The 57,671-nt window shown below is 46.2% G+C and carries 55 protein-coding genes and 2 pseudogenes (1 of these 57 running past the window's edge); 40 read left to right on the forward strand and 17 right to left on the reverse strand.

All coding sequences use genetic code 11. The features are described from left to right. Nucleotides 1-118 precede the first annotated feature (118 nt). On the forward strand, nucleotides 119-838 hold the full coding sequence (locus tag Q365_RS0114565; RefSeq protein ID WP_028024036.1) for a hypothetical protein: 720 nt from the start codon (nucleotides 119-121) through the stop codon (nucleotides 836-838). 374 nt (nucleotides 839-1,212) lie between these two features. On the opposite strand, the gene Q365_RS0114570 is transcribed toward Q365_RS0114565, so the two are convergent. After that, nucleotides 1,213-2,235, reverse strand: a complete 1,023-nt coding sequence (locus tag Q365_RS0114570) for an IS110 family RNA-guided transposase (protein ID WP_028024037.1) — start codon at nucleotides 2,233-2,235, stop codon at nucleotides 1,213-1,215. A gap of 106 nt (nucleotides 2,236-2,341) precedes the next feature. Then, nucleotides 2,342-2,794, reverse strand: coding sequence for a GNAT family N-acetyltransferase (locus Q365_RS0114575; protein ID WP_028024038.1), 453 nt, complete (start codon nucleotides 2,792-2,794; stop codon nucleotides 2,342-2,344). Between the two features lie 744 nt (nucleotides 2,795-3,538). On the opposite strand from Q365_RS0114575, the gene Q365_RS0114580 reads away from it, so the two are divergent. From Q365_RS0114580 to Q365_RS0114605, 6 genes and pseudogenes are all read left to right on the forward strand, one after another. Continuing rightward, a complete protein-coding gene (locus Q365_RS0114580; protein ID WP_028024039.1) occupies nucleotides 3,539-3,901 on the forward strand; it encodes a hypothetical protein in 363 nt (120 codons plus the stop codon). Between the two features lie 360 nt (nucleotides 3,902-4,261). Then, on the forward strand, nucleotides 4,262-4,678 hold the full coding sequence (locus tag Q365_RS0114585; RefSeq protein ID WP_028024040.1) for a GNAT family N-acetyltransferase: 417 nt from the start codon (nucleotides 4,262-4,264) through the stop codon (nucleotides 4,676-4,678). A gap of 948 nt (nucleotides 4,679-5,626) precedes the next feature. Then, nucleotides 5,627-5,986: pseudogene (locus Q365_RS25755) on the forward strand (TIR domain-containing protein); the annotation flags it as partial. Nucleotides 5,987-5,995: 9 nt separating this feature from the next. Next, entirely contained in the window at nucleotides 5,996-6,457 is a 462-nt protein-coding gene (locus Q365_RS25760) for a DUF4231 domain-containing protein (RefSeq protein ID WP_051563804.1), read from the forward strand. A gap of 132 nt (nucleotides 6,458-6,589) precedes the next feature. After that, nucleotides 6,590-8,104, forward strand: a complete 1,515-nt coding sequence (locus Q365_RS0114600) for a hypothetical protein (RefSeq protein WP_028024041.1) — start codon at nucleotides 6,590-6,592, stop codon at nucleotides 8,102-8,104. 19 nt (nucleotides 8,105-8,123) lie between these two features. Next, nucleotides 8,124-8,420, forward strand: coding sequence for a hypothetical protein (locus tag Q365_RS0114605; protein WP_028024042.1), 297 nt, complete (start codon nucleotides 8,124-8,126; stop codon nucleotides 8,418-8,420). A gap of 470 nt (nucleotides 8,421-8,890) precedes the next feature. Here the strand turns inward: Q365_RS0114605 and Q365_RS0114610 are convergent, their stop codons facing one another. Further along, nucleotides 8,891-9,934, reverse strand: coding sequence for an IS110 family RNA-guided transposase (locus tag Q365_RS0114610; protein WP_028024043.1), 1,044 nt, complete (start codon nucleotides 9,932-9,934; stop codon nucleotides 8,891-8,893). A 206-nt stretch (nucleotides 9,935-10,140) separates the two neighbouring features. On the opposite strand from Q365_RS0114610, the gene Q365_RS0114615 reads away from it, so the two are divergent. Together Q365_RS0114615 and Q365_RS0114620 are read left to right on the forward strand one after the other, a co-directional pair. Next, complete coding sequence (locus Q365_RS0114615; protein ID WP_245621556.1) at nucleotides 10,141-10,605, forward strand: GNAT family N-acetyltransferase; 465 nt, start codon at nucleotides 10,141-10,143, stop codon at nucleotides 10,603-10,605. A gap of 264 nt (nucleotides 10,606-10,869) precedes the next feature. Beyond that, complete coding sequence (locus tag Q365_RS0114620) at nucleotides 10,870-11,457, forward strand: hypothetical protein (RefSeq protein ID WP_028024045.1); 588 nt, start codon at nucleotides 10,870-10,872, stop codon at nucleotides 11,455-11,457. 27 nt (nucleotides 11,458-11,484) lie between these two features. On the opposite strand, the pseudogene Q365_RS27195 reads toward Q365_RS0114620, so the two are convergent. After that, nucleotides 11,485-11,776, reverse strand: a pseudogene (locus Q365_RS27195) (transposase); the annotation flags it as partial. A gap of 306 nt (nucleotides 11,777-12,082) precedes the next feature. Here Q365_RS27195 and Q365_RS0114630 point away from each other — a divergent pair. From Q365_RS0114630 to Q365_RS0114640, 3 genes are all read left to right on the forward strand, one after another. Then, nucleotides 12,083-12,562, forward strand: coding sequence for an RDD family protein (locus tag Q365_RS0114630; RefSeq protein ID WP_051563805.1), 480 nt, complete (start codon nucleotides 12,083-12,085; stop codon nucleotides 12,560-12,562). Nucleotides 12,563-12,691: 129 nt separating this feature from the next. Then, nucleotides 12,692-13,045 (forward strand): VOC family protein, encoded by a 354-nt coding sequence (locus tag Q365_RS0114635; protein ID WP_028024048.1) that lies wholly within the window; start codon nucleotides 12,692-12,694, stop codon nucleotides 13,043-13,045. Nucleotides 13,046-13,071: 26 nt separating this feature from the next. Beyond that, nucleotides 13,072-13,416, forward strand: a complete 345-nt coding sequence (locus tag Q365_RS0114640; protein ID WP_028024049.1) for a gamma-glutamylcyclotransferase family protein — start codon at nucleotides 13,072-13,074, stop codon at nucleotides 13,414-13,416. A gap of 158 nt (nucleotides 13,417-13,574) precedes the next feature. Here the strand turns inward: Q365_RS0114640 and Q365_RS0114645 are convergent, their stop codons facing one another. Next, complete coding sequence (locus Q365_RS0114645; protein ID WP_028024050.1) at nucleotides 13,575-14,078, reverse strand: DUF2938 domain-containing protein; 504 nt, start codon at nucleotides 14,076-14,078, stop codon at nucleotides 13,575-13,577. Nucleotides 14,079-14,210: 132 nt separating this feature from the next. Between Q365_RS0114645 and Q365_RS0114650 the strand changes: the two genes are divergently transcribed. The 5 genes from Q365_RS0114650 to Q365_RS0114670 all read left to right on the forward strand — a co-directional run bounded on the left by Q365_RS0114650 (nucleotide 14,211) and on the right by Q365_RS0114670 (nucleotide 17,411). After that, nucleotides 14,211-14,642: a helix-turn-helix domain-containing protein gene (locus Q365_RS0114650; protein ID WP_028024051.1), complete on the forward strand. Its 432-nt coding sequence runs from the start codon at nucleotides 14,211-14,213 to the stop codon at nucleotides 14,640-14,642. A 174-nt stretch (nucleotides 14,643-14,816) separates the two neighbouring features. Beyond that, nucleotides 14,817-15,719: a class I SAM-dependent methyltransferase gene (locus Q365_RS0114655; RefSeq protein WP_028024052.1), complete on the forward strand. Its 903-nt coding sequence runs from the start codon at nucleotides 14,817-14,819 to the stop codon at nucleotides 15,717-15,719. A 122-nt stretch (nucleotides 15,720-15,841) separates the two neighbouring features. Then, nucleotides 15,842-16,522, forward strand: coding sequence for a haloacid dehalogenase type II (locus Q365_RS0114660; RefSeq protein WP_028024053.1), 681 nt, complete (start codon nucleotides 15,842-15,844; stop codon nucleotides 16,520-16,522). A 44-nt stretch (nucleotides 16,523-16,566) separates the two neighbouring features. Next, on the forward strand, nucleotides 16,567-17,013 hold the full coding sequence (locus Q365_RS0114665) for a GNAT family N-acetyltransferase (protein ID WP_028024054.1): 447 nt from the start codon (nucleotides 16,567-16,569) through the stop codon (nucleotides 17,011-17,013). Nucleotides 17,014-17,162: 149 nt separating this feature from the next. After that, on the forward strand, nucleotides 17,163-17,411 hold the full coding sequence (locus Q365_RS0114670) for a DUF3297 family protein (RefSeq protein ID WP_028024055.1): 249 nt from the start codon (nucleotides 17,163-17,165) through the stop codon (nucleotides 17,409-17,411). 80 nt (nucleotides 17,412-17,491) lie between these two features. Here the strand turns inward: Q365_RS0114670 and Q365_RS0114675 are convergent, their stop codons facing one another. Further along, nucleotides 17,492-17,836 carry a thiamine-binding protein gene (locus Q365_RS0114675; RefSeq protein ID WP_028024056.1) on the reverse strand — a complete coding sequence of 115 codons (345 nt, stop codon included), beginning with the start codon at nucleotides 17,834-17,836 and terminating at the stop codon, nucleotides 17,492-17,494. Nucleotides 17,837-18,101: 265 nt separating this feature from the next. Between Q365_RS0114675 and Q365_RS0114680 the strand changes: the two genes are divergently transcribed. Further along, the gene (locus Q365_RS0114680; RefSeq protein WP_028024057.1) at nucleotides 18,102-18,641 is read left to right on the forward strand and encodes a dihydrofolate reductase family protein; all 540 of its coding nucleotides are present in this window, start codon (nucleotides 18,102-18,104) and stop codon (nucleotides 18,639-18,641) included. A gap of 83 nt (nucleotides 18,642-18,724) precedes the next feature. Here the strand turns inward: Q365_RS0114680 and Q365_RS0114685 are convergent, their stop codons facing one another. Continuing rightward, nucleotides 18,725-19,435, reverse strand: a complete 711-nt coding sequence (locus Q365_RS0114685) for a tRNA (adenine(22)-N(1))-methyltransferase (protein WP_028024058.1) — start codon at nucleotides 19,433-19,435, stop codon at nucleotides 18,725-18,727. A gap of 189 nt (nucleotides 19,436-19,624) precedes the next feature. On the opposite strand from Q365_RS0114685, the gene Q365_RS0114690 reads away from it, so the two are divergent. Beyond that, a complete protein-coding gene (locus Q365_RS0114690) occupies nucleotides 19,625-19,909 on the forward strand; it encodes a YkgJ family cysteine cluster protein (RefSeq protein ID WP_081796275.1) in 285 nt (94 codons plus the stop codon). 280 nt (nucleotides 19,910-20,189) lie between these two features. Here Q365_RS0114690 and Q365_RS0114695 read toward each other — a convergent pair whose 3' ends face one another. From Q365_RS0114695 to Q365_RS0114705, 3 genes are all read right to left on the reverse strand, one after another. Further along, the gene (locus Q365_RS0114695) at nucleotides 20,190-21,095 is read right to left on the reverse strand and encodes a glycoside hydrolase family 17 protein (RefSeq protein ID WP_028024060.1); all 906 of its coding nucleotides are present in this window, start codon (nucleotides 21,093-21,095) and stop codon (nucleotides 20,190-20,192) included. Nucleotides 21,096-21,157: 62 nt separating this feature from the next. After that, complete coding sequence (locus Q365_RS0114700; RefSeq protein ID WP_028024061.1) at nucleotides 21,158-22,033, reverse strand: glycoside hydrolase family 17 protein; 876 nt, start codon at nucleotides 22,031-22,033, stop codon at nucleotides 21,158-21,160. A gap of 561 nt (nucleotides 22,034-22,594) precedes the next feature. Further along, complete coding sequence (locus tag Q365_RS0114705) at nucleotides 22,595-24,598, reverse strand: methyl-accepting chemotaxis protein (protein WP_028024062.1); 2,004 nt, start codon at nucleotides 24,596-24,598, stop codon at nucleotides 22,595-22,597. A gap of 433 nt (nucleotides 24,599-25,031) precedes the next feature. On the opposite strand from Q365_RS0114705, the gene hinT reads away from it, so the two are divergent. The 8 genes from hinT (at nucleotide 25,032) to Q365_RS0114750 (ending at nucleotide 32,136) form a co-directional block, all read left to right on the forward strand. Then, the gene (gene hinT / locus Q365_RS0114710; protein ID WP_028024063.1) at nucleotides 25,032-25,382 is read left to right on the forward strand and encodes a purine nucleoside phosphoramidase; all 351 of its coding nucleotides are present in this window, start codon (nucleotides 25,032-25,034) and stop codon (nucleotides 25,380-25,382) included. Further along, nucleotides 25,382-26,827 (forward strand): COG3014 family protein, encoded by a 1,446-nt coding sequence (locus tag Q365_RS0114715; protein WP_028024064.1) that lies wholly within the window; start codon nucleotides 25,382-25,384, stop codon nucleotides 26,825-26,827. Before hinT ends, Q365_RS0114715 begins: the two co-directional genes overlap by 1 nt. Next, on the forward strand, nucleotides 26,827-27,213 hold the full coding sequence (locus tag Q365_RS0114720) for a YcfL family protein (protein ID WP_028024065.1): 387 nt from the start codon (nucleotides 26,827-26,829) through the stop codon (nucleotides 27,211-27,213). The genes Q365_RS0114715 and Q365_RS0114720 overlap by 1 nt, the downstream gene beginning before the upstream one ends. A 59-nt stretch (nucleotides 27,214-27,272) precedes the next feature. Continuing rightward, nucleotides 27,273-27,863, forward strand: coding sequence for a penicillin-binding protein activator LpoB (gene lpoB, locus Q365_RS0114725; RefSeq protein ID WP_028024066.1), 591 nt, complete (start codon nucleotides 27,273-27,275; stop codon nucleotides 27,861-27,863). A 5-nt stretch (nucleotides 27,864-27,868) separates the two neighbouring features. Further along, nucleotides 27,869-28,711, forward strand: a complete 843-nt coding sequence (locus Q365_RS25770; protein WP_281173700.1) for a phosphotransferase — start codon at nucleotides 27,869-27,871, stop codon at nucleotides 28,709-28,711. Nucleotides 28,712-28,800: 89 nt separating this feature from the next. Further along, a complete protein-coding gene (locus Q365_RS0114735; RefSeq protein WP_028024067.1) occupies nucleotides 28,801-29,649 on the forward strand; it encodes a DUF6279 family lipoprotein in 849 nt (282 codons plus the stop codon). Between the two features lie 262 nt (nucleotides 29,650-29,911). Then, on the forward strand, nucleotides 29,912-30,454 hold the full coding sequence (gene ycfP / locus Q365_RS0114745; protein ID WP_028024068.1) for an alpha/beta hydrolase YcfP: 543 nt from the start codon (nucleotides 29,912-29,914) through the stop codon (nucleotides 30,452-30,454). A gap of 389 nt (nucleotides 30,455-30,843) precedes the next feature. Then, nucleotides 30,844-32,136, forward strand: coding sequence for an NAD(P)/FAD-dependent oxidoreductase (locus Q365_RS0114750; RefSeq protein ID WP_028024069.1), 1,293 nt, complete (start codon nucleotides 30,844-30,846; stop codon nucleotides 32,134-32,136). 126 nt (nucleotides 32,137-32,262) lie between these two features. Here Q365_RS0114750 and Q365_RS0114755 read toward each other — a convergent pair whose 3' ends face one another. From Q365_RS0114755 to Q365_RS0114770, 4 genes are all read right to left on the reverse strand, one after another. Beyond that, complete coding sequence (locus Q365_RS0114755; RefSeq protein WP_028024070.1) at nucleotides 32,263-32,817, reverse strand: GNAT family N-acetyltransferase; 555 nt, start codon at nucleotides 32,815-32,817, stop codon at nucleotides 32,263-32,265. A gap of 169 nt (nucleotides 32,818-32,986) precedes the next feature. After that, complete coding sequence (locus Q365_RS0114760) at nucleotides 32,987-33,799, reverse strand: peptidoglycan binding protein CsiV (protein ID WP_028024071.1); 813 nt, start codon at nucleotides 33,797-33,799, stop codon at nucleotides 32,987-32,989. Between the two features lie 37 nt (nucleotides 33,800-33,836). Then, complete coding sequence (gene mfd / locus Q365_RS0114765; protein WP_028024072.1) at nucleotides 33,837-37,301, reverse strand: transcription-repair coupling factor; 3,465 nt, start codon at nucleotides 37,299-37,301, stop codon at nucleotides 33,837-33,839. Nucleotides 37,302-37,311: 10 nt separating this feature from the next. After that, nucleotides 37,312-37,878 (reverse strand): PilZ domain-containing protein, encoded by a 567-nt coding sequence (locus Q365_RS0114770; RefSeq protein WP_028024073.1) that lies wholly within the window; start codon nucleotides 37,876-37,878, stop codon nucleotides 37,312-37,314. Between the two features lie 267 nt (nucleotides 37,879-38,145). On the opposite strand from Q365_RS0114770, the gene Q365_RS26730 reads away from it, so the two are divergent. From Q365_RS26730 to lolE, 4 genes are all read left to right on the forward strand, one after another. Continuing rightward, nucleotides 38,146-38,310 (forward strand): hypothetical protein, encoded by a 165-nt coding sequence (locus tag Q365_RS26730; protein ID WP_155859014.1) that lies wholly within the window; start codon nucleotides 38,146-38,148, stop codon nucleotides 38,308-38,310. A gap of 137 nt (nucleotides 38,311-38,447) precedes the next feature. Beyond that, nucleotides 38,448-39,644, forward strand: coding sequence for a lipoprotein-releasing ABC transporter permease subunit LolC (gene lolC / locus Q365_RS0114780; protein ID WP_028024074.1), 1,197 nt, complete (start codon nucleotides 38,448-38,450; stop codon nucleotides 39,642-39,644). Next, nucleotides 39,637-40,338, forward strand: a complete 702-nt coding sequence (gene lolD, locus Q365_RS0114785) for a lipoprotein-releasing ABC transporter ATP-binding protein LolD (RefSeq protein WP_028024075.1) — start codon at nucleotides 39,637-39,639, stop codon at nucleotides 40,336-40,338. The genes lolC and lolD overlap by 8 nt, the downstream gene beginning before the upstream one ends. Next, entirely contained in the window at nucleotides 40,335-41,579 is a 1,245-nt protein-coding gene (lolE, locus tag Q365_RS0114790) for a lipoprotein-releasing ABC transporter permease subunit LolE (RefSeq protein WP_028024076.1), read from the forward strand. Before lolD ends, lolE begins: the two co-directional genes overlap by 4 nt. A gap of 142 nt (nucleotides 41,580-41,721) precedes the next feature. On the opposite strand, the gene Q365_RS0114795 is transcribed toward lolE, so the two are convergent. Then, entirely contained in the window at nucleotides 41,722-42,273 is a 552-nt protein-coding gene (locus tag Q365_RS0114795; protein ID WP_028024077.1) for a DUF2062 domain-containing protein, read from the reverse strand. 32 nt (nucleotides 42,274-42,305) lie between these two features. On the opposite strand from Q365_RS0114795, the gene Q365_RS0114800 reads away from it, so the two are divergent. From Q365_RS0114800 to kdsB, 5 genes are read left to right on the forward strand one after another with little or no spacing between them, the layout of a single operon-like run. Beyond that, nucleotides 42,306-44,627 (forward strand): DNA internalization-related competence protein ComEC/Rec2, encoded by a 2,322-nt coding sequence (locus tag Q365_RS0114800; RefSeq protein WP_028024078.1) that lies wholly within the window; start codon nucleotides 42,306-42,308, stop codon nucleotides 44,625-44,627. A gap of 35 nt (nucleotides 44,628-44,662) precedes the next feature. After that, a complete protein-coding gene (gene msbA, locus Q365_RS0114805) occupies nucleotides 44,663-46,417 on the forward strand; it encodes a lipid A ABC transporter ATP-binding protein/permease MsbA (RefSeq protein ID WP_028024079.1) in 1,755 nt (584 codons plus the stop codon). 3 nt (nucleotides 46,418-46,420) lie between these two features. Beyond that, nucleotides 46,421-47,452 carry a tetraacyldisaccharide 4'-kinase gene (gene lpxK, locus Q365_RS0114810; RefSeq protein WP_028024080.1) on the forward strand — a complete coding sequence of 344 codons (1,032 nt, stop codon included), beginning with the start codon at nucleotides 46,421-46,423 and terminating at the stop codon, nucleotides 47,450-47,452. Beyond that, entirely contained in the window at nucleotides 47,433-47,612 is a 180-nt protein-coding gene (locus Q365_RS0114815; protein WP_028024081.1) for a Trm112 family protein, read from the forward strand. The genes lpxK and Q365_RS0114815 overlap by 20 nt, the downstream gene beginning before the upstream one ends. Further along, nucleotides 47,612-48,364, forward strand: coding sequence for a 3-deoxy-manno-octulosonate cytidylyltransferase (gene kdsB / locus Q365_RS0114820; RefSeq protein WP_028024082.1), 753 nt, complete (start codon nucleotides 47,612-47,614; stop codon nucleotides 48,362-48,364). Before Q365_RS0114815 ends, kdsB begins: the two co-directional genes overlap by 1 nt. Nucleotides 48,365-48,474: 110 nt before the next feature. Here the strand turns inward: kdsB and elyC are convergent, their stop codons facing one another. Further along, a complete protein-coding gene (elyC, locus tag Q365_RS0114825) occupies nucleotides 48,475-49,332 on the reverse strand; it encodes an envelope biogenesis factor ElyC (RefSeq protein WP_028024083.1) in 858 nt (285 codons plus the stop codon). Nucleotides 49,333-49,445: 113 nt separating this feature from the next. Here elyC and cmoM point away from each other — a divergent pair, with 113 nt between their 5' ends. Genes cmoM through mukB form a run of 4 tightly spaced genes read left to right on the forward strand, consistent with a single transcriptional unit; the run spans nucleotide 49,446 to nucleotide 56,752 of the window. Continuing rightward, nucleotides 49,446-50,228: a tRNA uridine 5-oxyacetic acid(34) methyltransferase CmoM gene (gene cmoM / locus Q365_RS0114830; protein WP_028024084.1), complete on the forward strand. Its 783-nt coding sequence runs from the start codon at nucleotides 49,446-49,448 to the stop codon at nucleotides 50,226-50,228. Nucleotides 50,229-50,254: 26 nt separating this feature from the next. Then, entirely contained in the window at nucleotides 50,255-51,577 is a 1,323-nt protein-coding gene (mukF, locus tag Q365_RS0114835; protein ID WP_028024085.1) for a chromosome partition protein MukF, read from the forward strand. Next, nucleotides 51,558-52,292, forward strand: a complete 735-nt coding sequence (gene mukE, locus Q365_RS0114840) for a chromosome partition protein MukE (RefSeq protein ID WP_028024086.1) — start codon at nucleotides 51,558-51,560, stop codon at nucleotides 52,290-52,292. Before mukF ends, mukE begins: the two co-directional genes overlap by 20 nt. Next, the gene (mukB, locus tag Q365_RS0114845; RefSeq protein WP_028024087.1) at nucleotides 52,289-56,752 is read left to right on the forward strand and encodes a chromosome partition protein MukB; all 4,464 of its coding nucleotides are present in this window, start codon (nucleotides 52,289-52,291) and stop codon (nucleotides 56,750-56,752) included. The genes mukE and mukB overlap by 4 nt, the downstream gene beginning before the upstream one ends. Before the next feature lie 112 nt (nucleotides 56,753-56,864). Here the strand turns inward: mukB and Q365_RS0114850 are convergent, their stop codons facing one another. After that, nucleotides 56,865-57,671, reverse strand: the end of a protein-coding gene (locus tag Q365_RS0114850; protein WP_028024088.1) for a methyl-accepting chemotaxis protein. 1,509 nt of this gene lie beyond the right edge of the window; 807 of the gene's 2,316 nt are visible here — the last part of the coding sequence; the start codon falls outside the window, past its right edge; the stop codon is at nucleotides 56,865-56,867.

Consider the following 57,671-nt stretch of genomic DNA (forward strand, 5'->3'; position numbering starts at 1 on the left):
GGACGTTTACTCGTGGCGCATTTTTACATAGAAACGCTGTGATTTAGGCGCTTCAATCAGTTTTGGCTAGTAAACGCCCGTTATTAGAACGTTATATTTAAGGTGATATAGGGGTTCTATGAAAGAAATAGCTAGACCAGACTTTATCCAGGATGAGAGTCATGCAAAAGCAATAGCTCGAAATTGGATACGAAATGGTGAAATAATGCACCAAGAGAATTTACCAAATTTTTTGTCTGGATATAGAGCAAGGACTCGTAAAAATTTTTTCAAAATGATTGATTCATTTGAAGAGCTTTATGGAAACCTAATGGTCAATCGGAGGGACTCAAAAAACTCAAGAGGAAATTCATCTAAAAAACCGAAATATGTCGAGTTAGCCTTTTTTTCTGATCGTTTGACATTGGAGTACCACAAATCAAAGTTACTACCGATTGTTGTTATGCTCTTTGATACAAAAACTCTCACTTTTACTAATCCTGTGTGTGCTTTTAATCTATCGGAGCATTTGTTAGCAAGGCTCATTATGCGCAGTGAAGCTTCGGGTTTAAAAGATATAGCACACTGGGCTAGTAAACATTATTTGTTCATTATGGAAGGCAAAGTTAATGGAACTTTACCCACAAAAGACTTCATACTATTGACTAAATGTTCATTTGTTCCATTCACATATATCCACTCTATTGATGAGAGTAATGGCTTAGTTGCAAAAACATGGATTCCGAAATCTGAATGGAGTAATAGTATGGTAGAAAAATTAAAAATTTATCTCGAAGAAATAGACCGACTTCCTGATTGCAATGGGGTTATTATTGAAGATGATAGTTTCGGAATTTAAATATAACAAAGCATTTAAGACGGATTCTCAACGCTTGGCGATTTCTGCTTAGCTTGGCTTCAGTGCTAAATGTGGCAAGGTTTAAGCTTGGGTGGTCGCGTTGTTCACCACTTAATGCGGCTACATGGATCCCCCCGTACGTCAAACATCCGCAAGACATTCTGAGATATGTTATGGACTGCCGCTCTACATTCGGCCTTTATCTGACTCTCGTCATGGCCCTGATGACATTGCGCGGTTGCAGTGCCTTATTCGTTAGAAGGCATCAAATGTGCCCGCCGCATTAACAGGCTCTCTGCAAATGGTCTTAACCTATTCTCATCAGCTGCGTCTGCAATGACCCGGTTGGGGTGTTTCTCTACGTGACTTGGGTGTTAGGCCGCGTAGTCTTGATATTCAGTTTGATTGTGTAATAACGCCCAGATAATTCGTGCGTTCTTAGCGGCGAGTGCGACAATCGCTCGGTTCATGCCTCGCCGTTCAAGTACATCTCGTCCCCAATTACTGAGCCTGTCCTGCTTCTCACCGATATTGGTGATTGCGGCTCGAGCACCGTGGACGAGTAATGTTCGTAGGTATTTGTCGCCATGTTTAGTGATCCGCCCAAGTCTGGGCTTACCACCGGTGGAATACTGTTTAGGGACTAACCCTAGCCAAGCGGCAAAGTCTCGACCTGAATCAAATTGTTCCCCTTTGCCGATAGTGGCGATAATTGCGGTAGCCGTTTGAGGGCCGATACCTCTTACTTTCATGATGCGCATAGCACTAGGACTCGCTTTTACCACAAGATCAAAGCTTTGCTCTGCTTCACTGATGCGCTGATTAAGCGTTTGAAGATGTTCGAAACAGTCAGCTAAGACCGCACGTGCAATGTCGGGCAAACCGTTTTCCGCCGCTTCAAGAATGAGTGGCACTTCACGATGAATAGCAGCGCGACCTGTGGGAAAAACAATACCGAACTCAGCCAGCAGAGCGCGAATACGGTTGATGAGAGCCGTGCGCTCTCGTACCCAGTGTTCACGCATTCGGTGAATGGACAAGATAGCTTGTCGCTCAGGCGATTTAACGGGGACAAAGCGCGTATTGGGACGCTGAACCGCTTCACAGATAGCGATGGCATCGTTAAGGTCATTTTTGCCTTTGGTACGATACGGTCCCACATATTTCGCCGCCATAATGCGGGCATCATGACCGAGTTTAATGAACTCTCTCGCCCAATAATGCGCACCACTGCAAGCTTCGAGACCTATACGCATAGGTGGCATATTTGCTAATTTATACAGCAATTTAGCGCGAGACACCGATTTGTGAAGAGTGACTTTTCCTCGCTCATCGACAGCGTGCAATGAGAAGTGGTGTTTGGCGAGGTCAACACCGCAAAAGATTAAAGAAGACATGGAACCTCCGGTTTTGAATATGGCACTTAAGTGTGGCAAATCCACATGAGGGGGGATCCATGTCATTCGTTATGTGATAGGAGCTCCCATCAGAACTCCTAGTAAATTACAGTCTTTTGATGAACGTAATTTTGTGGTCATTATCGTCGTAATAGTGTTCTATAGCCCCTTGTTGAGCATAGCCAATAGCACTATAAAACGATCTTGCTGTCTGAAAATCGTCTGTGCTTGAGGTTTCTACAATAAGAAGTCTTTGCCCTTGCTTGGTCAAAGTGCTTTCCATTAGTTGCATCAAGTCTCTACCGATTCCATTACGATGATGCTCAGGATCAACGAGCAACATTAGTACATTCCATGTTGCGTTGGTCATTTCCATTGGTACGCAGTACGCGACACCGGTCATTAGTTCGTCGTCAAATTTGCCGAACCAAATAGCTTCACTGGATTCACCTTCAAAAGTCTCAGCGATAAATGAAACTTCTTCTGCTTCAAACATTTGTGTCTTGTTCACAAGCTCAAGCATTTTTTCTTTATCAGCAAGCTGTAATTGTCTTAGCATAAGTACTCATATGTGTTTGTTTTCCATCAGTATATACGATGTGGAAAGTATCACATAACAAACAATTTAAGCAGATTCGCAACGCTTGGCATTCTCGGTTTGAATCGGCTTTAGTGATTACGGTGCAATGTGTTAGGTCGGGTGGCAGCGTTGCTCACTACTTAATTGGGCGTTATCCCGTGTTCATAATGAATGTACTTTGCTTCGAGGTTTGGATAACTGAACCTGCTTTTCATAGAAATGCTCTGATTCGGGCGTTTCAATCAGTTTGGGTTAGTAAACGCCCGTTATTCGAACGTTATATGTTTTCAATCTAATTACATCAAACTTGGAGTTGAGATGACCAATTGTCCACATTGCAAAAAACGTTGTAACCCTATAAGGTTCCTTTTGGTAACAAAGTGGTCACCATATAAGTGTCCTAATTGTAAAGGTAAATCCCACTTCTCAACTTATAGCTCTTCGGTTCTTGGTGGAGTACTTGGATTTCTTGGTTATGTTATATACACATATTTGTTCTCAACTTTTGATAATCCTTGGTACTTAAATTTCCTTATGACGGTACTGCCGTTGACTAGTATTGCAATATTACTACAGTGGTATTTTTCAGAATTAAAAGCCGAGTAATCAACATATAACAAGGCACTTAAACGGAACTAAAACAGTGGGTTACGTTCCGCTTCGCTCCACAGTATAACCCACCATTTTAGTCCGCTTAGTGCGGCGTTATGTGACTGGTGGGTTATGAAATACAAAAACATTAAGTCAGCGATACATAACTTCGGACATAGTTACATAAGCTATGAAAACTATGTTGACGGTGACTTTGTTTTATATGAGTTAACTAGTATTCATAGGAAAGGGTACGACATATCAATTGATTGGCTCAATGGGCATTTCGAGCCATACCAGCTTTGCAGCGAAAGAATTGAGAAATCTATCGGCTATTGGTTCGCCGGTCTAAGTAAGCATCTTATAAATCAGAACGTTAAGCTCGAATCATTAACAGCACTGCATTTTCAATGGCCTGCAAAACAAGGACCTTTTATTTTGGCAGTTGATGATCGTGGTGTAGAGCACAAAAAGGAAATTGAGTATCCGAGATGATTTACATAACAAGGCAATAAACGTGGACGCTTTGCCACTGCGGCAGTTTTTAAAAGTTTAGTGTATACAAAGGATTAAAGCAGTTTTGGGCGGTTTGGTAAGCGCCCGTTATTGCGACGTTATACGTCAAAACGAACCACTGTTCATCCATCCAGTATTTGTAGGTAAGGTGTATAATACCGAAGCACGCCGTTTTGGGGTATTTCTCCAAACACAATTTTTAAAAATCGGTTAAAGTGATTATGAATTAGTGCATTACAAATTATTACATTCATACGTACTGTTATTATTGGACAAAATGGGGTGTTTAAACACCCCATTTTGGGGTTGAATACACTGTTATGTGACAAGGAGGTCACACTGAAGATTGAGTATAAGGTTAATCAGCAAATTTCTGCTGAACTATTTATTGACCTGCTTAAGCGAACGACTCTTGGAGAACGTCGCCCAGTAGAAAATACCAACTGTATTAGAGGGATGCTGGATAATAGCAATCTCATCGTCACTGCTTGGGATAGTAGTAAGCTGGTAGGTGTTGCCCGTTCAGTTACAGATTTCCATTATTGTTGCTATTTATCAGATCTAGCGGTTGATGAAAAATATCAAATGTTAGGTATTGGGAAGCAGTTACAGATTCAAACTCAAGCGCAAATACAGTCTACTTGCAAACTGTTCCTAATCGCCGCACCAACAGCCAATGAATATTACGAGCAGCTTGGTTACACAAGAAATGAGCGTTGCTGGGTGCTCGATCGTGGTCGAAAAATCATTACATAACAAGAGCATGAACGGGACGTTTACTCGTGGCGCATTTTTCAAAAACGGTGATTTAGCCGTTTCAATCAATTTGTGCTAGTAAACGCCCATTATGCTGACGTTATCCCGTGTTCACAATGAATGTACTTTGCTTCGAGGTTTGGCGGGCTAAACTTGCTTTTCATAGCTGGTGATTTGTATCTAGTTTGATCGTGATTGAAGCTTCATCGGTTTGTGTCCAGAGTCGAAACGGTCACTGAGGAATTTGAATTCAAAGCAAAGCTGTTATTTCTTTGTTGTTTAAACAAGCAATTGTATCGACGTCTCGTGCAGTGATTTGTTTCTAGAGCGGGTTGGCGGCAAGCCGCGGAAGTGCGGAGCAAGGGTTAACAAGCAAATCAACGCGGACGTTTACTCGTGGCGCATTTTTACATAGAAACGCTGTGATTTAGGCTTTTCAAACAGTTTGGGCTAGTAAACGCCCGTTATTCGAACGTTATCCGTCAGTTCTTTCCGTGTTTAGAATGCGATGTTTGGCTAGCTAGTCCCTCACTTTGTCGCAGGCTGTATAATCTCAAAACCCTCCTCAAACCAATCCCATATTTGATGCAAAACCATGCGGAGATCTTTGCTAAGTTGAATTTAATGTCCTTGGTTTTATTGAATGGTTTTATCTTTAGGGGCGAAGTTGCATTCACAAAACGGAGCGTTCTTTGGGTGTTGGCGGCGAAGCCGGGAAAGTGCGGAGCAAGGGCTAACAAGCAAATCAACGCGGACGTTTACTCGTGGCGCATTTTCACATAGAAATGCTGTGATTTAGGCGCTTCAATCAGTTTGGGCTAGTAAACGCCCGTTATTAGAACGATATGCGTACTACTCAATCAGACAATGGATCTGTAAATGAGCACGAGACAAATACATGTTTTTATTAGCCATGCCTGATCTTATTCCAATCACTACGACACGCTAGCTGATTGGGTCTTTAACCATAATTGGAGTGTTGGTCAGGCGTCCTTAGACTTGCGTGATTATTCAGTACCTAAGAATGATCCTATACACAATGCTAATAATGACACACAACTTCGTCAGGCTCTCGATAATCAAATTTCTAGAGGCCACGTAATTGTCATTCCGACAGGAATGTATGCTAACTACAGCAAGTGGATTCAAAAAGAGATTGATGGTGCGGTGGCCTATGGCAAACCAATACTTGCTGTAAACCCTTGGGGAGCACAGCGTACCTCTAGCGTTGTTGGGCAAGCGGCAAGTAAAACTGTGGGTTGGAATAAAGAAGTCGTTGTTGGTGGTATTTGGGAGCTATTTAAATGAGGTAAAACTATGGATGAAAGCGCATATTTAAAAGATCGAGTTGATGACCAAATCAACTGGTATGGCACTAAAAGTAAGTCGAACCAAAGGTGGTTTAAATATTTAAGGGTCGTTGAAATAGTAAGTGCAGCGATTATTCCTTTTATTGCTGGTTATAGCAAATCAATTCCTTACGGTACGGTTGTTATTGGCTTGTTTGGGGTTGTAATTGCCATTTGTGCAGGGTTGGCTGCACTCAATAAGTACCAAGAAAACTGGCTAATGTATCGAACTACTTGCGAAACATTGCGCCATGAGAAGTATTTATTCATGACGGCAACTAAGCCTTATGATGGTGATGATGCTTTCGGTCACTTCGTAACTCGTGTAGAAAGTTTGATTTCCAAAGAAAATACACAGTGGGCTCGCGCCGCCAAAGAGAAATCACATAACAAGCAAAGCAACCGGACCACGCTAACGCGTGCTCTGTGATTTGGGCATTATCCGTAAATACCTAATTTCAATTGAAATTGGACATACCCCATATAAGACCAAGTTGTATCTACAAACAAAGAAGAAAGGCAACTAGTTAGTGGCGAATAGTAACATGACAGGTTTTTTTCAATGGTTCTAGAACAAGATTCTAATTCAGAAGAACACGAACGACTTAAAGACCTAGTTCTTGAAGGAGCGCGTTTACTACGCGAGGGTATTCCTGAAGATGTCGTTCTCGCTGAGCTGCAACGCGGAGTAATTCACCCTAAATCTGCAAAGTTACTGCTTAATAAAGCTAAGTATGTAGCAAACAACAGGTCTCTTGAGATTTTGCCAGAAGAGTTAGAAGAAAGTTTAGACTTCCATAAAGTAATTCGTAAATGGGAAGAGGGGTGCCGCCCCTTAGAAAAATGTATTTTAGGATCGTTCGAAAACGATGGGTTCTTAAAGAACCTAATTCAAATCAGGGAAGGTCTTAGCCTACATGATAAAGAGCGTGAAGAAAAACTTGTTAAGGCCGGTTTGCCAACTGAGGTTGTGATTAGAAAATTTCCTGCCAATTTGACTGATGCACCCCAACTTACATTGCCTGAAAAATTGGGTATAAAACAGGTGGCAATGACTACGTATCTAGGTCTCATGGAAGGCCAGAGTAAAGAAGAGGTAGCTATTAGGCTAGCCTATGTTCTAGATCTGGAACTAGATGCAACATATCGTTTAGTTAAATACATTTCTCTGCATACAAAACCCGAATTACGTAAAATTGAGAAACCTAAAAATAAAGGGGCGGCAATTATGATGTTCGCTCTAGCTGTTCCTTTTTCGATTGCCATGCTTATCAAGTCTGTCGCAAAGACAATACCCATTGAAGCTATAGGTGTGTTAGCAGCGGTAGTTGCTCTATTATCTTTTCCTTTGTTTAGACGTTATATTGGGGAAAAAACAATCGAATACCGTCGGGAGAATGCGCCTGATGGCCTCATTTCACTCGCTCACGATGAAAGGGCTCCGATTCTCTACCTTCGCTCCCACATCGTAGATGGCGCTGGGAAAGATCCTAATGGCTACATATCTCACTTTCTCAATTCTACAGATATGAAGACTACCGAGGAAAAGCTCAGTCAGGTGTTCGATGTAGAAGGCCCCTTGATTGCTCTGGAAGGCCCTAGCGAAGGTCTACCTAATCTCGGTGCGAGCCGTGTTCGAATTGAGGATGTAGAAAAACTCAAATGGCAGGAGCTGGTTCTAGGTCTCATAGCTCGGGCGGCACTTGTGGTGGTGCGCTTTCGTCCCACGCAAGGTGCGCGCTGGGAAGTTGAGCAATTACTGCGTCTTTGCCCTCCGCATCAACTCGTATTCATCTTGACAAGTCCGGAAGACACTGCAGAAGAACGTGAGACATCATGGCGTGAACTTCATATGCTCCTCGAAACACATGTTAGAACTGGTTTACCCACAACGTTGGGAAAAGATGACTACTGTCTAGGTTTCAACACGGAATTTCAGCCGCGGATATTCAGCGGGAAAAGCACTTTTTTTGGAAAACAATCGGCCTTTTTGGATGCTGTCGTGGAGGCTTCAGCTTTTAGTAATCCATTATTCGACAAGCACAAGGCAAAAATGCAAGCAGCAAGTATTTTTTAATAATTAAAGGAGAAAAATTATGCACCCCTACTGGACTCCATTCTTCTATATCAAGTTTGGCCTCGCATTTTATGGTGGTTTTTATTTTGGTTCTGAATCTATTCCAATGGGTATAGGTGTTTTCATTGGTGCAATTGTTGGGGTGACCATCATTGCAAACATACTTTATCCTGTATTACGGGCAATTGTGCCAGAGTTGGTCGCGAAGTGGGAACTAGCTGAGGCCAGAGCTATTCTAGGCAGCAATGAGCCAGATGATGTTGAAAATGCTCTGGATGAGATGGATTTTGAAGAATATGATAACCAAAATAAATAAGTGAAAACGCATAACACATATGAGCCCTTCTCCGGTCAATAGGCAATAGCATTCTTTTGGCTGCCTTAGCAGCCAATGCTCTTGAACAACAAAGCCGTCTACTTCGTTCTGTCATTTCCGCCATTAAGTCGTTGCTTACGGCAAACACATATAGAGGGTCGCTTACTGCGGTCTCACCGCTGCCTGCCACTTGTGTGACAGGGCCACTAGACATTCATCGGTTAACCCAGGCTGGCACTATTCAAAAAGAAGGCTAAACAATGGTTTTCCAGTTATCTTCAGGCTCAGGCTAGGTATAAGCAACTTTGTTGTTCGTTGTAATGCGCACCAATGGGGCGGCTAATCAAAGCAATCGGGCTTGGACAACATTTGGCACAGCAGACCATTCGGGTTTACTACCCACAGAGCTTAGTCAGCAACGTGCTCTTTCTCAGCACCAGTTAGGCCTTCAGCTTACCCCATTGTGCGACTTATTCGGGTAAGAACCGACGTTCATCAAACACGGTTTGGTTCCTCAACATAAAGTAAATGCATCGCCCAAGCTTGTGGGCGAGAGCAGACAGTGCTTTAGCTTTGCTCATCCGTTTTTGCAAACGAGTGAGGTATTTCTTGGCTTTTTCATTACCACGAAGGTAAAGCACGGCGGCTTCTGAGAACGCCCATTTCAGGTGGGCATTCCCGATTTTATTTCCACTGGTACCATATTGTTTTCCTGCTGATTCAGCTTTGCATTTAATCAAACGGGAATAAGAGGCGAAGTGCTGAACCGTTGGAAAGCGCTGGATATTGCCAATCTCATAGAGAATGGTCAGCGCCAGAATGCGGCCAATACCGGGGACCGTTTGTAGCAGTTGGTAATCGTGCGGGTTATGTTGTTTGGCGCTTTGTTCGATGAAGTGTTCAACGTTCGCCAGCTCTTTGCTGTAAAAGGCAATGACGTTCAAATCGATATCGAGGTTGCGGTTAATCGCAGGCTCATTGAAGCGGTTGCGGACTTCTTCTCTGGCATAGGGATAGCGAAGTTGGAGATTAGGTGCAGGGAGATTGTACTGGCTGAAGTTGTTGGACACATGCGCTTTTAAGTTAGCACCATGACGCACGATTTTGGTTCGGCGGCGGAGTAAGTCTCGGGTAGCGCGCATGACCTTCGGGTAAGCATAGGCCAATGGGAAATTCCCACCGCGAAGCAGCGAGGCTATTTTAAATGAATCGATGCGGTCGTTTTTGGTTTTGCCGCCGTGAATAGCCTTCATGTACAAGGCGTGACCCAGCACAAAATCAAAAGCATAATCGAGGCAAAGGTCACTGACCCAATACCAGCAATGCATGCATTCGACACCGACGACGATTTCATCTTGAAATGGCGCGAGTATTTCCAGTAAAGCATCAGGGTCAGCGCCAATCTTCTTATGAAGGATTTTATTGCCCGTTGCGTCGAGAATACAGACGTAAAGAATGCGCGCATGCAGATCGATGCCGCAGTAATAGTTATGCTGTTGGTTATAAAATCTCATTGAGTCTTCTCCGTTTTGGTTTTGTCGCCTTCCAGCTTAGCCCGAGGGTTAAGCTGGAGGAGAAGGCTCAATGAGTATCAAGCAAATCAACGCGGACGTTTACTCGTGGCGCATTTTTTCATGAAAACTCTGTGATTAAGGTGCTTCAATCAGTTTGGGCTAGTAAACGCCCGTTATTAGAACGTTAAATGCTCAGGGAAGATATGGTGGAAGACTTAGAATTGAAAGCCCCGGCTAGAGGCTTAGGTAAACAGTGTAAAGCGATACTCAGAACAGTGCCGGATTGGTTTGGTAGGGAGGACGCCTTGCTCTGTTATGCAAGGGAAATTGATGAGTTAGATACCTACACTGCGTGGTGCGAAAACAAATTGGTTGGGTTCTTCTCGGTAAATTATCACAATGAGCATACAGCTGAGTTACATGTATTAGCCGTCAGCGCAGATTATCACCGAAAAGGAGTAGGTAGAGCTTTATATTTGGCTATAGAGTCAGATTTAAAAGCTGGGGCAGTTAAGTTTGTTCAAGTTAAAACTCTTGGTGAATCCGCGGGTGATACTAACTATGAAAAAACGAGACAGTTTTATATGGCACTAGGCTTCTACCCACTCGAAGAAATCACAGACTTCTGGGGCGAGGGTACCCCTTGTTTGTTCATGGTTAAGAGCATTTAACAAACAAACTGTTTAAGAGTGATTCGCAACGCGTGGCATTTTTACCATGCGTTGGTTTTAGTGTTTTAGGTGGTATGCGGGAGCTTCGGTATTGCGTTGCTCACACCTTAACAGGACTACATGGATCCCCCCGTTCGTCAAACATCCGCAAGACATTCTGAGATATGTTATGGACTGCCGCTCTACATTCGGCGTTGTCAGTTTGTCTTTAATTTCAGTGATTAAGTCAGTAAAATTCAGCTAAGTCTGTATCGTAGCAAACGTATGATGCAGGCGTTATGTATACCCAGGAAATATAAAATTGAAGTGGAGTTTCATTTGTTATTAATAGTTTTGGGCTGTGGGATTTTTATATTCATCGTTTCAGTGTCAGTGCCGTATCTAATGCCAGTGATTAATTACTTTTTTGATACCGGTATCGATATCCAACCTACGGAACATCATTTGACTTTAGTCGCTATGTGTATAGCTATTAGCGCTTTTTTAGTTGCTTTTGCTAACTTCAAGTTGAAGTCTGAAAGTGAAATTAAATTTATAGTATCTAAAGTTGAGGATCAAAACCCACAAAAAAAACGTTTACATCTGATCAATGAAAAAGATAGAAATGAGGTGATTCTTCATGTCTATTTGAGGTCCAAGGGTTCTGAAAGTATCTGTATATACTCAATGAAAGATAAGCCCTTAAACCTCCCGTCGTTCGGTTGTACTTCTTTTGATTTTGACGCGCTGAATGAAATTCGAAACCGTAACCATAATGCTGCTGCTAAAGTAACGATATTGCTCGGTTCAGGAAAAAAACTTGTCGCTTCTCCTGTTAAGGGGTGGTGGGATTGGGGTACTTACAGTGGTTGACCATATACATAGCAAACGACTATGGCGTCAATAATTGATTTTAGCGTCGTCTTTATTCCACACTACGCCGTCTCTGAGCATAGAGTTTAAGATAACAACCATCTTTCTCATACAGTAATGATGGCGACTTTCTTGGGCTTCCAGCTTCCACCAAGCGTGTGTAAGTTGCCTTGAAATCGGATTACATTTCATTTCTACATCAACGCCATATAAAGGACAGTTCTCACTTGTGCGCGTCCTCCTTGGATGACACGTTTACCTTTATTGCGGCTCTTTCATTCGCCATAGGAGCAACAACGATGAGGGTAGCTGCCTGCTTAATGGCATGCTTTGCGGTGGTTATGACGTCAAGGGATCGACCGAGTTTAGTCAGCGTAAGATAAGCCCCGTCGATTGAGGATTGAGTCGCAAGCATCAGAGAGTGAGCCCGTTTTTATGAATACTGGGACACTGATTTTGTAGAGTATATTGTAGTATTTGAATATTGCGTATCGTTCTTTCCTTTTGGGTGGAACGTTGTTTTCGCGCAGTTCATTAGAACAAGGGTAGGGTGCATGTCTTTCTCATTGTTAAAAAAGGATGTTGAGGAGAGAGCTATCGCTAGGCGTTGGCTACAACGAGGGGTATGGATAGAAAAGAGCCACGATTGGGAGATTTGTCTGATGCACTTGTGGAGCATGCTGATATGCCACAAGAGTATTTACCAGAGGATCCTAATTTTTTGCCAGCGCCGCTACGCGCTCGTTTTTTTGCGCAAATGGCAGATTCTTTAATCAGTGTGCTTATTTTTATCAGTGTGTTTTACATACTCAGTGAAGCTAAATTTGAACCCGAAAACGTGCGCATATATTCACTTTTATTTTCAGTGTCTTACTATCTTTTATGTGACTCGTTACCAAGGGGGAAGAGTATCGGAAAGTGGTTTTTTAAAATTTCGGTGATTAATAAGCGGACAGGTGCATATTGTTCATTCATTCAGTCATTTTTTAGAAACCTTCTTTGCCTTACTCTCGGAATCATAGATTCAGCGTTTATTCTAGGTAAGAAAAGAAGACGTTTAGGAGATTTATTGGCTAGAACAATTGTCATAAAAGATCGAAAATAAGGGTTTCAACCTGTATGCAAAACGTAGGACTTATCGTGATGCAATCGGCTTTTTTGATTTAGATGGTATGTTTTGGTTGAGAGTCAGTTTTGTGCCCATCAAGTTGACGTTAAGTAAAAGAAGAGAGACATGATCCCAGTAGCCGTTCTTATCCATGTTCCCGATGTCACTGAGGGGCTCACTTGGTATCAAAAAGCGTTTCCTGAAGCTACTCCTGTCTACTATCCAGAATCCGACTTTACGGTACTTGAACTAAGCGGTTTTTGTTTGGAAATAGTGCAGGCTGATGAGAAAGTAACCGCTGGGAAAAAAGGAACCGTTGTTTACTGGTTAGTCGAATGCCTGAGTGATCGACTCGCTCACTTTGAGCAACTCGGCGCAACGTTGTATCGTGGCCCTATGAAAATAGAACACGGGCTAACGATGTGTCAGCTAGAAGATCCTTTTGGTAACTTAATTGGCTTACGTGGACAAGTAATTTAGATTCAGGGAAAGAAGAGGTACCTAACATGGAAAGACTGTTTATTTACGGGACATTGGCACCAGGAAGGCCAAATCATGGTGTTGTCGCTGATATTCCGGGCGACTGGGTAGCTGCATCCATGAAGGGGCATTTGGTGAATGAAGGCTGGGGATCAGAACTTGGTTGTCCTGGTATTGTGCCGTCAAATGAAGGCGAGAAAGTGGAAGGTTTTCTTTTTTCTTCAAGCCACTTATCGCAACATTGGGCAAGGCTAGATGATTACGAAGGGACGGGTTACAAGCGAGTTCCTGTGTTGGTTAGCACTGAAAGCGGACAAAATGTTGAAGCTTATGTTTACGCACTCAACCAAGTAGAGAAAAGCGGCCTTTAAATAGCGCCGACACAAGGCGATATCCAAGGCGCTATCTCTCAGTTCCCTTCCTGCTGTGATTCTTGAAGTGGGTCGGGGCTGTCATCTAAAACTGTGACGTGTCAGTTTCTTATCACAATCCCTCAAACCACTTTAGTGTCCCTTTCAACAATTAACCGCTAAGACAAGTGTGGCCCGATCATGCTTGCCGACAAGTACAAGCCAAAACCAAAAATGATATGGGTTATTACGCTGCGAAATCTTGCTACTGATGGTTTAGGCGTTTTTGATGCGGCTATCCCTAACCCCATGGCGGGTTGCATGACAAAAAAGGGGAGTCCTACAGTGAGGGCGCCAAAGCAGATGGCAGGAAAGACACTCGGCGTGGTTATCCAACTATTGTCTAGTACCATTATGAGTGTGGCGGCGAATATCACGCCCGTTAAATAATGTAGTGTCCAACCAATCAATAATTCTGCTCTGACGGGCTTCGCCTTAGATATATTCTCGTGTCGAAAGGTTCCTTTTCCCATATGTACTGCCCAACGCCCCACCAATCCATAATTTAGTGGCATTATTCCCAAGAATTTGCGAAGTGTCAGTGCCCAAATATCCATTACCAATGTGGCTCCAACACCGATGACTACGCTGGTAACGATAAAATTGAGTGTCTCGCTGTTCATGTTCCATTATCCTTTTTTGTCGTTAAATAACGTTGTATTTCTTTTTCCATCAACGAGTTCTGGCGTTGCGTTTGTTGATGTGTCAGTTTATTCATCATGCCACTTCAAGTTGACTTTAGGTCAAGGGACAAAATGAAAAAACACACAATGGATATTGGAGAAGTAGCGAAACAGTCTGGGCTTCCTGCCTCAACCTTGCGCTATTACGAAGAGAAAGGATTGATACAATCCATTGGTCGTCATGGATTACGGCGTATATTTGAAACCAAAGTATTGAAGCAACTTTCTTTGATTTCTTTGGGACGTTTGGCGGGCTTTTCTCTAGAGGAAATCCATGAGATGTTTTCAAACCGTGATGGTTTGACAATAGACAGACAGCGACTTTTAGATAAAGCAAAGGAACTAGATCAAACAATTCTGCAGATTACGGCGGTGCGCGATGGTCTTCGTCATGCCGCTCATTGCCCAGAGCCAAATCACCTAGAGTGCCCAAAGTTTAATGAAATGCTGCAGGTCGCAAATCGAAAGGTGAGAAAGGAAAATAAAAAATCACGGCCGACTTGATAGCCCTCTAATAACTATTGATTCGACTGTGCGCTTCTTACTGTACGTTTCTGGGTGCTTTTGCTAACTTAGTCAATTAGTTACTGCGTAAAAAAGACGTTATTCATAGTGTGTTTTGACGCATCTAAATGGGTTGGTTGGAATGCAGGAAAGGCGCTGCAGATAGGGGTGGTTATGACAAATTCAGTGTTTAGAAAAGACGGTACTGCTCAGGGCGTAGCCAAGCAGCGTTTAATGGAAACACTTGCTAAACCTGTGCAACGCATCATTGATGATCCTTATGCTGATCGGTTTGTGGTTGGGGCTGGCTTAATCAAGCTGATGGGGCATAAATTGAGTGTTTGGGTGACCCAACAGTTTTCCCCCGGTTTTCATGAGCATTTGATTGCGCGTACGCGTTTTATTGATGATTTGGTAAGAAGTAGCGCAGTTGATGGGATAGAACAATACGTTATTTTAGGCGCTGGCTATGATTTGCGAGCGCATCGGCTAGATCTCCCTCCTGCGATGAAAATTTTTGAAGTGGACCAAGCCGAGGTTCAGGAAAGAAAGCGCACGAAGTTGCCCAAAGAAATACCTAACTCAGATAATGTCACCTACGTGAGTGTTGATTTCAATCGCCAGTCGATATCTGAACGATTGCTCGCTGCTGGCTTTGATCAAACCAAGTCCACGATTTTCACGCTCGAAGGTGTCTCTCAATACATCACGAAAGAAGCCGTGGCTGAAACAGTCAAAGACATGGCAGCGTTAACGCCTGAAGTCAGTTCAATGTTTTTTATCTCCTACGTTGATGAGCGTCTTAATGACGACCCTAAAGCATGCTTTGGTCAGGGATATCCCAATGCGGTGAAGCGAGCCGAAACCATAAAGCGCTTATCTGCCAAAGTGGGAGAGCCTTGGATATCCTTCTATACGGCGGAAGAAATGGAAACGCTGCTTAATCAAAGTGGTTTTCTATTGAAAGAGAATCAATCACTGGCAGATCTCAACGATGTCTATTTTGCGCCAGTCGGAAGAGCGCTGCGTGAAGATCAGATTTTCAACCTAGAAAAGTTCGTGATTGCAAAGTCTTAGTGCATTGATATTCGACTCAATACCACCGTGTTACTGCGAAGAAATATTATGAACGTCACTTTTGTCGATATCTCGCCGCCAATTCGCTAGATTGAATAGAGCTATCAATGCAGGGACGGGTTATGAACAAAGAAATCGTACTTTTTGATATCAATGAAACCGTACTTAATCTGAATTCACTGAAGCCAGCGTTTAGTGAGGCATTTGGCAGTGATGAAGCGCTGCCGCGATGGTTTTCCACCTTGCTGCATGCTTCTACTGTGTGTATCTCCACTAAGGTTCAAACCCAGTTTGCAGAACTGGCCGGTGTGGCACTGGATTCCATGTCCGCCAAATACCATGTTGAACTCACTGATACCCAGCGCACTGCGTTGCTGGTAGCGTTCGCGAATCTAAAACCGCATTCAGATATTAGAGGCGCTTTAGAGACCTTGCGCTCACACGGATTTAAAACCGTGGCATTTTCAAACTCTTCACTGAACCTCATTTCCGCCCAAATGAGAAACTCAGGGTTAGACCAAGTTTTTGATGAAATCATCTCGGTTGAAGAAACGGGCAGTTTCAAGCCCGACCCGAGGGTGTACGAGTTTGCTGCTCGTACTCTTGGCGTTTCAGTTGGCGACCTTCGGCTTGTTGCAACACATGATTGGGATACCCACGGCGCATTGTCCGCTGGTCTGAAAGCCGCGTATATCGATCGTTCTGGCGTTCCATATCATCCGCTCTATTTAAAACCAGATATTCAATCCGCCACTATGGATGGCATTGTTGAACAAATTATTGCCATTTATTCATCGTCTTAAGTCCGTTATCATCAAATCATAATGCAGGGATATTTGAAGGGAATATGGAGATTAAAGCAGTAAACCTTAGTGATGTGGCGGCGGTGCAGACCTTGATCGCGACGGTGTCAGAGCATGACGTATTGCCGTTGTTCAATGCGCAAGGAAGAGAAGAATACAAGACTCGTGTACTGCCAGATATTCAAACGACCTTTGATGAAAGCCAGTTTACGACGATAAAAGCTGATCATGATGGGGAAGTGGTGGGCTTTGCCGCGCTTCGAGATGGCAACTACGTTACGCACCTGTTTGTGTCTAAATCCTGCCAAGGGACTGGGCTAGGAAGAAAGCTGCTCACTTCGTTGTTGAATTCGACGACTGAAAAGGAAATTCGTTTACGTTCGTCGGTTAATGCCGTGCAGTTTTATGAGCATGTCGGTTTTGAAACCGCAGGAGATGAAGCATCGTTTAACGGGATACGTTTTGTGCCCATGACATTGGTTCGCCCTTAACGGACATTCACGTATCGCCATCACTGTGGGTGCTGCCGTTTTGCACTTTGTTGCTTACAGAGTGCTTGCAACGATTTATAACGCAGTATCTTGAGCGCGAAAGGCATATTGTCTACAATGTCGCACTTTTACATTTACAGGTCATGACCATGAACGACACTACTTCGCTTCCAGCTTTGCCGGATCGCCTATCAGGCAACCCACGCAGCCCACACCATGTTGCTGAGTGTTTCGAGCACAACATTGGTATTCGCTTTAACGGCAAAGAGCGTTTCGATGTCGAAGAATATTGCATCAGCGAAGGTTGGGTGAAAATTCCTTCTCCGAAAGCACTAGATCGTCGCGGTCAACCGCTTTTGATCACACTAAAAGGCACGGTTGAAGCTTACTACAGCTAATCCCGACCGACCCTTTGTAAAAAGGGAACCTTTTGAAAAGAGAGCCTAATGCATTTAGGCTCTCTTTTTTTATGCCTGTTTTATGCTTTATCGACAAACATATGGTTCGCCTTAGTCACACCTCGATCGTAGGTGCAGAAGGTATCTGTGGCAGCTTCAGTTTTGCTATGGATTTTGATGTTGGTAATCACCTCAAGCGCACCCGCGTCGTAACACGCTTGCTGGGCGGCTTTTACGATATCAAGCAATTGATTTAGCTCGCCGCGCATCGTGGTTTCCATTGCGCCAACTTGGTAAGGCACATTAGCGGCTTTCACCACCTCTATAGCCTTATCGACCACTTCAAAATTATTGCCTTCTTTAAGTCGTGGAATGACTTGGAATGCGACATAGACATCTTTGACTTGGGGGTTATTTACTGACATGAAAAAGCGTTCTCTAATAGGGAAGATCTCGCGCATGTTATCAGTTTTTGGTGTTTGTGCTAGCAGTGAATAATGCTCTGTTTTACTTGGTTCAATTGCTATTTTACTGGCGTGTTAAACCGCGCCTTACTTCGCATGAGAGAGTGCTTTTTTGATTCATGTTCTGGTGGCTTAGCCTTGAAAGTTTCTTTCGGTAAATCTGCTTCTGTATTCCGAGAAATGGGCGGATAATGTCGTATTCGCAGTGTGCGTTTTGAGGTGTTAAATGAAGATTGTGGCTTATATGGCGCAGAGTCTGGATGGTTTTATTGCTGGTGTGAACGGTGAGCTGGACTGGCTTGAAGTGATTGAAAACCCTGAAGGCAGTGATTTTGGTTTCGCTGAATTTATGTCTTCGGTTGATGCACTGCTGATGGGGCGAAATACCTTTGAAAAAGTGTTGTCGTTCGGTATGTGGCCTTATGATAAGCCCGTGTATGTGGCGAGTAACGCCTTGACGGAAGTGCCGAATGAGCTGGCTGGAAAAGCACATATTATTTCTGGCGAACTACCAAGCATGTTATCTGAGTTGCAAAAGCAAGGTATCAATACTGTTTACTTGGATGGCGGTAAGCTGTTTCAAAGCGCACTGAGTTCTGGTGTATTGAATGAAATGACGGTCACAACGGTGCCTGTTGTGCTTGGGCAAGGGATCTCGTTATTTGGTGATTTAGAAAACCAAGTACAGTTGAAATTCGAAAGCTCAGAAGTGTTGTTGAATCAGCTGGTGAAAACCAAGTATCGCGTTGTGACTCAGCAAGGGTAGATAACGATTTATCCTAGCTCCCCCCAACAACGCATAGAAAGGGGCGTTTTGCCCCTTTTAACATCATCCTGCCCCTTTTAAAATCATCCTAGATGCTTTTCCAATCCCATCTGATTTCTGTTCAGGGTGACTGTTTGATACGCCTGAATGATATGTCCGCCCGTGGCAGCATTGCTTTGTTGAATTCGCGAATAGTGCGCCAAGGATTTGGTGAGGTACTTTTGGGCAACATGGGATTGAACATCGCAGTTTGTATGCCACATTTTGTCACCAACAGGGCTTATTGGAGCCAGTTCATTTGCGCGGTTTGATACCAGCAATATTTCATAGAAACGTTGGTTGTCTTCGACTAAGGCTTCGTCTTTTAGGCTAAATGACATATCAATCAGCTTTTCACGCAATGCAAACTGGTGATGAACAGGACACAGCAGGAAATCAATTTCCATGTCCGGATGTGAGCGATGAATAGCGCTAATGAACTCGTTCATCAGATCTCCACCGACGCCGGCGATAATCACTAAGTGCGTTCCCTTATAATCGGCCAGCGGTAACGTGGCGACGTCAATGCAATGGGTTTGCCATTGAGACGGGATGTGCGAATAGAGTCGATTCAAGTGCGTATTTAGCGTCGCCATGAGATTTGGCACTATATCGACGAAGTGAACCTTGTCAGCAGCATCTCGTTTCAACAAAGCCGCACCAAGAAAACCGTGGTCACAGCAGCAATCCCATATGTGGGTGTAACGCGACGTCACCATCTGTTCGATGTGCTTCAATCTATTGCTGAGTTTCAAGAAGATAGCCTACGGGATGTAAAAAGGGCGCGCATTGTAAGGCTTTTCTCATTTTTAGCGAAGTAGGTTTGAAGTGATTTGGTGTGAAAAAAGGCGACGGTGGCGTCAATCAAATATTGCATCACTATTTAGAAGGATTTCACTGCTTTTTGAAGTATTATGCGGCAATTGAGTTAACCGTAGATGTCTATGACTATCCCCGTTAAAAATGTCACGCCAGAAGTATTATGCTCTAACTGCCGAGCATGTTGTTGTCGATTGGAAGTGATGATCATCTCGGACACGGGTGTCCCTGAAGAGCATATTGCTTACGACCAATGGGGCGGAGAGACCATGTTACGTTTAGACGATGGCTGGTGTTCTGCGTTAGATCGCGAGACATTCATGTGTACGATTTATGAAAACCGACCGTGGATTTGCCGAGAGTTCGAAATGGGTTCTTGGGAATGCAAAGACGAAAGGAAAGGGCTGTAAGCCTAATTTCCTTCTGCTAGTTAGACGGGCGTGTCAGCCGCCGCAGCTTGCGATTAGCAAAAAAAATGGGCAGTTTATCTGCCCATTTTTGTGTCTGAATTTTGCGGTGGTTTGGTATTATACCAATCGTAGTAAATATCTGCTCATCCTAGCTTGTTAAAATACGCGATAACTGCGTTGGAAAATTTGGTTGTAGAATAACTACTTATCGAAATTTTCCGCCTTGTTCTCGAGCATTTTTCCTACGCTATTTCTGATCACCTACCTATTGTGATTGGTATTAACCAAATAACTCCTGCATCACCAATTTAGGTGTGCGGTCAACCTTAAACAAGCCCCAGTGTTTTTCTGGTTCTTGTGGGTGGGAGTCACCTTTCCATGGCTCATCAAACGCTTCGAACACAAACGTGAGGATCTTCTCTTCACGTGTCCAGTTCAACAATTGCTCGTAGTAAGCCGCTTGCAACTCTTCTGATGCGTTCCACTCGTCAATACCACGGCCATTTGATGCGGTAGCCCAGCCTGCTTCCGTGATGATAACAGGCTTGCCTGGGTAGCGATTAGCGACAGCAAAGTAATTCTGCTTTGTGTATTCCAACGCATCATCAATGGTTTTGTATTCCCAAACCGGATAGGTGTGAAGAGAAATAAAGTCTAGCTCTGCCACCAAATCATCGAGCTTGTACGTCCAAGGTACATAGTTTTCACAGAAGGTCACTGGCTGAGAAATCGCAGATTTAACACGCTTAACGTGTTCAACTAACTTCTCTACAGAGATCAGGTGATCGGTCCATTCAACACTGGCTTCGTTGCCGACAGAGACATATCCAACAGTGTCAGGGTAGGCATTTGCTAGGTCGATCAATCGTTCGATTTCTTGCTCGTTGGCTTTGCGATTTTCTGCCAGCGTTTCTTCACTAAATTGTGCGCCCCAAGGACAATCAGGGTTATTCATCTCAGCGCCAACATCCGCACCCAGCATGACTTTGAAATCCAGACCTTCGTTTGTTATTACGTCCAATACTAAACGTGCATGCGTGCTGCAATCGTATAGGCGTAGGGCTGACCAGTTTTGAGAGAGGATCAGTAGATCTTCTTTCACTTGGTTGTAAGACGGGTAGATCCCTTCACGAGGGTTTTGACCTTCTCGATACCCTGAGTAACAAATAGCGTTTCTGTATTCCATAGCGATATACCTTGTTTCCTTTTTTCCAGATAATAGAAAAAGACGGTTAGAGAATGCGAAGATTAAGCGTTGTACTTAAAGTTGCCGTCTTTGTCCCAAAGTCCCCAATAAGCGCCTACGGCGCCTTCATCTTCTACTTTCCAAGCTTCATCGAACGAAGAAAAATAGAAGACTTCGATGTTGTCTTCCTCTGCCCATGCATAGGTATCAACAAAATATTTCAGTGCGTTAATCTCTGAAGGCTCAGCACCACGTTCAGCAACGCCCTGATTTGGCCAACCGGTTTCAGATACGATCACCCGTTTGCCTTTACCGACATTCATTACACGGCGATACATCTCTTTCATGTATGGCACCGCGAAGTCTTGCGGGCAGCCTTCCCAAAACGGGTAGCAGTTGGTGAGCAATACTTGGCATGCATCCGTCACGCGTGGGTGGTTCTCAAATAAGAAATACGCATCCACATACCCAACTTCAACATTCGGTAGGGCAGCTTTGGCGCGATCAATGTAGTCGATTAAGTCGTCTTCAGATAAGTCACCACGCAATAGCACTTCGTTGCCAATGGCCAAGATATCGACATGGCCTGCTTTGGCGACTTCGATAGCGTTGTTGAATTCGATTTCATTCTTTTCTTTGTCATGATCAATCCAAACACCAACCATGGTTTTTAATCCATATTCTTTGGCGATTCTTGGAATGTTCTCGTGACCTTCTGTGCAGGAAAACGAACGTACCCAATTCACGTGAGGGACGATGATTTGCAATCTTTCGTGAATTTGCGCCTCGCTAATTTCAGAGCCAGGTCCTTGTCCATCAACATAAGGACTGAACGAAATACCGTGAATCTTGTTATCCACGATTTGGCGCGTTTTCATTTTCAACTCAGTTAACCCGTCACCGTTTTGCTGGTACAGGTAGGCCATTTTGCTCGACACTGTCTAACTCCCTTTGGATAGCTGCTATCCTAACGTCAATGTCACATTACTAATCAGTGACTTATGATTTTATGGTTGCGATTTTCGTCTCGTTAGTTATCCAACGTGTTGCATTCAAACTACAAAAGAAAGCGCTTTCTTTTTGATTTTTGCCACAAGAGACGCATAACACAACCAAGAATATTGCGAAGGTAAACATGGATCACACTTGTCGTTTTTTGCGCTATTCCACTAGCGCATAGGTGTGTTGATTCTTATTGCGGAGTAACTTTGTCTATAAAACAAACAGTTGAGGTGGCTTATCAGAGAGTTAGGGAAGGGGTGAAAATCGAGCATGATACGTTCACCCGTTATTGAATATTTTGCACAGAAATTTATGGGAATTGATGATCTATCTATACATCGTAAGAAACGGCAAAAAATGCAAGAGCTTGGGCATAGACCGTAAGCAGAATGGAAGTGGTTAATGCCGAGCAGAGATGGAAGATGTGAGCGATTTTGTCGTCGTCTAGGCAAACAAAAACGGGCACATTGATGTGCCCGTTTTTATGGGGTTACCGTTTAAACGGTGAACTTATGAACCAGTTCGTTTTGACTCACAGCTTGTTTATCAAGTCTCTCACTGGCGCCAGCAACATTCTGCATGGCGCTGTAGCTGTTATCGGCAATAAAGCTGATGTGTTCAACATTGCGCGCGATATCGGCTGACGTGGTGCGCTGCTCTGTTGCGGCTTGGGCAATTTGGCTGCTCATGTCGCTGATCATCATGATGATGGCTTCAATTTCTTCCATCGCAGAGTTGGCATCAGACGCTTGCGTCACGCTGTTACCCATCTCTGTCACGCATTCTTGCATCACTGACACGGCATCTTTTGATTGTGTCTGCAGCTTGCTGATCATCTCTTCAATTTCAGAGGTGGAATCAGATGTGCGTTTCGCCAACACGCGCACTTCGTCCGCGACCACGGCAAACCCTCGGCCTTGGTCACCCGCACGTGCTGCTTCAATCGCTGCGTTAAGCGCCAGCAAGTTAGTTTGGTCAGCAATGTTGCTGATCACGTCGAGAATGGTTTCGATGTTCGCGGTCATCTCTTGGAGAGACGATACCACGGAGACCGATTCATCAAGGCGACTTGAAAGCTGGTGGGTAGTGCTGATGCTGCGCGTCATGATCTCGCGACCTTTGGCTGCGGCATCACTCACTTCCATCACCTTGTCCATCGTTTGCTGTGCGCTGCTGGCGACATCTTGAACGGAGTGTTCCATTTGCGTCATGGCAGCCGCAACCGCCGTGGTTTGTTGGCGCTGCTCGTTGAGCTGCTCTTTGGCCGTTTGAGTGGTTGATTGGTTCTCAGCGGCAACCTGCGCTTGATCTTCTGCCGCATCGCGTAACTGTTTCAATATGCCTTGAAGGTTAGAGGCCAGCGTATTGATGTGATCAGCGAGTTGACCAAATTCGTTGTGTTCCTTCACCTCAATGCGCTGAGTCATGTCACCTTCGGTAATGGCTTCCAATACCGTCAACGTGCTACTCAATGGTTTGCGAACACTGCGTGCGATGTGCCAACCAATGAAGAAAGTAATGGCAAGAATTAAGGCACCAATAAAGATGGTCTGTTTTACGCCGTTTTGGAATGAGGTGTTAGCTTGTTCAATGGAGGCCATCATCACGCCATCTGCTTGTTGGCGGAATTGATCCAATATTGCCATCGCATTATCTACTTCAGCGGCGAGGTTGGCGATGTTGTCGTACAGCTCGCCGGTTGCGACCAAATAAGCGTAGTGCTGGTCAAGAACACCGCCTTCTCTAGACACATCATATGTAAAGGAGTCGAGGTCTTTCTGGAACTTCTCTTTTAGCTCAGGCAGCTGAGACGTGAGAGAGCGGAAAGAATAGTTCAGCTGTTTAATGCTACGTCTATTGCCTGAAATGGCTTTGGTAACGTCATTGAGGTCATTACTGGCGAGTGCATCGGAGGTGTGAGTTTCGGTTTCCTGTAGCTTTCTAAAGTAGGTTTTTGAAATGATTTTAAGCGTTGTGGAACCGTTATTGGCAACAAAGTCTTGCATGCCAAGGGCCAGTGCCGTGTTCATGCGTTGAAATTGACGGGCGGCTTTTACGCCACTATCTTTTGCCGTTTGTTGACGCTGGAAGTTACCCATTGCAATAGATGCTTCTTCGAAATAGCGCTTTTCAATCTCACGTAGGGCTTCAAGTTGCCCAACCAGTTCAGGTTGGTTGGAGGTGGCCTCATAAAGATTACCAAGGTTTACATCGAACTTTTGTCTTGCTGCTTCAAATTGCTCAAGCACTTCCTGACTCGCGGTTACCGTGCCGCTGGTTAGGTAGTCTTTGAAGATTTTGTCCGCAGCGAGCAAGCTCACACTGGCTTTATTGGACATGGATACTAGAGGTAGAGCCTCAGTGGTAACCACTTCCAGTTGTTCATGAATGTTTTGAGAGCTATTTATGTTTAGTGTGTTTGTTGCTACTAAACTGACTGCTAGCACTGCAAACCCAGCGTACATCCGACGTATAACAGAACTCTGTCGCTTCTTAGCCATTTGTTTTCCTCCCACTAGCCACGGGCTAATGTCTCCCAGAATTACGACCTAAATTGAGGCCGAAAAGTCGTTGCTACGGAAGGGGGACTTGCTGCAAACAAACCACCTACCGTTAATAAAAGTTAATTACTGACTTCTAACACATCGCTATTCTTATCATCCGCAAGTATTTCAAAAACTTTACGTTTAAATTTGGTTAGCTTTTCCAGTCTTTGAAGTGAGACGCAAAATTGTTGAGAAGATGATTAATAAGTAGCTAATCATTGATAAGTGCAGCCAGAGGTTGGCTGAAAAGTCGCCATGTTTTGTAACGAAACGTAAAGTTCGAGAAATCCTTTTGATTAGCACTGATAAAAACACTGTTCATTATTGCTCAATCTGTTGGTCTCTAGCATACTTAGACCTTCATGAAATCATTCATTTGGAGCTGCCCGTGGCTGAAGAAACTATTTTCAGTAAAATCATTCGTAAGGAAATTCCAGCAGACATCGTTTATCAGGACGATCTTGTTACTGCCTTTCGAGACATTAATCCTCGCGCGCCAAGCCATATGCTCATCATCCCCAATAAGCTGATCCCAACCGTTAATGATATCGAAGCTGAAGACGAAGCGACCATGGGTCGTATGTTTACGGTTGCTCGCAAACTGGCGGAAGAAGAAGGCATTGCAGACGACGGTTACCGTTTGATCATGAACTGCAATAACTATGGTGGCCAAGAGGTGTATCACATACACATGCACTTACTTGGTGGACGCCCGTTGGGCCCGATAACTGTCGGTTAATGAATCATTACTCCTCTAAAGCCCTCGCCATGACGCGTAGGGCTTTTAGTCAATGTCATCGAAAAAATATCGCGGTAGGCCTCATTAGCCTTGGCCTGATTGGCTGTGCCAATTTGTCCGTCCAAGGCTTGTTTAGCCATTATTCTGCGGCATTGAAGCCATCGCACCTGCTGGCAACTCAGGGGCAATATGAGCAAGCGTTAGATGCGTTGCCTGAATCTGTTGACGGTGACCTACTTGATGGCATGGAACGCGGACGATTAGCGCTACTTGCTGGCGATAACGTCGTGAGTAAAGAAGGTTTTGATCAAGCGGACGTTGCGGCGGTTGAGCAACAGAAGCAAGCTGTGATTCAAGTGTCTGAAGGGTTTAACCAAGCAGGCGCTTTGCTTTCTAACGACAACATATTGACCTATACGCCGCCAGATTATGAATTGGGATTTTTGCATCTGTACCTGATGTTAGGGTATTTGCAGGACGGCGATTTGACGGCGGCATTAGTCGAGTCTCGACGCGCGAATAGGGTGCAAGAAGAAGCCCGTAAGATTCGTGATGCGGAATTGCGAAATGCATCGAAGTCGGCAAAAACCAACGGGATTTCAGACAACGTTGGCGCGATACTGTCACGTTATCCTGACGCGGGTGATAAGCTAGGGGCGGTACAAAACGGATACCTGTTTTATCTATCGGCCTTGTTATATGAAGCCGAAGGCAACCTTAACGGTGCGTTCATTGATTACAGCCGAGCGCTGACGGTTGCTCCCGATAATCAATACATTGCTGATGCGACAATGAGAGTGGCGTTCAAGCAAGGTCGTCACAGTGAATTGGATTTACTTGAAAAGCGCTATGGCGACTATCGACGTCCGCTCAGAAGTCAATCTCAGCTTGTTGTAATTAACGAACAAGGTGTGGTGAATGCACGTCAAGATTGGCGCTTGCCGATTTGGCTGACAGATAGCGATGGCTATTTGGAAACCTACAGTTTGGCACTTCCGTATTACACTTTTTTTAGTGCTAAGCCTCAGCAATCTATCGGTATAGATGGCATGACGGTAACGCCGTCTGCGTTGGTGAATGTGAATGCAATGGCTCAACATGCACTTAGCGAAGCCATGCCAGCGATGAGTGTTCGTCAGATATTAAGGCTTGTGGCAAAAAACGAAATGCGTAAGTCTTTGTCTAAAAATGATGAAAGTGGTGTTGGAAATCTTGTGGCCAATATTTTCAACGTATTAACAGAACAACCGGATACACGCAGTTGGCAAACACTGCCCGAAAGTGCGGGTGTGTTCGCTGGCGTGTATTCTGGCAACCAACACGTTGTAACAGTGGATGGTCAATCCATTGATGTAACGTTGGAATCGGGAAAAACGACATTGTTATGGCTATCTCGACAGGGTGGTAACGTCGTGCACTGGCAAGGGATTTTAGGAGATATATGATGCGATCTGCACTTATTTTGCTAACGGCAACATTGTTTTTGGCGGGGTGTGCGAATAATACGTCCGGAATTAGCATTGATAGCAGTAATCAAAATGTTGTTTTGGGTAACGAGGTACTGGGCAAGTCTTTGGAGTTTGGCAATGCCAAAACCAGCGAGGTCAATGACCGTCTGCTCGCACAAGTGATGGTCACGAATAAAAGCAGTGATGAACAGAACCTTCAATACCGCTTTAATTGGTATGACGAGCAGGGACTGGAAGTTGATAGCGGCCGCTCTCCGTGGCGTCAGTTTACAATTTACGGTCAAGACTCTGTGACGCTTCAAGGCGTGGCACTGAACCCAGCAGCTAAGAACTTTCGAGTATCACTGCGCAACGTGCAGTAATACTTTGTTCATGAAACATGAATAGCAACCGAATATAGACAACTTGACGGGTGAGAAGAATGAATAAAAGCGTGATTGCGCTGATGGGTGTCGCACTCATCATGGGCGGGTGTTCACAGAAAGTGAGCTACGGCGATGCTCAGGAAGTAGAAACGACGACGATCGAGTTTGGCTCGACGGATCTTCAAAAAATAGCTGTCGAAATGACTGACAGCATGCTGACCTCAGGTTCAGTCGCGGCAATCACTCGTGACAGCCGACCAATTGTGTTTGTTGAGTCAATCAAGAACAAAACTGCAGAGCACATTGATACTGAATCAATCACTGATTCTATTAGCACGCGCATGCTGAACTCTGGCAAGTTCCGTTTCGTGGACATGACTCGTGTGGAAGCCGTTCGTGAGCAGTTGGATTTCCAAAACAACGATGCGTTAGTTAACCCAGGTACCGCTATTCAGTTCGGTAAAATGGTGGGTGCGCAGTACATGTTGTATGGCAACCTATCAAGCATCGACAAGCGCAGCGGCAGCGATGCTGACGTCTACTACAAAATGACGATGCGTTTGATGGATATTGAAACGGGCCTGATTGAATGGGCTGACGAGACTGAAATTCGTAAGAAAGAGTCTAAATCTCTGATTGGTTGGTAATACTGTTGCAGACCATAGCGCTTGATAAGGCCGCAGTCGTACAACGACTGCGGCCTCATTTTATTATTGAAGATGCACAATGGCTGGAAGGCGGTTTAAGCAACCGCTGTATGAAGCTGTTAGCCTCTGACGGACGTCAATTTGTGTGGCGGCCGAGCGGTCGGCCTACGCAAGTATTTGGCTTGAGCCGTCAAAATGAACATGATGCCTTGTTGATAGCGTCGGCGGCGGGTTTAACGTCGAAACCAGTTGCGCTATACCCTGAAGGCCTGCTCAATGAGTGGGTCAAAGGAGAGGTGGTTGAGACGATCTCTTTGTCGTCTCTGGCTAGCTTGCAAGCCAAGATTCATGCATTACCAGCGTTGGCAAATCGATTCGATCCTTTTGAGAAAGGTGCGCATTACTTCCGTTGTCTGTCTACGGAGTCATTGACTGAAGATGTCGTTGCTATCCATCAACATTTTCAACGCAATGCGTTCAAGAGTGGGTTGCCATTGACCACTAGTCATTACGATTTGGGTGTGTATAACCTTATCAGGCAACCTAACGATGAAGTGAAAATCATTGATTGGGAATATGCCGCTTTAGGCGACCCCGCGCTGGATTTGGTTATGACCTCTTTCGCAAATGACGTTGATCTTGAAACCTTGGTGGATCGGTACTGTCAAATACGACGTATACAGAATGTTGGTTTATGGCAGGCAACCTGCAAGCAATGGGTCCCCGTTGCGAATTACTTAGGCTTACTCTGGTTTTTGCTCGGGTTTGAACTCTACGGTCTTCTCATATACCAAGAACGCGCATTGCTGCTAAGCGAGACGTTGAACGCGCAACGGACATCATCGTGATTGAACAGTGTATATATCACGATGGTAATCTAGCGGTGGCTATGTAGCGCTTATTCATCGATAAAATTGTTATGAGTGAGGGAGCATTGATGAAACACCTTAGTTATTCGGTCAAAAACGTGGTTTTTGCTGCCCTCATTGCTTTGTCCCTCACTGCATGCACTAACCAATTTGCTTATAACACACTGCCTTTTTGGATTGACTACTATTTGTCTGACTATGTTGATATGACATCGTCTCAGCAAGCGCAACTGGACAAAGACTTAGAAGCTTTTCATGCTTGGCACAGGCAAGTTGAACTCCCTAAAATACAAACATTGCTCAATCAGCTTGAGCGAGACACTGCATCACCATTGTCCTATTCGAAAATAGGGGCCTACCACCAGCAAGTGAACGATACCATCCAAGCGTCACTTTTTGGTTTAACGCCGACTTTAGCCAATCTGATTCGGTCACTGAGTGACGAGCAAGTCGAGCAATGGGTTCGCACCCTCAAAGAAAACATCGATGAGCGAGTTCAAGAGGCAAATGAAGGATCACCTGACGATCAGGTAGAGCGTCGTCAAACGCGATTGGTCGAGCGAATGGAAGTCTGGGTGAACACGGTGAATGACAAACAGCAATTACAACTCTCTGAAATGGCAACATATCAGATTGAGATGCGCCCTGTTTTCTATGACATTCGTGATGGTTTGGTTGCAGAGTTAACAGCGATCCTCACTGAACGGAAAGCCCCCGATCTAGAGCAGCGCATTAATGCGTATTTCTCTCGACTTATCCGTTTTCAAAGTGACGCGCACCAAACTGATATGGCTATTTATCTCGCGCGACGATATGAATTACTCCAGCGATTAGATCGTCATCTTAGTGAAAAACAGCGTCGCGCGTTACGTGATAAATTGGCCTCTTACAGTGACGACATCAGCGGTGTGCTTTAGCGACGTATTTTATGCGACGTACTTCAGCGGCCAATGGTATTGATGATATGCCGCTCCCAAAGGACATGGTCGGCGAGAACATTGCAGGTGAGAGCATGGTCGTTGAGAACATAACCAATTCGCGTTGAATTTATTGACCCCTTCGAGGCTTTGTTCTTTAACCTTAAGTAAAGTGTGTGAATGCATGATAGATTGTGTTATCACCATGACACAGACTTAGAAGATAATGGCGTTAGCCAAACAAGTGTGAGAGGGAGTTTCAGTGATTATCTATCTTCATGGCTTTGATTCAACAAGCCCTGGCAACCACGAAAAGGTCATGCAACTTCAGTTTATCGATCCTGATGTTCGCTTCCTGAGTTACAGCACGCGTCATCCGAAACATGACATGCAACATCTACTCAAAGAAGTCAGCAAGCAAATTGAGATGTCAGATGACAAGCATCCTTTGATTTGCGGTGTTGGCCTCGGTGGTTACTGGTCAGAGCGTATCGGCTTTTTGAGTGGATTAAAGCAGGTTGTTTTTAACCCTAACTTGTTCCCACAAGAAAACATGGAAGGTCGCATAGACAGACCTGAAGAATATGCGGATATCGGCACTAAATGTGTAGAAGACTTCCGAGTCAAAAACACGGGTCGTTGCTTGGTCATTCTATCGAAAAATGATGAGGTGCTTGATAATTCGCGCTCAGAAGATGCATTGAGTGCGTTCTATGATGTGGTTTGGGATGAAACTCAAGGACACAAATTCAAGAGTATTTCCCATCACCTTCAAGCGATGAAGGCATTTAAAGAACAAGCGTAATTCTCATCCTACCCCACGATAAGGACACCTGCGTATAACGTGGCTGTCCTTTGTTGATTTTCCAGCGAGCACTTTCCCGATCACAACGGATAGATTGCGCATTTTCACGGCAATTGGCGGCGACTTTTAGATATAAAAATTGATTGAGATCAAGTGAGCTGTATAATAGAACCTACAAATTGGTCGTGACGTTAAGCGCAAAAAAACAAACTAAAAAGCGCAGATACACAAAAAATAATAGATACATCTGCGACTTCACATTACCGCTAGCGATCAAGTTTTACCTCATCACCTACACACGTTAGAACACACATATTTTGTCATCACGCATTTTCGGCTGCGGGGTGAAGCACATTTTTTCGTTTTAAATTCATGGTGAGGAAGTAATCGTGACCAAAATTATTGTAGTCGGTGGCGGTGCGGGTGGTTTGGAGTTAGCAACCAAACTAGGTCGCACGCTTGGACGTAAAGGACGCGCCCAAGTCACTCTTGTTGATCGCAAAGCGAGTCATCTTTGGAAGCCTTTGCTGCACGAAGTGGCAACAGGTTCATTGGATGAAGGTGTTGATGCCATCAGCTATCGTGCCCATGCTCGTAATCATTATTTTGATTTCCAACTGGGTAGCTTGGCCAATATCGATCGTGAGAACAAAACCATTCAGTTGGCCGCATTGCACGACGAAGAAGATGGCGAACTGTTAATGCCTGAGCGTGAACTGAGTTATGACGTTCTCGTTATGGCAATTGGCTCTACATCGAATGACTTCAATACCGAAGGCGTTCGTGATAACTGCATCTTCTTAGACAGCCCAGAGCAAGCGCGTCGTTTCCGTAACGACATGAACAATGAGTTCCTGAAACTGCATGCTAAATCGGGTAACGGCACGGTTGATATTGCGATTGTTGGTGCAGGCGCGACGGGTGTCGAACTGTCTGCAGAGTTGCATAACGCAATTAAAGAGCTTCAGAACTATGGTTTCCGCGACTTAGACAGTTCAAAGCTGAACGTGACGTTAGTTGAAGCGGGTGAGCGTATTCTCCCTGCGTTGCCTCCTCGTATCTCAGGTGCGGCACAGCAAGAATTGATTAAGTTGGGCGTGAATGTGCGTACCGCAACCATGGTCGTTAAAGCCGAAGAAGACGGCTTGGTGACTAAGGATGGCGATAAGATTAATGCGCAAATCATGGTGTGGGCAGCAGGTATCAAAGCCCCTGATTTCCTAAAAGACATCGCAGGTTTGGAAACTAACCGTATCAATCAGCTTGTGGTTAAACCAACGCTACAAACCACGCGTGATGACGATATCTTTGTGCTGGGCGATTGTGCAGCATGTGAGCAAGCGGATGGTTCGATGGTTCCACCTCGTGCTCAGTCTGCACACCAGATGGCGAGCCGCTGTTTCTCGAACATCGTTGCGAAACTGACTGATCGTGAGCTTAAAGCATATGTCTATAAAGACCATGGATCTTTGGTATCACTTAGCCGTTTCTCCACCGTGGGTAGCTTGATGGGTAACCTGACTCGCGGATCGATGATGGTTGAAGGTCGTTTGGCGCGTGTGGTGTATATTTCGTTGTACCGCATGCACCAAATTGCGCTTCACGGCGTGATTAAAACGGGCTTAATGATGCTTGTTAGCCGTATCAACCGCGTGTTGCGTCCATCGCTGAAACTTCATTGATGGAGTGGGTTGGCCGCAAGTAGGCTAGCCCGTTAACGCATAAAAAAGCTGCCATTGGCAGCTTTTTTTGATCTTGATGATTTTTTTGATCTTGATGAGTGGTGTTGTGGGATTGCTGGCGTCGTTTTAAAGCCCAAAATCTGATGGAATCAAGCTATACACTAAGCCTTCTTTGGCTTCACCATCATACATATATCGGTTTCTGGCTTTGCATTCAAAGCTTGCGCCTAATTTTTCCGCGATACGAATGCTGGCGAGATTGGCGGGATCCATAACAAGCTCAAGTCGGGTTAGCAGTAGGTGACTAAACGCCAGTGTTGCTGCCACTTCTGTTGTTTCAATCGCAAACCCTCGACCTTGGTGGCACGAGGCAATCCAATACCCCAAATTGGCGAGGTTAGCGACTTTGTCGATGCTAGAGATATACACACAGCCAACGAGCGCTCCGGTTTCTAAATCAAATGCGGCAAGCTCATAGCTTGTGCCTGTCAGCCACCCTTGACGGCTACGATTAATCCACGCTTCTGAATCTAAGTCATCAAACCCGTCATGACACCAATCTAACCACGGTGAAATGGTGTCAGAGGAGTCTCTGATAGCGTCGCGTAGCGCAATGGCATCTACGCGATTGAGTGCACGCAGGAGAAGGCGGTCTGTTTGAAATTCCAAATGAGCTTGCATGGGTTATTCGTTGTCTTTCTTTGTGATGTATTGATTGAGTATATCCAAACCTAATGCCATTCAGCGTGACGACACTCAAGCTTGAAAAAGTAACGCCCTCGAAAGAGGGCGTTTTGATATGCCAAAGCAACCTGACATTGAGCATCTTCCGGTTGCTTGTTTATACCGATTACTCGACGCGAGTAACTTGAATAATCAGCCCCATCAAAGGGTGGTCGAGATAGTGGATCTCGCCGCTGCGCATTCTGCGCTTTTGCTCAAAGGCATAAGGCTTCAAATATTTCTCCACCGCATAAGTGCGCTCAAGCTTTTGAAGACCCGCGAAGGTATCCGCCTCTGCGGGTAAGTTGGCTACCGAGCCATCCGCTGAAACAGTTTCAATGTCAGTGATGGGTTGGTTGCTCAGCGGTGCTGGCACTTCACTCACGTCTTGCAGCACTTTTCGCTCACCAGGCTCACGCAGCACGAGGTCGGTTTCAATAAACAAGTAATGCTGAACGTAAACGCGAATAAAACCATCTAGCTCATACATTGAGCCACTTTGCTTCTCATTGCTGTCATAAGCGTTATCAGCATTAAGGGCGATATTTTTTGGGGTGCCGTCCGTGTAGTAAGCGTCACCAAAGTTTTTGCCCGCCGTGAAGCGCAGTTTTGGCATGGCATTCTTGCTACCGTCATTTTGACGCCAAGCCGTATGCAATAACGGCTTGAAGCCCGCATGATTCGCCAATCTGTTGTATTCTGCGTTCAGCTGCCAATTACTTTTTGGCAGAACTTGAAGCCCTTTAGCTGATAAAGTCGCTGAGTCGAAAACAGAGACCGCATTTGACAAATTAATGTTCGGTTGGGTGTCCGGCCAGTTTTCCTGAACACTGTCAGGGTTCTGATTACGTTTAAATACAATCACTTCAACGTCAAACCAACGTTCTGCAAGTGAAGGCCAGCTAATGGTGCACAGAAGCAGGAAAATTAGCTTTTTCAAAGCATTACTCCGTTAATAGCATCTTGTCGCCAATGACTCAGGCGACCAATAGGTTGTCAGCAAATTGGGTCAGTAGTGTCTCAACGAACTCAACCCTTTCTCTGCGATCAGTCAGCGACTCCACAATTCGCAGTTTGGTTGGTCCATCGAAACGATATCGAGTTGGGTGCGATTGTAACAGACCCACCAAGAAGCCGGGATCAATTTGGGCGTTTTGGTTAAACTCGATCACACCCCCTCTGTCGTGAGCGTCGATCTTACGTACACCTAGTTTCGCTGCATCTAGTTTAATCTGTTGCACTTTGAGCAAATTCGATGCGGCATCAGGTAATAAACCAAATCGGTCAATCAGCTCGACCCTGATCTCTTCGATCTCATCTTGTGACTTGGTACCCGCAATACGTTTGTATAGCGACAGGCGAGTATTGATGTCTGGAATATAGCTATCAGGCAACAGCGCAGGTAGACGTAATTCCACATCGGTTTGCTGGTTGAGCAAGTCTTCTAATGATGGCTCTTTGCCTTCTTTCAGCGCTTCTACCGCTTGTTCAAGCATTTCCATGTAGAGCGTGAAACCCACAGAGTGGATTTGACCGCTCTGCTCTTCACCCAAGAGTTCACCCGCACCACGTATTTCTAGATCATGTGTGGCAAGTGTGAAACCAGCACCGAGATCTTCTAGTGATGAGATGGCCTCAAGTCGCTTCACTGCATCTTTCGTCATGCGTTTCGGGTGAGGAGTCAGCAGGTAAGCGTAAGCTTGGTGGTGTGAGCGTCCTACACGGCCACGCAACTGGTGAAGTTGAGCAAGGCCTAAGCGATCGGCTCTATTCATCAATATGGTATTGGCGGTTGGAACGTCGATGCCCGTTTCGATAATGGTGGTACACACCAGAACATTGAAGCGCTGGTGGTAGAAATCAGACATGATGCGCTCGAGTTCGCGCTCGCGCATTTGTCCGTGTGCGACGGTCACGCGGGCTTCTGGCACAAGCTCTGCCAATTCGTCTGCGGCTTTTTCAATACTGTCGACATCGTTGTGAAGGAAATAGACCTGACCACCACGCATGATTTCACGCAGCAGTGCTTCGCGGATCATGGCGTCTTCTCGCTCTCGCACGAAGGTCTTGATGGCTAATCGACGTGACGGTGGTGTGGCGATGATAGACAAATCGCGCATGCCACTCATGGCCATATTCAGGGTACGAGGAATAGGGGTAGCGGTCAGCGTTAGAATGTCGACATCCGCTCGCATCGCTTTCACTTTTTCTTTCTGTCGAACACCAAAGCGGTGTTCTTCATCAACAATCAGTAACCCCAGATCTTCAAACTTCACATCGCTTTGCAGCAGTTTGTGTGTACCAATGAGGATGTCGATTTTGCCTTCGGCGCAATCAGCGAGAATCGCTTTTTGCTCTTTGGCAGATTTGAATCGAGACAACACTTCAACGCGAACCGGTTGGTTGGCAAATCGGTCACGGAAGTTCTCAAAATGCTGCTGTGCCAGCAGTGTGGTTGGCACAAGCACGGCAACTTGTTTGTTGTTGTTTACTGATAGGAAAGTCGCTCGCATGGCGACTTCCGTTTTACCAAAGCCCACGTCACCACATACCAAGCGATCCATGGCAATTGGCTGACACATGTCAGACAGTACCGCATTGATGGCTTGAGATTGGTCTGGGGTCTCTTCAAATGGGAAGCTTGAGCAGAAGTCCAAGTAGGCTTCTCGGTCATGCTTAAATGCAAAGCCAGGTTTGGTCGCTCGCTTGGCATACACATCAAGCAGTTCAGCAGCCACGTCTCTGACTTTTTCTGCGGCTTTCTTACGTGCTTTTTCCCATGCTTCGCCACCAAGACGGTGCAATGGGGCGGTTTCTTCTGCACCGCCACTGTATCGGCTGATCAAGTGCAGTGATGCGACTGGAACATACAACTTGGAACCTTGTTGATATTCCAGTGTGACGTATTCCGTTTCAATGCCGCCAGCTTCTAGCGTTTGAAGCCCAAGGTAGCGACCCACGCCATGTTCGAGGTGAACCACGGGTTGTCCGATCTGCAATTCTGCAAGATTTCGGATCATGGTATCGCTGTTAACGGCCGCTTTTTTGTCCCCGCGGCGGCGTTGCTGTATTACGCGCTCACCGAGCAAGTTGCTTTCACAAATCAGCGCAAAAGCAGGTTTCTCGCAAACGAAACCTCGCTCAGCTGGGCCAACCACCATGGCGAAAGGTGTTGGCGCGTTGAGCGCCTCTTCGAGGTTCGCACTCACGAAAGGACGAATCTTGATGCGAGCGAGAAGATCCAACATGGCTTCTCGGCGTCCTTCCGTTTCTACGGAAAACACCACTTTGCCTTTGAAGTCTTCTGTGAATTTGCGCAGCGAGCCTAGTGGCTCTTTAAGTTGTTGATTGACTGTGAGGCAAGGCAAATTCGTAATCGGTGCGTTTTGTCGTCCCGCTTTGTCTTCTGTTGAATCAATCTGAAGTTTGATTCGCGGATAGGCTTTAAACGCTGAAAACAACTCGTCAACGCTCTGCCAAATCTCTATGGGAGGAAGTAGGGGACGCAACGGATCGACGCGACGTTGGTCGAAGCGATACTCTGCATCGGTCAAAAACTGCTTAGCGGCAGATTCTAGATCCCCTTTGGCGAGTATAAGGGTGTCGCTTGGCAAATAATCAAACAGGGTTTCTGTGTGTTCAAAGAACAGTGGTTGCCAATACTCAATGCCCGCTGGCCATGTTTTCTTGCTGACTTGCTGATAGATGGACTCAGGTTCACGTCTTGCTTCAAATCGCTCGCGCCAACGGACGCGGAATTGCTCGACGGCTTCGTCATCGGTTGGGAACTCGTGCGCAGGTAGCAAATTGATATGGTCGAGTTCTTGGGTAGAACGCTGGTTTTCTGGGTCAAACTCTCGAATGGTATCCACTTCGTCATCGAAGAAATCAATGCGGAAAGGATGGTTTGAGCCCATAGGGAACAGATCAAGAATTGAACCACGACTTGCGTATTCACCGTGTTGGATAACTTGATCGACATGGCGATAGCCAGACAATTCGAGTTGATGACGTAGCTTTTCAAGTGATAACAGATCACCCTTTTTTACCATCAACGCATGCTGAACCAAGAAGGACTTCGGCATGACGCGTTGCAGCAATGTCGATACCGGAATGATCAGAATGCCAGCGGTTTGCTTTGAGAGCTGATAGAGCCTTGCAATACGGTCAGAGATGATATCTTGGTGCGGAGAGAAGTTGTCGTAAGGCAGTGTCTCCCAATCAGGGAAAACATGGCAAGGTTGCCCTGTAAACTGCTGTATTTCTGGCTGAAGCTTAAGCGCAGTTTGGTTGTCAGGGACAACTAGCAACATCAATCTTTGTTGCTTATCCGCAATATCGGCAATGGTTAGAGGCAGTGAAGCGCCAAGGAGATTGGCAATAACACGTGTGTCGCCAGCTTTAGTCGGCGAAGGCAAGGTAAATAAGGCGTTATCTTTCATGATTTGGGGCTTAGTTATCTCTTTCTAATGCACGTTGTCGGAGAAGCTTCTGCTGTTGATGAAGAGCAGCACGGATCAGCACATCTCTGTCTTCTTCTTGAAGGCGAGTGTATTTAATACCCACGGCAAACTTACCATTTTTTTCTTTGCATCCGTACACGGTACCGTAGCAGTAAATGGCTGAAGGAGGGTTCTCAAGAAAGAGTTTTAGGCGAAGATGCTGTCCCTTCTGGAATGCTTTCTTGGCGATAAATGTCAGGCTGCTGGCTCCGAACGTTTCGGTTTGAAATCGAAGGTTGGGATCATCTTGTTGGGACAACATAAATCCAAGGAGCAAGTTGATCTTTTCATTTTGAGCGGTAAGAAATTTGCTCAATGCATGACCCTGATCGTGATGCAACGTATGGATTTCTTTTTCGACGCTACCATCAATATCACTGCAGTCGCTAGCAATACGAAATGCAATGGGGATTTCACGGCCAAACGCGACGTCAGACGGGACATGCTCGCCATCACCTAATTCTTCAACGTTGATTTTTAGGTGCGCATGTACGGAAAAGTATTCGTCCTGACTCATTGTGTGTCCTAATGCGTTGTAATCTGTTGATTATACCCAAACTGACCCAAGATGCATGTTTCTGTGCTTAAGGCATTTGATTCTTTGCCTGTTTATGGAGATGTGCGTCAGTGAACCCGCGGGATTCACTAAAGCTACGAGATAGTTAGGTTCTTGGTTCTTGGTTCTTGGTTCTCTGTTCTCGGCTCACGGCTGCGCCCATGTATTTATGGGCATCCGTTGGGCATCGTCAGCGTGCGATTCCTGACGGCGATCTCTTGGAGTATTGTGTTAGCGCACGTCACAGTATCAGCGAATGAAAAAGCGGTGTTGTCAGAAGAATGGAACGATTTGCGTGAAAAAGCACCTAACCGCTGGTGGCGAGGCTGCGATTCATGGCAATCCGCTGACCTTAAAGGTATTCTTGCTTTTCACGATACCCACGCAATTTAAAGAGTTGATACGATCAAAAGCGATCATCTCACCCTAAGAGCTTGTGAAGCATTTTTGCTTTAGGGATATACACAAACAACAACGGACTACTGAGTGATGTTTTTCGTAGTCCAAATGACTCGTTGAGAATTCGATTTATGTATCACCCTTTATCGGTGTTTATTGGCTTACGTTATTTACGCGGACGATCAGGCGACAAATTTGGTCGGTTTGTATCTTATATGTCGACCGCTGGTATCACCATTGGTGTCATGGCACTCGTGACTGTGCTGTCGGTGATGAATGGTTTCGAAGGTCAGCTAAAACATCGTATCTTAGGTGTATTGCCGCAAGCGGTGATTTCGGGAGACGCAGAGCTTGCTCCCGATGTAAACACTATTGCTAACTGGGATAACGTAACAGGGACTGCACCGATCGTAAGCACTGATGCGGTAGTACAAAGTCCTATTTCCATTGCCGCTGGTCGTTTGCTAGGCGTTGAGCCTAATAGCACTGAGCCGATTCGCGAATTTATGGTGCGTGGCTCATTCGACATGCTAAAACCTGGTGCTTATCATTTAGTGCTAGGCAGGAAGATAGCGCGTGACTTGGATGTGTCCGTGGGCGATAAAGTTCGCGTGATGATAACCAGTGCGAGCCAATTTACCCCTGTTGGTCGTATTCCTTCTCAGCGCAATTTTACGGTTGCTGGAATCTATGACACTGCAACGGATGTTGATGGCCAACTTATGTATGCCAACCTCAATGACGTTGCACGATTAATGCGTCTTCCTCGTTCACAACCTGCAGACCTGCGACTCTTTCTTGACGATCCTTTTGATGTGCCAACCCTTAAGCAAATTGCTGAGGGTATGGGGTACGAATGGTCAGATTGGCGCGAGCTACGCGGTGAGCTTTTTCAAGCCGTGAAAATGGAAAAGAACATGATGGGGTTAATGTTGAGCCTGATCATTATGGTGGCTGCATTCAATATTATCTCTGCGCTTATTATGGTGGTCATGGAAAAACAAGCTGAAGTTGCCATATTGAAAACACAGGGCATGAGGCACAAAAGTATTGTGGCCTTGTTTGTTGTGCAGGGCGCAAGCAGCGGTGTCATTGGTGCGATGCTTGGCGGTTTGCTTGGCACTGCGCTGGCAATGAATATCAATGAAATTATGCATCTTTTCAATTTGAGTCTGCTTGGTAACGGCATTGCTTTGCCTGTTGTTGTTAAAACTGAGCAAGTTCTTTCTGTCGTCGTGGGCGCAATTGTGCTCAGCCTGCTTGCTACTTTGTTCCCATCATTTAAGGCGGCATCTGTTCGTCCTGCTGAGGCTCTTCGCTATGAGTAATACGCTACTTACCTGTTCTAATGTTGTGAAAACCTATCAAGAAGGCGAGCTAACAACGCACGTGTTGAAAGGTGTGTCCTTCTCTATCGATAAAGGTGAGCTGGTGGCAATAGTGGGTGCGTCTGGATCAGGAAAGAGCACCTTGCTGCACGTACTGGGCGCGCTGGATACGCTAACTGAAGGTTCGGTGAATTTTGATGGCAAAGACCTGATCAAAATGCGCGCATCCGATCAAGCAACCCTTCGAAACCGCAATATCGGATTCATTTACCAATTTCACCACCTTCTCGCCGATTTCACGGCACTGGAAAACGTGGCAATGCCTCTGATGATTGGCGGGGAAAAACCAGTAGAAGCCAAGCGTCGAGCATTGGAAATTTTAGATGCGGTGGGCATGTCTCATCGTGCGGAGCATCGTCCTTCAGAACTTTCTGGTGGTGAGCGCCAACGTGTTGCTATTGCTCGTGCAGTGGTGAATCGTCCAGCGCTGGTCTTGGCGGATGAACCTACAGGTAACCTCGATCATAAGACCGCGCTTGATATCTATGACCTGATGCGCGAACTCAACCGCGAGTTCAACACGGCATTTTTGGTGGTAACACACGATCAAGAACTGGCTGGCAAAATGGACCGACAACTGTCGATGTTGGACGGGCAGTTCGTGGAACAACAAGGTGAGGTTGTTTCAGCATGATCGAACCTTTAGCGCTGTTCATTGGGCGTCGATTTAGCAAAGCAAAAAGCCGCAATAAACTGGTTTCGTTTATTTCTGTTTCCTCAATGATTGGTATTTCAGTCGGCGTCATGGTGATTATTGTTGGTTTGTCTGCCATGAATGGTTTCGAGCGAGAACTTAATAATCGCGTATTGGCCGTGATCCCCCATGCTCAACTTGAAGGTGTGAATACGCCAGTTAGCGAATGGGAAGAAATGCAAGAGACAGCGGTCGCGAACCCCCGTGTGGTGGCGGGTGCGCCTTATGTCACTCTGACTGCACTGCTTGAGAAAGGCGCGAACCTAAAGCCTGTTCAACTTCGCGGTATTGATGCGTCGCAAGAGGTTAATGTCAGTAGTATTAAAGACTACGTGCTGGGTGATGGCTGGTCTTCGCTTACGCCGGGAAGTAATGCGGTAGTGCTTGGCAAAGGAATTGCCGATGGTTTGGGCGTAGATGTTGGGGATTGGATAACGGCATTAGTGCCTTCTCCTGACCCAGATCTTAAATTGCGCGCACCTAAGCGCATTCGTCTTCAAGTATCGGGCATTCTTAGTTTGGCAGGCCAAGTTGACCATGGTTTAGCTTTGATTCCAATACAGGACGCACAAGCTTACTTGGGCATTGGTGGAATGGTTTCTGGTGTCGCGTTAAAGTTAACCGATCCTCTCGACGCAAGAAGCATTGTGCGAGAAGTAGGCCGAACACTAACAGCCTATGTGTACCTCAAGAACTGGACGCAGGAATATGGCTTCCTATATCGCGATATTCAGATGGTACGTGTGATTATGTACTTGGTAATGGTGCTTGTGATTGGTGTTGCTTGCTTCAATATCGTTTCAACATTGATGATGGCGGTGAAAGACCGTGCTGCTGATGTGGCAGTGCTCCGCACGATGGGCGCCAAAGATGGCTTAATTCGCTCAATTTTCGTGTGGCACGGTTTGCTTTCTGGTTTGTTAGGCAGCGTGATGGGATCTGTGGCTGGATGTTTGATCGCACTCAATCTCACTAGCATTGTTGGCAGTATAGAGCGACTAACGGGACAAGACTTCCTGTCTGGTGACATCTATTTTGTCGATTTCTTACCGACAGAATTGCACTACAGTGATGTGTTCATGGTTTCTGCAACAGCGGTTGTTTTGAGCTTGCTGGCTACATGGTATCCCGCACAGCGTGCCTGTAAGTTGCAACCAGCGACAGTACTGAGCGCACGTTAACATTAGGTATTAGTTCGGACGACGTCTCGTTGATAATTCATAGAGTTACAGCCAAGAATCGGTTCAACACCTAGCGTCTCGCATCTTATTCGATACGAAAAAAATACCCCGCAAAAGCGGGGTATTTTTGTATGTATGTCTTTTAGTTGTCTGACTTTTTCTTTTTCAGCACTTTGATTTTTGGTAAGCGCAACCGCCGCTTTTGCCAGCTTCTCACTACCGAATAGCGCCAAAGACCGCGAACACTAAAGTAGCCGACAGCAGCAAAGAAGAAGGCGCATACCAAGCTACCCAGCAAAAACGGTGGTCCAATTTGATGCATTTGACCGAAAAGAAAGTCCCATGTCAGTTCAAAATGAAAGTGCACATTGGGTGTCCCCAGAATCCACGTACCGACTTTGTAAGCGCCATAGAAAATGACGGGCATGGTGACTGGGTTAGTGATCCACACCAAAGCGACAGACAGGGGGAGATTCACCCCAAACATAATGGCAAGGCCTGCGGCCATGATCATTTGGCTGGGAAGAGGAATGAATGCCATAAACAAGCCGACAGCAAACGCACCAGACGCCGAGCGGCGATTCAAACACCACAGGTTTGGGTCATAAAGCAGATTGCCAAACACCGCGAGTGCTTTTTGTTTGCGGATCACGTCATGTCTGGGGAGGAATTTTTTAATTATTTTTCTTGGCATAGATTTTCATTTAACACGGAATTGATACCTTCATGAAATTGTTATTGGGTATCGTGGTGGCTATCGTCACGCTCAAATGGTGGCCAGACATTCCAGAAATCAGCACATTGGCGATGGGCTCAGTTCTTGTGCTTGTCGTTTTGCTTGCCTTAAAAAAGCACGTCTCCGTGTTTTTCATTGGTCTCACCCTTGGCTGTCTAGTGGCATCCAGCTCTGCGGCACTGTTTACATTCAAAACCATTTCCGCTCTGACAGTGGCTCAGAATATTACCATAGCAGGAAAAGTTGGCAGCCTTTTTACAGAGGAAAAACGGCAAACAAGTGTAATCTTTGATGTCGACACAGTGAATGGACGCAAATTAACCACTTTTGAGACATTTAGAGTACGTCTCTATTGGCGAAGCGACGAGTCTGTGAAGCAAGGGCAGCGTTGGAATATCACGGCAAGGTTGAGAGAGCCCTATGGCCGAGTCAATGAAGCGGGCTTTGATGCCGAGACCTATTTTCTGTCCCGACACATTCATGCGAAAGGGTCGGTGTTATCTGCAGAAATACTCGATGATTCGATATCGTATCGACAGTCTATATTCGACCAAGTGACGAGCGAAATTAGAGACTACCCATCCTTTCGATATTTGGTCGCGTTGGCGTTTGGTGAGCGTTTTTTGTTGCAACAGGCTGATTGGCAAAAACTTCAAGATTCAGGGCTAGCCCATTTGCTCGCCATTTCAGGGCTACACATCGGTTTGGCATTCTTCTTTGGTTACAGTGTCACTAAAATGATCATGCCTTTGTTGTTCAGACATGATCAAGGGCTTTGGGTTGCCGCGATGGTGGGGCTGCTCTTTGCGTTAGGTTATGCGTGGATGGCGGGTTTTTCTTTGACCGCGCAACGTGCGCTTATTGCACTCTTCACGTTCTCTCTCATTCGCCAATCAGGTTTCAGTGTCAGCCCATTTAACACATTCTTGATTGTTCTTTCGGTTGTGTTGGTTGTTGATCCTTTGTCGATCTTTTCCGCGAGCTTTTGGTTATCCTTTGGCGCGGTGTTTGTGCTGTGTCTCATGTCATTAATGGGGCACAGCACAAAGAGTGATAATCTAGAAAATCAAATGCGTGGCACCGAAGCTGTTACGAATAGGTGGTCGTTTATTGGGTCGGTTAAGCGCTATTTCAAACTTCTATTTCTGATGCAGTGTTTGCTTACCGTCGGCATGTTGCCATTTATGTGGGCATGGTTTGGTGGCATCAGCATAACGTCAATTTTCTACAATGTATTTGCTGTTCCTCTAGTTAGTTTGGTGACGGTGCCTCTGGTTCTCTTTGCCTTATTCTTCTCTCCATTTTTCTCAGCCAACTGGATATGGATGGCTGTAGATTGGTCATTGCGCCCTTTGCTGTTTGCATTAGATACGGCTTCGTCAGGCTGGTTGGGTATCGAGCACGTGCCGTGGCTTTGGTTACTAGTGATGGTCATGACGATTTGTCTTGGGTTGATGCTCAAATTGCGGCGATTTGCAGTACTGTTCGGATCGCTAGGTGCGATCTTACTGATGTGGGATAGCGGAGGTGGTGAACCAAATAACTGGACCGTCGACGTCCTTGATGTCGGGCATGGGTTAGCGGTTTTGATAGAAAAAGACGGGGAAGCCGTGCTCTATGATACTGGCGGGGCATGGTCATCTGGCAGCATTGCAGAAAGTGTTGTGTCGCCCATTTTGCAATCAAGAGGCAGTAGTTTGGCTGGGCTTATTCTTAGTCATCGAGATAACGACCATGCTGGCGGGATGGAATGGGCAATCGATAACTTCGAGCCTCAATGGGTGCGTATTAGCGAGAACCACCCAGATATGCTGCCTTGTCACCGTGGTGAGCAATGGATCTGGAAAGGTTTACAATTTCGCGCTCTCTATCCTCAAGAGCTTGTTGATGAAGCAAGGAACCCTGATTCCTGTGTCGTGCTTGTATCAGATGGTATTCATCGCGTGATGTTGACCGGGGATGTGCCAAGAGTAGGGGAGTCATTCCTAGTGGAACACGAAGACAAACTTGACGCTGATGTGTTGATAGTGCCGCACCATGGCAGCAAAACATCTTCATCGGTTAGGTTTATCGAACGCGTACAGCCAAAAGTCGCTATTGCCTCAACCGGACGTTACACACCTTGGAACTTGCCACACCCAGACGTTGTTGCGCGCTATCAACAACGAAATATTACATGGTACGAAACGGGTAGCCATGGTCAGGTGAGTGTGCAATTTTCACTATCAAGTTGGCGAATTCTTAGTCGACGTCTTGATCTGGAGCCATTTTGGTACCGGAAGATGTTTGGACGCCCCAAAAGAAAAGAGTAGAATGCCCGCTACTTGCAGAAATATAAGCAAATAAAATGTCAAATTACCAAGATAAAACCACCCGAGAAACGTTCAAAGCCCTTTGGCCGTACATTGCCAATTACAAATTAGGACTGGTGGTTGCCATCATTGCGTTAATTGTTAACGCAGCAAGTGACACGCTCATGCTCTCCATGATTAAGCCTCTACTAGATGAAGGCTTTACCTATGACAGCGTGGATAGCGATTTCCTGAAAATGATGCCGTTCTATCTTGTCGGCCTAATGCTCGTTCGCGGTGTTTCGAGTTTTGTTTCCGCCTATGGCCTTTCATGGGTGTCAGGCAATGTTGTGATGGTAATGCGACGTCGCATGTTCAATCACTTCATGAAGATGCCTGTGAGCTTCTTCGATAAAGAATCCTCCGGTGCCTTGCTTTCACGGATTACCTACGACTCTGAACAAGTGGCGAATGCGACCAGTGGCGCTTTGGTCAGCCTGGTTCGCGAAGGTGCATCTATTATTGGTCTGATGACCTTGATGTTCTATTACAGCTGGGAACTATCGGCGATCCTGTTGGTTATCGCGCCTGTTGTGGCGTGGGCCATCGGCTTTGTATCTAAGCGCTTCCGTAAAATCTCCTCCAACATGCAAGAAGCCATGGGCTCAGTGACGTCTTCTTCTGAGCAAATGCTTAAAGGCCACAAAGTGGTATTGAGCTTTGGCGGTCAAGATGTTGAAAAAGAGCGCTTTGAGAAAGTCAGCAATGGTATGCGCCAACAAACCATGAAGTTGGTGTCTGCGCAGGCGATTGCTAACCCAGTTATTCAGCTTATAGCGTCATTCGCACTGGTGGCGGTCTTGATGCTGGCAAACACCGAAGCGATTCGCTCAGAGCTCACTGCGGGTACTTTCGCCGTGGTCTTCGGCGCAATGTTTGGTTTGATGCGCCCACTGAAAGCGCTGACTAACGTCACCTCGCAATTTCAGCGCGGTATGGCAGCGTGTAATAGCTTGTTTGAGCTAATGGAAATGGAAACCGAAAAAGACAACGGTAGCCATGAAGTTGAGCGTGTGAAGGGTGACATCAAAGTCAATGACGTGGTGTTTACCTACCCAACCAAAGATACGCCGGCCTTGAATAAGGTGAACTTTGAGCTTGAGGCGGGTAAAACGCTTGCGCTCGTGGGGCGTTCTGGTTCGGGTAAAAGTACTATCGCGAATCTGCTGACCCGTTTTTATGACATCGATAGCGGTGGTATCACTATCGATGGCGTGCGTATTGAAGATTACACATTGAGTAATTTGCGTGATCACGTGTCGGTAGTTTCTCAGAACGTACACCTGTTTAACGACACCATCGCTAACAACATCGCGTACGCGGCAGAAGAGAAGTTCACCCGTGAAGAAATAGAGCGAGCTGCTAAGCTGGCTTACGCCTCTGACTTTATTCAGAACATGGATAACGGTTTCGATACGATTATTGGTGAAAACGGTGTGAGTCTTTCAGGTGGTCAGCGTCAGCGTATCGCTATCGCGCGAGCACTGTTGCGTAATGCACCTGTTTTGATTTTGGATGAGGCAACCTCAGCACTAGATACCGAATCAGAACGTGCGATTCAATCGGCGTTGGATGAACTGCAAAAAGATCGCACCGTGTTGGTCATTGCACACCGATTATCGACCATTGAAAAAGCCGATGAGATCTTGGTTGTCGATGAAGGTGAAATTATCGAGCGCGGAAATCATGCTACCTTGATTGAGAAAGATGGCGCATATGCGCAGCTTCATCGAATTCAATTTGGAGAATAACGCTTGGCGGGTTTGGTCGAAAAAATTTGGTTTGAAAACCACCCGCTAGGTTGGCTCGCTGCGCCACTATTGTGGCCGTTGAGTAAAGTGTTCGGTGCAATTGCCAGACAGCGTCGCAACGCGTTTTTGACGAAAAGCGGCGAGCCGTACAAAGCGCCAGTCCCTGTTATCGTGGTGGGTAATATCACCGTTGGTGGTAATGGCAAAACGCCAGTTGTGATTTGGCTGGTGGAGCAACTTCAAGCGCTTGGTATGACCCCTGGGGTTGTCTCTCGTGGTTATGGAGGAAATGCAAAGCAGTATCCTCTGGTATTGGATGACACAACCACCACTGATGCGGCCGGCGATGAACCAGTATTGATTTTCCAAAGAACGGGTGCCCCCGTTGCTATAGACCCTGTTCGAAGTGAGGCAGTGAAAGCCTTGCTGCCTCTTGGTGTTGATATTGTCATCACTGATGATGGGTTGCAGCATTATAAACTAGATAGAGATCTTGAGTTTGTAGTGGTGGATGGTGAGCGTCGTTTTGGCAATGGTCATTACATGCCGTTTGGGCCACTGCGTGAGCAGGTTGACCGTCTAAGTAGTGTTGATTTCATTATCTGTAACGGTGATATCGCGCTACCTGGCGAGATTGGTATGGCCTTATTGCCGCATGAGTTGGTCAATTTGAAAACGGGTCAGCGTGTCGTTGCCAATAGCTTACCAAATGCCGTTGCGATGGCCGGAATAGGCAACCCTCAACGTTTTTTCAATACACTTAATGAATTAGGTCAACACCCTATTCATTGCGAGCCCTTTGCGGATCACAAAGCGTTTGAATTGGACAGATTGATGGCGTTAGCTGAGCAAGGCGAACATTTATTGATGACGGAAAAAGATGCCGTCAAATGTCGCGCCCTATTACAACAGCAACCAGAAATTGAGAATTGGTGGTATTTACCCGTTGATGCAAGTTTCAATGCGGATGATACTGCGAACGTAATGAATACCATTAAGAAAGTGAAGGATGGATATGGATCACCGACTGCTTGAAATCGTCGCTTGCCCTGCGTGTAAAGGGAAGCTGAACTACAACAAAGAAAAGAACGAGTTGGTTTGTAAATTTGACCGGTTAGCCTACCCCATTCGTGATGGCATTCCTGTCATGCTGACACCGGAAGCACGTGAACTGTCTTCTGAAGAGGTTAAGTAATGAAATTTACCGTGGTGATCCCTGCGCGGTATGCGTCAAGCCGTTTGCCTGCAAAACCCTTAGTGGATATCGGCGGAAAGCCGATGATTCAATGGGTTTACGAGCAAGCACTGAAGTCTGGCGCAGACAACGTGATTATCGCAACGGATGATCAGCGTATTGTTGATGCAGCGAACGGCTTTGGTGCCGAAGTGTGCATGACTCGTGAAGATCACCAATCAGGCACTGAACGTCTTGCTGAAGTTATCGAGAAATACAACCTCGATGCTGATGAGATCATCGTGAATGTGCAGGGCGATGAGCCACTGATCCCACCAAGCGTGATTCGTCAGGTTGCCGAGAACTTAGCCAAGAGTGTTGCGCCTATGGCGACGCTGGCGGTTAACATCGATCATGCTGACGAAGTGTTTAACCCTAACGCAGTGAAAGTGGTGACGGACAAAGACGGTTATGCGCTGTATTTTAGCCGTGCAACCATCCCGTGGGATCGTGACAATTTTGCCAAAGTCCCAATGGAAATTCACCACAACCTGAAACGTCATATCGGCATTTACGGGTACCGTGCTGGCTTTATCAATACCTACATCAACTGGGCACCAAGCCCGATTGAACACATCGAGTGCTTAGAGCAACTGCGTGTGCTTTGGTATGGCGAGAAAATCCATGTGGATGTGGCTATCGAAGTGCCACCTGCTGGGGTGGATACGCCTGAAGATCTTGAGGTTGTGCGCCAGTTGGTTAGCAATCTTTAAACGAGCTATTGCGTAGAATTTGCTGATACAAGTGAATACAAAAAAAGCTGCCGAATGGCAGCTTTTTGTCGTTTAGCGAACAGCAATTGGCCTGTCGGCCAGTGCGAATTTTAGTTTGCTGGTGCGATATTCTCGATGCCAGTCTCTATTACAGGCTCAACTGGCTCTGGTGACGTCACAGGGTCTGCTTGTAGTACCGCTTCTTGCTGTGCGACTTTATCGCGTAGACGCTGCCACAATTGCCCTAAACGCTCGTGCCAGAAACGTTCGAACTGTTCGAGGTATTGCGCGCGAGGGCTGTATTTTATCCAAGGCTGTTGGATTTCTTTCTGTGCCATGTAATTTGTCGGTGCAGGAATAGGATTAAGGCCAGCACTTTGGAATTCATATAGTGCACGAGGCATGTGGCTGGCAGAGGTCACCAACACCAAGTTGCTGTCGCCAACAACAGATGCCGCTTGAAAAGCTTCTTCCCATGTATCCTTTGCTGTTTCTAGCAACAAGATGTTGTTCTTGTTCACACCCATTGCCATGGCTACACGCGCCAGCATACGAGCATGACTCACTTCATAGCCTCCATCGTAGCCAGATAAAATCAGTTGTGAGGTCGGATACATGAAATGGATGCGGATCCCTTCAACGAGGCGCATCAATGCGACCCGTGACAATTCAGACGTGGGAGGGATCTCATCATCAACGACGTGACCATGCCCGAGCACCATCACGAAATCGACGGGTTCTTCAGGTGGCAAGAAACGTGTGTGCTGTCTTTCTAAGTCCATTAACAACGACGAAGATATTGGCTGAAAAGACACCAGCGCAATTAACAGCAGTGAAACAAAAACAAAGAACGAACCAAACCCTTTACGCTGCGTGAACCAAATCAAAAACAGGCCAAAAAATCCAATAAGCAGTAGTGCAGGGAGGGGCATCAGTAAAGTTGATATAAGTTTTTTTAGTTCAAACATGAAATGTCGCCCGAAATATAGTCAAACAGGGGCCAATAAGTACAACAAACCTTTATTAACGGCAGTCTTATGCGAAAATAACCCCTTCAGTAGAATATGATAACGAAGGCACTGTGACAGAGGATAGAAATTTCGACGACATTGCCCACAAATTTGTTAAAAACATTTACGGCTCGGGCAAGGGAGAAATCCGCCAAGCCGTTGTTTGGCAAGATCTCGAATCAATTTTGAGACAACTGGGTGAATCTAAACCACTGGACATTTTGGATGCCGGAGGCGGTTTAGCGCAGCTTTCGCAGCAAATTGCACACCGTGGTCATCACGTCACTTTGTGCGATCTTTCTTCACAGATGCTCGAGTTGGCGGAAAAAGATATCGAAGCAGCAGGATTGCTTCCTCAATATCGCTTTGTTCATGCGCCAGTGCAGGAAATTACGCAGCACGTGGATAAGCAGACGGATTTGGTGCTTTTTCATGCAGTGATGGAATGGCTCGCCGATCCGAAAGACGCGCTGAATGTCATACTTTCGCAAGTAAAGCCTGGTGGCATTGCTTCAGTGATGTTCTACAACCAAAATGGTTTGCTTTTCAAAAATTTGATATGCGGCAATCTTACCCATGTGGAAGAAGGCATGCCGCATAGAAAGCGTTTTAAGCTTCAGCCTCAAAAAGGTCTTCAACCAGAAGACGTCTATCAATGGATAGGCGACGCTGGTTTTGAAATTTTAGGGAAAAGTGGTGTACGCACGTTCCATGACTACATGAAAGACACGCGAACGGGTGAATATACCTTTGAACAGGTCGTGGCAATGGAGCAACAGCTCTGCCGCCAAGAACCTTTTATATCGCTAGGGCGCTACATCCATGTGTGGGCGCAAAGACCTCTCGATAAATAATTAGAAATAGACAACAAGGATTACGGATGAGCGAATTCTCTCAGACTGTTCCTGAGTTGGTCGGTTGGGTGAAACAGAATGACTTCTCTCTCAATCTGCCGCCGGAACGGCTGGCATTTCTCCTTGCCGTTGCAGTACTCAGCAGCGAGCGTTATGAGGAGGAGCTAGGGGAAGGGGAACTTGTCGATGCATTTCGCATTGTCAGTGACCAATTCGATCAAGCTAGCGAAACCATCGGGTTTCGCGCAAACAATGCCATTAACGATTTGGTGCGCAGTCGCCTGTTGAGTCGCTTTACCAGCGAATTGACGGACGGCGCGAGCATCTATCGTCTTACACCGCTTGCGCTGGGTATCAGCGATTACTACGCACGTCACCGTGAATACAGCTCGTTGAAGCTGTCTATTCAGCTATCTATGGTGGCCGATGAGATTGATAAAGCCCTTTCAGCAGCGTCAGAAGATGGCGATGCGGATTTTTGGCGCAAAAATGTTTACGGCGTACTTAAGTATTCTGTGGCAGAAATCTTCGATCGCATCGATTTGAACCAACGCACCATGGATGAACAACAGCAGAAGGTCAAAGAAGACATCGCTGCGCTGTTAAACCAAGATTGGCAAGCCGCGATTGCTAACTGTGAGCAACTGCTAAACGAAACATCCAGCACACTGCGTGAACTGCAAGATACCTTGCAGTCTGCGGGTGACCAACTGCAGACACAGCTATTCAATATTCAGGAACAAGTGCAAGGCCGAGACGATCTCGATTTCGTTGATGCCATGATCTACAACTTGCAAATGAAGCTAGACCGCATCGTTAATTGGGGGCAACAAGCCATAGATCTGTGGATTGGTTACGACCGCCACGTACACAAATTTATTCGTAATGCCATCGACATGGACAAAAACCGCGCCTTTAGCCAGCGTTTGCGTCAATCGGTGACAGAATACTTTGATAACCCGTGGTTCCTAACGTTTGCAGATGCCGAACGCCTTCGCGATATGCGTGATGAAGCCTTGGTGCTTCGTGACGATGAAGTGACGGGCGAAATGCCTGCGGAAGTCGAGTTTGAAGAACTCACACTGGTTACCGACCAATTGGGCGATCAAATCGCTGACATGCTGTCTCGTCATCGAACGACAGGCGAGGGCATCGATTTGGGCGTTGTTTTGAAAAACTATCTGGCTCAACACCCACAAGCTCGCCATTTTGATTTGGCTCGGATAGTGATTAATCAGGCGGTACGTCTGGGTTACTCACAATCAGATCTCAATGCGATCCAACCGGATTGGCAGGCAATTAATGAATACGGAGCCAAGGTACAAGCGAATGTCATCGATAAATATTGAAGAATTGATGCCAGAGGAACTGGCAAAAGCGATTGCGAACCCGTTGTTTCCAACATTGGATAGCGCGCTGCGTGCTGGCCGTCATATTGCCAGTGAAGATTTGGATAACCACGCGTATCTGATTGAGTTTGAAAACCCGCTGCAGCACTTCTATCAGCGTTACCATGCTGAGCTAGTGCGTGCGCCAGAAGGCTTCTTCTACTTGCGCCCTCGCTCAACATCGCTGATCGGTCGCAGTGTGTTGTCCGAGCTAGACATGCTCGTGGGCAAGGTACTGTGTTTTCTTTACCTCAGCCCTGAGCGTTTGGCACAAGAAGGTATTTTCAATACCCAAGAGCTATTTGACGAACTGCTGACGCTAGCCGATGAGAAAAAGCTGATGAAGCTGGTGACCTTGCGTGCCAGCGGCTCTGATCTTGATCGTGAAAAGCTGTACGACAAAGTGAAAACGTCTCTGCGTCGCCTTCGCCGTCTTGGCATGATTGTCCCAATCGGTGAGAACGGAAAATTCCGCGTTAGCGAAGCCACGTTCCGCTTCGGTGCTGATGTGCGAGTGGGAGACGACATGCGTGAAGCGCAACTGCGTTTGATTCGTGATGGCGAAGCGGTAGTTCATACCCAAGAGCATGCGCAATCAAGTCTATTGAATAACGACGAGAGCGATGAATTAGACATCGACGCGTTAAGCAACGACGATCAGGAGGTTCAGGCATGATCCAACGCGGTAAATACCAATCGCTGACCATGGTTAACTGGAACGGCTTTTTTGCTCGCACCTTTGATATCGATAACCTAGTGACTACTTTGTCTGGTGGTAACGGTGCAGGTAAATCGACCACGATGGCGGCGTTTATTACAGCCTTGATCCCCGATCAAAGCTTGCTGCACTTTCGTAACACCACCGAAGCGGGCAGTTCAACGGCATCACGCGACAAAGGGCTTCACGGTAAGCTGAAACCAGGTGCGTGTTATGCCGCGCTAGACGTGGTGAACTCACGTAACCAACGTATTTTGTTCGGTGTTCGCCTTCAGCAAGTGGCTGGACGAGACAAGAAAGTCGACATCAAACCTTTCATCATTCAAGGTCTGCCGTCGCACGTAACACCAACGGATATTTTGATCGAAAGCGTGTCTGCTAACCAAGTACGTGTTCGTCAGCTTAATGACGTGAAAGACGCGCTAGGTGAGCACGAGACGGCACATTTTAAAGCGTTTACGTCTGTAACCGATTACCACTCGCAGATGTTTGAATTGGGCGCATTGCCTAAGAAGCTGCGTAATCAAACCGATCGCTCGAAGTTCTATCGTTTGATTGAAGCGTCGCTTTACGGTGGTATTTCAAGTGCGATCACCAAGTCACTACGCGATTACTTATTGCCGCAAAACGGTGGTGTGAAGAAAGCCTTCCAAGACATGGAAGTGGCACTTCGCGAGAACCGCATGACGTTGGAAGCCATTAAGCTAACCCAGCGTGACCGTGACTTGTTCAAGCACTTGATCACTGAATCGACCAACTATGTTGCGTCTGATTACATGCGCCATGCCAATGAGCGTCGTAAGAAGCTTGAATTGGCATTGCAGCGTCGTGGCGAGTTGCTGGGTTCGCGTCGTCAGCTAAGTGATTTCCAAGGAACGTTCGGTCGTATGACCGATGAACTGGATGTGCTTACCGACGGTCAAGCGCACTTAGAGCAAGACTATCAAGCAGCATCTGATCACCTTCAGCTAGTGCAAACCGCGGTTCGCCAGCAAGAGAAAGTAGAGCGTTACCAAGAAGATTTGGAAGAGCTTGCTGTTCGTTTGGAAGAACAGATGATGGTGGTGGAAGAAGCCACAGAACAGCTTGCGATGGCGGAAGAGCAAACCCACCTCAATGAAGAGGAAGTGGACAGCCTTAAAACGCAATTAGCCGATTACCAACAAGCGCTGGATATGCAGCAAACGCGTGCGCTTCAGTACCAGCAAGCCGTTAAAGCACTTGAAAAAGCGCAAGAGATGACTGGCAACGATGACTTGGAGCACCACAACGCTTCTGTCTTGTTGAATTCACTGAAAGCGGATGAAGAAACGCAAACCGCGCAACTTCTGAGCCTTAAGCACAAACTGGATTTGTCGTCAGCGGCGGCAAAACAGTTTGAACGTGGTTTGCAGCTAGTGCGTCAAATCGTTGGTGAGGTCTCTCGCGAAGATGCATCAACGAAAGCACGCGAAGTGATTGCGAAAGGTCGTGAATTTGCCAACTTGGCCAATAACAGCGACCAGTTAACTGCACAGCATCGTGACCTTGAACGTCAGTTGCGCAGTTACCAGCAAGCCAAAACGCTTTCTGAGCAATATCAACGTCAGTTCAACACAGCGATTGATTCAGAAGAGCTGACTGAGCTTGAAATGGCGCGCCAGCAAGAACGTCTTGAGTCAGCAGAGGAAGCGGTTGGCGAGCAAGCGGATAAACTTCGTGAACTTCTGCGCAGCGAAAATGACATCAATGGCAAGGTGACGGCGTTTGAAAACGTTGCTCCCGCATGGATTGCAGCTCAAGAAGCGCTAGAAAAGCTGTCTGATCAAACGGAAGAGAGTCTATACGACAACCAAGCGGTTCTCGACACCATGCAAAAAGTGATGGTGAGAGAACGTCAAACGCTAGATACCCGTGACAAGTTGGCGACGGAAAAACAAGCGCTTGAAGCGGAAATTGAACGTTTAGCACAGCCTGGCGGTAGCGGCGATGCTCGCTTGCAATCACTGGCTGACACCTTAGGTGGCACACTGCTTTCAGAAATCTACGATGACATCACCATGGAAGATGCGCCGTACTTCTCTGCATTGTACGGCCCTGCGCGTCACGCCATTGTTGTTCCTGACCTTAAGGGCATCAAAGAGAAGCTGGTTGATATTGAAGATTGTCCCGACGATCTTTATGTCATTGAAGGTGAGACTGACGGCTTTGATGACAGCGTATTCGATGCGGATGAAATGGAAGGGGCGGTTTGCGTTCATCTGAATGATCGCCAGTTGCGTTATTCGCGTTTCCCTAAAGTGCCATTGTTTGGCCGCGCGGCGCGTGAGCATCGTCTTGAAGTATTGCGTGAAAAGCGTGAAGAGCTGGTGGAAGACTACGCCAAAGCGTCGTTTGATGCTCAGAAGCTTCAGCGTCTAACCCAGAGCTTTAACCAGTTCGTTTCGCACCACATGAACGTTGCGTTCAATGAAGACCCTGAAGCGGCATTGAAAGCACTGCGTGAGCAGCGTAATCACGTTCAGCGTCAATTGGGTCAATTGCGTGATAACGAGCAGCAAATTCGCAGCCAGCTGACGGGTGCAAAAGAAGCCATTGCGTTGCTGAACAAGCTTCAACATGTGGTGAATGCACTCGAAGATGACACGGTAGAAGCACGCTTAGAAGAGGTTCAGGCGCGTTTGGCACAAGCTGATGAGGCTCGCCATTTTACTCGAGAACACAGTAAAACATTGGCAGAACTAGAACCTCTGCTGTCTACGCTTGATGCCGATCCAGAGCAGTTTGATGCATTGAACGATGCTTATGTTCAAGCTGACGAGTCCTTGCAACTTCTTAAGAAGAAGTTGTTTGCGCTGTCAGATCTCGTAGAACGTCGTCATCATTTCGGTTATCAAGATGCGGTGGCCTTGCTTGATAAGAGCAGCGAGCTAAACGAACAACTGAAAACCAAACTGGTTGATGCAGAGCGCGCACGTACGCGTTCTCGTGAACACGTTAAGCAAGTACGCGACCAAGTGAACCAGTACAACCAATTACTGGCATCACTGAAAAGTTCTCATCAAGCGAAACAAGAAACCGTCGCTGAATTTAAGCGCGAATTGATGGAACTGGGTGTTCGTGCTGATGTGGAAGCGGAGGAACGTTCACGTGTTCGTCGCGATGAGTTGAATGCACAGCTGTCACAATCTCGTCAGCGTAAGAGCGAACTTGAGAAGGGCTTAACGTCGGTTGAGCTAGAGATGAAGTCGCTGCTCAAAACACTGAAGAAAGTGTCGAAAGAGTACGCTGATCTTCGTACTTTTGTGGTGAACGCGAAAGCGGGTTGGGTTGAAGTACTCAAAATCGCACGTAACAGTGGCGTAGAGAAACAGCTTAACCGTCGTGAAATGGCGTACATGTCAGCCGATGAATTACGTTCATTGTCCGATAAATCCTTGGGTGCGTTGCGTCTAGCTGTTGCAGACAATGAAACACTGCGTGACGCGCTGCGTTCGTCAGAAGACATGGCGCGTCCAGAACGCAAAGTGTTGTTCTATGTTGCGGTATACCAACACCTGCGTGAACGTATTCGCCACGACATTATTCGTACGGATGACCCAGTCGAAGCTATCGAAGAGATGGAAGTTGAACTGGGCCGTTTGACGGAAGAACTGACACAGCGTGAGAAACGTTTGGCGATTAGCTCAGAGTCGGTTGCGAATATTATTCGCAAAACGATCCAGCGTGAGCAAAACCGTATTCGCGTCTTGAACCAAGGCTTGTCGAATATTGGCTTTGGTCAGGTGAAAGGCGTTCGCCTGAATGTGTCGATTCGCGATACGCACGCGCAACTTCTGGCTGGATTGGCAGAAAATGCTGAGCAGCACCAAGATTTGTTTGGTAACAATCGTCTGACCTTCTCTGAAGCGATGGCGAAATTGTTCCAGCGCTTGAACCCGCATATCGACATGGGTCAACGTTCACCGCAAATTTTGGGCGAAGAGCTTCTGGATTACCGCAACTACCTTGAGCTAGGTATTGAAGTTAACCGTGGTACTGACGGTTGGCTGCGTGCTGAATCGGGTGCACTGTCAACGGGTGAGGCGATCGGTACGGGTCAAGCTATCTTGTTGATGGTCGTTCAAAGCTGGGAAGAAGAGTCTCGCCGCCTACGTGGTAAAGATGTGATTCCATGCCGTCTGTTGTTCCTTGATGAAGCCGCACGTTTGGATGCGAAGTCTATCTCGACGCTGTTCGAGCTATGTCATCGTCTGGATATGCAGTTGCTCATCGCAGCACCGGAAAACATCAGCCCAGAGCAAGGCACAACCTATAAATTGGTGCGTAAGATCTTTAACGATAAAGAGCATGTGCATGTAGTGGGTCTGCGTGGTTTTGGCGATGTATCTCAGACAAGCTTTCCGACTCAAGCGTCATTAGAAGAAGCAGTCGAGTAATATTCGCTTCTATTAAAATGGGGCTTAACCCTCGATACGAAAAGGCCAGCAATGCTGGCCTTTTTTATTGAGTCGCGGCATACCAAGCAACGTTGGATGATTTGGTCATCCCTTAAGCGATTTTAAATAAACCAATTTGTTCAGTCAGTTTCTTGGCTTGAGTATCGATACTTTGGGCTGTGGTGTCAGTGTCAAGCGTCCGCTCTGATACCGAACCTGCAGATCGGGCAATGTTGTTGACGTTAACCGTGATCTCTTCCGTGACAGAAGATTGTTCATTGGTTGCGGTGGCAATTTGAGTATTCATGTCGTTAATCGCAGTCATCATTTGGGCGATTTCTTCTAGCATTTGATTATTTTTATTACAGTTTTCAACACTGCTCGCCACATATTGGTTCGCACCGCTGATACCCCCAACCACTTTCTTCGTTTCCGACTGAAGCGATTCGACTTTTGCACGAATCTCTTCTGTTGAAGTTTGCGTACGAATCGCGAGCGATCTTACTTCGTCGGCGACCACGGCAAACCCGCGGCCTTGCTCGCCCGCTCTCGCGGCTTCTATTGCTGCATTTAGCGCCAGAAGGTTGGTTTGCTCAGCAATCCCTTGAATAACATCAAGAACAGAACCGATGGAGTCGCTTTCGGCGGAGAGTTGCTTCATAGACTCAGTCGCATCCCCCATTCGTGAAGAAAGTTGCGAAATCTCGCCCACTAACTCCTTACCAACGTCAGCACTTTGTCGAATAGACTGTACAACGGTTTCTGACGAGTCAGAGGCATTACTTGCATAACTTGCCACTTCACTGATTGACGCGCTCATTTGGGTGGCTGCAGTAGCGACCTGATTGGAATTTGTTTCTTGTTGATCCACTTCGTTTCGCATTGAATTTATATTGTTTTGAATATTCTTCGATGCAAT

Source organism: Enterovibrio calviensis DSM 14347 (assembly GCF_000621165.1).
In the GTDB taxonomy this organism is placed as follows: domain Bacteria; phylum Pseudomonadota; class Gammaproteobacteria; order Enterobacterales; family Vibrionaceae; genus Enterovibrio; species Enterovibrio calviensis.

Bases quoted from the DNA above. Each gene is read 5' to 3' on its own strand.
- Q365_RS0114565 (WP_028024036.1), top strand. From the start codon at position 119: ATGAAAGAAATAGCTAGACCAGACTTTATCCAGGATGAGAGTCATGCA.
- Q365_RS0114570 (WP_028024037.1), bottom strand. From the start codon at position 2,235: ATGTCTTCTTTAATCTTTTGCGGTGTTGACCTCGCCAAACACCACTTC.
- Q365_RS0114575 (WP_028024038.1), bottom strand. From the start codon at position 2,794: ATGCTAAGACAATTACAGCTTGCTGATAAAGAAAAAATGCTTGAGCTT.
- Q365_RS0114580 (WP_028024039.1), top strand. From the start codon at position 3,539: ATGAAATACAAAAACATTAAGTCAGCGATACATAACTTCGGACATAGT.
- Q365_RS25760 (WP_051563804.1), top strand. From the start codon at position 5,996: ATGGATGAAAGCGCATATTTAAAAGATCGAGTTGATGACCAAATCAAC.
- Q365_RS0114600 (WP_028024041.1), top strand. From the start codon at position 6,590: ATGGTTCTAGAACAAGATTCTAATTCAGAAGAACACGAACGACTTAAA.
- Q365_RS0114605 (WP_028024042.1), top strand. From the start codon at position 8,124: ATGCACCCCTACTGGACTCCATTCTTCTATATCAAGTTTGGCCTCGCA.
- Q365_RS0114610 (WP_028024043.1), bottom strand. From the start codon at position 9,934: ATGAGATTTTATAACCAACAGCATAACTATTACTGCGGCATCGATCTG.
- Q365_RS0114620 (WP_028024045.1), top strand. From the start codon at position 10,870: ATGATGCAGGCGTTATGTATACCCAGGAAATATAAAATTGAAGTGGAG.
- Q365_RS0114630 (WP_051563805.1), top strand. From the start codon at position 12,083: ATGGATAGAAAAGAGCCACGATTGGGAGATTTGTCTGATGCACTTGTG.
- Q365_RS0114635 (WP_028024048.1), top strand. From the start codon at position 12,692: ATGATCCCAGTAGCCGTTCTTATCCATGTTCCCGATGTCACTGAGGGG.
- Q365_RS0114640 (WP_028024049.1), top strand. From the start codon at position 13,072: ATGGAAAGACTGTTTATTTACGGGACATTGGCACCAGGAAGGCCAAAT.
- Q365_RS0114645 (WP_028024050.1), bottom strand. From the start codon at position 14,078: ATGAACAGCGAGACACTCAATTTTATCGTTACCAGCGTAGTCATCGGT.
- Q365_RS0114650 (WP_028024051.1), top strand. From the start codon at position 14,211: ATGAAAAAACACACAATGGATATTGGAGAAGTAGCGAAACAGTCTGGG.
- Q365_RS0114655 (WP_028024052.1), top strand. From the start codon at position 14,817: ATGACAAATTCAGTGTTTAGAAAAGACGGTACTGCTCAGGGCGTAGCC.
- Q365_RS0114660 (WP_028024053.1), top strand. From the start codon at position 15,842: ATGAACAAAGAAATCGTACTTTTTGATATCAATGAAACCGTACTTAAT.
- Q365_RS0114665 (WP_028024054.1), top strand. From the start codon at position 16,567: ATGGAGATTAAAGCAGTAAACCTTAGTGATGTGGCGGCGGTGCAGACC.
- Q365_RS0114670 (WP_028024055.1), top strand. From the start codon at position 17,163: ATGAACGACACTACTTCGCTTCCAGCTTTGCCGGATCGCCTATCAGGC.
- Q365_RS0114675 (WP_028024056.1), bottom strand. From the start codon at position 17,836: ATGTCAGTAAATAACCCCCAAGTCAAAGATGTCTATGTCGCATTCCAA.
- Q365_RS0114680 (WP_028024057.1), top strand. From the start codon at position 18,102: ATGAAGATTGTGGCTTATATGGCGCAGAGTCTGGATGGTTTTATTGCT.
- Q365_RS0114690 (WP_081796275.1), top strand. From the start codon at position 19,625: ATGACTATCCCCGTTAAAAATGTCACGCCAGAAGTATTATGCTCTAAC.
- Q365_RS0114695 (WP_028024060.1), bottom strand. From the start codon at position 21,095: ATGGAATACAGAAACGCTATTTGTTACTCAGGGTATCGAGAAGGTCAA.
- Q365_RS0114705 (WP_028024062.1), bottom strand. From the start codon at position 24,598: ATGGCTAAGAAGCGACAGAGTTCTGTTATACGTCGGATGTACGCTGGG.
- Q365_RS0114715 (WP_028024064.1), top strand. From the start codon at position 25,382: ATGAATCATTACTCCTCTAAAGCCCTCGCCATGACGCGTAGGGCTTTT.
- Q365_RS0114720 (WP_028024065.1), top strand. From the start codon at position 26,827: ATGCGATCTGCACTTATTTTGCTAACGGCAACATTGTTTTTGGCGGGG.
- lpoB (WP_028024066.1), top strand. From the start codon at position 27,273: ATGAATAAAAGCGTGATTGCGCTGATGGGTGTCGCACTCATCATGGGC.
- Q365_RS0114735 (WP_028024067.1), top strand. From the start codon at position 28,801: ATGAAACACCTTAGTTATTCGGTCAAAAACGTGGTTTTTGCTGCCCTC.
- Q365_RS0114755 (WP_028024070.1), bottom strand. From the start codon at position 32,817: ATGCAAGCTCATTTGGAATTTCAAACAGACCGCCTTCTCCTGCGTGCA.
- mfd (WP_028024072.1), bottom strand. From the start codon at position 37,301: ATGAAAGATAACGCCTTATTTACCTTGCCTTCGCCGACTAAAGCTGGC.
- Q365_RS0114770 (WP_028024073.1), bottom strand. From the start codon at position 37,878: ATGAGTCAGGACGAATACTTTTCCGTACATGCGCACCTAAAAATCAAC.
- lolC (WP_028024074.1), top strand. From the start codon at position 38,448: ATGTATCACCCTTTATCGGTGTTTATTGGCTTACGTTATTTACGCGGA.
- lolD (WP_028024075.1), top strand. From the start codon at position 39,637: ATGAGTAATACGCTACTTACCTGTTCTAATGTTGTGAAAACCTATCAA.
- lolE (WP_028024076.1), top strand. From the start codon at position 40,335: ATGATCGAACCTTTAGCGCTGTTCATTGGGCGTCGATTTAGCAAAGCA.
- Q365_RS0114795 (WP_028024077.1), bottom strand. From the start codon at position 42,273: ATGCCAAGAAAAATAATTAAAAAATTCCTCCCCAGACATGACGTGATC.
- Q365_RS0114800 (WP_028024078.1), top strand. From the start codon at position 42,306: ATGAAATTGTTATTGGGTATCGTGGTGGCTATCGTCACGCTCAAATGG.
- msbA (WP_028024079.1), top strand. From the start codon at position 44,663: ATGTCAAATTACCAAGATAAAACCACCCGAGAAACGTTCAAAGCCCTT.
- Q365_RS0114815 (WP_028024081.1), top strand. From the start codon at position 47,433: ATGGATCACCGACTGCTTGAAATCGTCGCTTGCCCTGCGTGTAAAGGG.
- kdsB (WP_028024082.1), top strand. From the start codon at position 47,612: ATGAAATTTACCGTGGTGATCCCTGCGCGGTATGCGTCAAGCCGTTTG.
- elyC (WP_028024083.1), bottom strand. From the start codon at position 49,332: ATGTTTGAACTAAAAAAACTTATATCAACTTTACTGATGCCCCTCCCT.
- mukF (WP_028024085.1), top strand. From the start codon at position 50,255: ATGAGCGAATTCTCTCAGACTGTTCCTGAGTTGGTCGGTTGGGTGAAA.
- mukE (WP_028024086.1), top strand. From the start codon at position 51,558: ATGTCATCGATAAATATTGAAGAATTGATGCCAGAGGAACTGGCAAAA.
- mukB (WP_028024087.1), top strand. From the start codon at position 52,289: ATGATCCAACGCGGTAAATACCAATCGCTGACCATGGTTAACTGGAAC.